Source organism: Bradyrhizobium sp. USDA 4503, assembly GCF_054055815.1.
This window is the reverse complement of the sequence record NZ_JBSRXS010000001.1, coordinates 8,501,739-8,559,409: the sequence shown is the minus strand read 5'-3', so window position 1 is coordinate 8,559,409 and position 57,671 is coordinate 8,501,739. Positions and strand designations below refer to the sequence as shown.

The window sequence follows — 57,671 nt, the reverse complement described above, 5'->3', positions numbered from 1 at the left end:
TGCACCGCTCGCAGGTCGAGACCGGCTTCTTCATGACGCCCTGGCCGCTGGTGGTCGCCTTCATGGCGCCGATCGGCGGCCGGCTGTCGGACCGCTATCCGGCCGGCATCCTCGGCGGCATCGGCATGCTGCTGCTCGGACTTGGCATGGTGCTGCTCGCGACCCTGCCGACCGAGCCCAGCGTCGCCAACATCGTCTGGCGCACGATGATCTGCGGCATCGGCTTCGGTTTCTTCCAGACCCCGAACATGAAGGCGATCATGTCGAGCGCGCCGTCGCATCGCAGCGGCAGCGCCAGCGGCATCGTCGCGACCGCGCGGCTGACCGGGCAGACCACCGGCGCCGCCCTCGCCGCGCTCTGCTTCGCGCTGGCCGACCGCGAGGGCGCCACCGTGGCGCTGGCGCTGGGTGCCGGATTTGCCGCGCTCGGCAGCGTCATGAGCTTCCTGCGTTTGGCCGTCGCTTCACCGCAAAAGTCATGACAGGTATGCGGCGCGCACAGTCCGCGGCCAAACACCACAGCATCAACTTTCTTTCGCGCTGCGAGCGCATTTTCTTGATTTGAACCGTTCCAGTTTCAAGGCCAACATCGCGCTGCAGTCCGGTCGGAGGATCGGACCATTCAGGGGATCGCGATGGCAAACCTCAAAATTAACGGCAAGACAATCACTGTAGACGTCGAGGACGATACGCCACTGTTGTGGGCTATCAGAGAGAACGTCGGACTGACGGGGACCAAATACGGTTGCGGCATCGCCCAATGCGGCGCCTGCACCGTGCATATCGACGGCGTCGCGATGCGCTCCTGCGGCGTCACGGTGAGCGAAGCGGCCGGCAAGGAAATCACCACGATCGAGGGTCTCGCGGCGGGCGGCGTGATGCACAAGGTGCAGCTCGCCTGGATCGCCAGCGACGTGCCGCAATGCGGCTATTGCCAGAGCGGCATGATCATGGCCGTCGCGGCGCTCTTGAAGGACAATCCGAAGCCGACCGACGACGACATCAACGACGCCATCACCAATATCTGCCGCTGCGGCACCTTCCAGCAGGTGCGCGAGGCGATCCATGCTGCCGCGAACGCATAAGGACGCAGCGATGAACCAGCACGTCATGCCAAAACTGAATCGCCGCGCCTTTGTGATCGGCACCGCAACCGCCGGCGCCGGCCTCGCGCTCGGCCTCGACCTGCCGTTCGGCGGCCCCGCCGTGGTGCGCGCGGCCGACGGCGCGCCTGAAGTCAACGCCTGGGTCGTGATCCGGCCCGACGACACCGTGGTGATCCGCATCGCCCGCTCCGAAATGGGCCAGGGCACGCTCACCGGCCTCGCCCAGCTCGTCGCCGAAGAACTGGAATGCGACTGGTCGAAGGTCACGACAGAATATCCGACGCCCGGCCAGAGCGTCGCCCGCAAGCGCGCCTGGGGCGACTTCTCGACCGGTGGCAGCCGCGGCATCCGCACCTCGCAGGATTATGTCCGCAAGGGCGGCGCCACCGCGCGCGTTATGCTGATCCAGGCGGCAGCCAACGAGTGGAAGGTGCCGGCCTCGGAATGCAAGGCCGTCAACAGCGTCATCACCCACACGCCCTCGGGCAAGACCACGACCTACGGCAAGGTCGCGGAAGCCGCGGCCAAGCTCGAGCCGCCGGCCGACGTCAAGCTGAAGGACCCGAAGGACTGGACCATCGCCGGCAAGGGCCTGAAGCGGCTCGACACCGTCGACAAGACCACCGGCAAGATGGTCTACGGCATCGACGTCAAGCTGCCGGGCATGCTGAACGCCGCGATCAAGGATTGCCCGGTGTTCGGCGGCAAGGTGAAGAGCTTTGACGAGGCCAAGGTCGCTGGCATGAAGGGCGTCAAGAAGGTGGTGCAGGTCGGCGACAGCGCCGTTGCCGTCGTCGCCGACACCTGGTGGCACGCCAAGACCGCGCTGGATGCGTTGCCGATTGTCTGGGACGAAGGCCCCAACGCCAAGGTCTCCAGCGAGACGATCGCGACGTGGCTCGCCGAAGGTCTCGACAATGCGCAGCCGGCCTACATTGGCAACCAGAATGGCGACGCCAAGGCGGCGATCGCCGGCGCTGCCAAGAAGGTCGAGGCGATCTACAGCTATCCCTACCAGAACCACGCCACGATGGAGCCGATGAACGCCACCGTGCTCTACACGCCTGACAAATGCGAGGTCTGGTGCGGCACGCAGAATGGCGAGGCGGCGTTCGCGGCGGCGCTGGAGGCCTCCGGCCTGCCGGCGGAGAAGGTCGACGTGCACAAGCTGATGCTCGGCGGCGGCTTCGGCCGGCGCGGCATGACCGACTATGTGCGGCAGGCGGTGGCGATCGCCAAGCAGATGCCGGGCACGCCGATCAAGCTGCTGTGGTCGCGCGAAGAGGACATGCAGCACGGCAAGTATCACCCGATCACGCAGTGCAAGCTGACCGGTGCGTTCGATGCCGACAACAACCTGGTCGCGCTGCACTACCGGCTGTCGGGTCAATCCATCCTGTTCTCGGTGCGCCCGGAAGCGCTGCAGAACGGCATGGACCCCGCCGCGTTCCAGGGCGTCGCGCAAGCCGGCGAGGCCGCGATCGGCTATTCGGTGCCTAACCTGCTGGTCGAGCATTCGATGCGCAACCCGCACGTTCCACCGGGCTTCTGGCGCGGCGTCAACGTCAATCACAACGCGATCTACATGGAATGCTTCATGGACGAGCTGGCGCTGGCGGTCGGGCAGGACCCGCTCGAATTCCGCCGCAAGCTGATGGGCAAGCACCCCAAGCATCTCGCCGTGCTCAACGCCGTGGCCGAGAAGATCGGCTGGGGCACGCCGGCGCCGCAGGGCGTCTATCGCGGCATCGCGCAGGTAATGGGCTATGGCAGCTATGTTGCCGGCGCCGCCGAGATCTCGGTGACCGACGGCAGCAAGATCAAGGTGCATCGCATCGTCGCCTCCACCGATCCCGGCTATGTCGTCAACCCGGCGCAAGTCGAGCGGCAGATCGCGGGCTCCTTCGTCTACGGCCTCAGCGCGCTGTTCTACGGCGGCTGCACCGTGAAGGACGGCCGCATCGAGCAGACCAATTTCGACACCTACAACTCGATGCGCATCAACGAGATGCCGAAGGTGGAATCGGTGATGGTGCCGAGCGGCGGATTCTGGGGCGGCGTCGGCGAGCCGACCATCGGCGTTGCGGCGCCGGCGGTGCTCAACGCCTATTTCGCCGCGACGGGAAAGCGCATCCGCAGCTTCCCGCTGCGCAACCAGAACATCAGCTTCGCCTGATCAAACCGGAAGCGGCGGCCCCGACCGGCCGCCGCCTCCTTTTTTCGGATTCTCGTGCATGGCCGTCACGCGTCATCAGACGCGCAGGGATGTGATCCGTGGCGCCGCTGCCGTCGCAGCGGCCGCCTTGGCGCGTCCGGCGTTGGCGCAGGCGGCGCCGCGCATCGCGGTGATCGGCGGCGGCTTCGGCGGCGCGGCCTGCGCGCGGGCGCTGCGGCGGCTCGACACCAAGCTTCAGGTTACGCTGATCGAGCCGAACAGGACTTTCACCGCCTGCCCCTTCAGCAACGAGGTGATTGCAGGTCTGCGCGAGCTTGCCGCGCAGCAATTCACCTATGACAAGGTTGGGGCCGACGGCATCACGATTGCCGCACAGGCGGCGACGAAGGTCGACGCGCAGGCGCGCAGCATCGCGCTCGCTGATGGGACAACGCTGTCCTATGACCGGCTGGTGCTGGCCCCCGGCATCGACATGCGCTTCGACGCCCTCTCCGGCTATGACGAGGCAGCGGCCGAGAAGATGCCGCACGCCTGGAAGGCCGGCGAGCAAACCATGCTGTTGCGCAAGCAGCTTGAAGCCATGGACGATGGCGGCCTCGTCGTGATCGCAGTGCCGGCTGCGCCGCTGCGCTGTCCGCCCGCGCCTTACGAGCGCGCCAGCCTGATCGCGCATTATCTGAAGGCGAACAAGCCGAAGTCGAAGATCCTGGTGCTCGACGCCAAGGACAATTACTCGCAGCAGAAGCTGTTCGAGAAGGCCTGGACGGAGCTCTATTCCGGCATGATCGAACGGATCGCGCTGTCGCAGGGCGGACGGGTGACGTCGGTCGATCCGGCGACCAACGAGATCGTCACCGACTTCGGCAATTACACCGCCGCGGTCGCCAATGTGATCCCGCCGCAAAGGGCCGGCCGCATCGCTGACATCGCCGGCGCCGCCGACCACACCGGCTGGTGCCCGATCGATCCCGTCACATTTGCTTCAAAGCTCGTGCCCAACATCCACGTCATCGGTGATGCCGCGATCGCCGGCGGCATCCCGAAATCCGCCTCCGCGGCGGCAGCGCAAGGCCGCGCCTGCGCGGCCGCGATCGTGAGCGCGCTTGCCGGCAAGGCGCCGGAGACGCCGCGGCTGGATGGTGCCTGCTACAACACGGTCGCGCCGGGCTACGCCTTCTCGCTGAAGGGCATCTATCAGCCGAAGGAAGATCAGTACGCCGAAGCGGAGGTCACCACGAGCCCGGTCGATGCGCCGCGCGAACTGCGCCAGCGCGAGGCCGATCAGGCGCTCGACTGGTTCAAGAGGATCACGGGAGATGCCTTTGGCTAGGCTCGCCCTCACAATGCTTCTCGCCGCGGGACTGTTCGCGGCCTGCTGGCCCGTCGGCGCCGAGGAGCTGCGGAATTACACCGTCGTGGGCGATGCGATTCCGGCCTCGCTGACGGGAACCAGGGGCGATGTGGCGCGCGGCCGCGCCCTGATCGTCGAGCGTTCCTCCACTTGCATCCTCTGTCACAGCGGCCCATTTCCCGAGCAGGCGTTCCAGGGCGACCTCGCGCCGAACCTTGCCGGAAGCGGCAGCCGCTGGTCGGAAGGACAGTTGCGGCTCCGCCTGGTCGATGCGTCGCATCTCAACGCGGCGACGATCATGCCGTCCTACTATCGGGTCGAAGGGCTCGTGCGGGTCGGCACCTCTTGGCGCGGCAAGCCGATCCTGTCGGCGGAGCAGATCGAGGATCTCGTGGCTTACTTGACGACACTGCGGAACTAGGACCAATCAATCGATGGCGAATTCGGACCACACCACACGCCGGACGTTTCTGAGCCTGACTGGCGGCGCCGCCGCGCTGGTGATCGTGCGCCCCGTGGACGCGACGCCGGCGATGCTGTCGGCCGCGATCCGCAATGTCGTCGGCGAGGCCGATGTGCACACCGGCAAGGTCAAGCTCGACATTCCGCCGCTGGTCGAGAACGGCAACACGGTGCCGATGACGGTCAGCGTCACCAGCCCGATGACGGCGGACGAGTATGTGAAGAGCATCCACGTCTTCAACGAGAAGAACCCGCAGCCGAACATCGGCAATTTCCATCTCGGGCCGCGCGCCGGGCGCGCCCAGGTGTCAACCCGCATCCGCCTCGCTTACAGCCAGAAGGTCACCGCCATCGCGCGGCTGTCCGACGACACGTTCTGGTCTGCAACTGCCGACGTCGTGGTGACGCTCGCTGCCTGCACCGAGGAGGCGATCTGATGCCGTCGGCCCTGATCAATGTCCCGGCCAAGGCCAAGCGCGGCAGCGTCATCGAGATCAAGACGCTGATGTCGCACATCATGGAGACCGGCTACCGCCACACGGCCTCGGGCAGCGTGGTGCCGCGCGACATCATCACGAGCTTCACTTGCCGCTTCAACGGCAAGGAAGTGTTCCGCGCCGATCTTTATCCTGCGATCGCGGCCAATCCGTTCATCACCTTCTTCACCACGGTGACCGAGAGCGGCAAGTTCGAATTCGAATGGATCGGCGACAAAGGGTTTTCGGAGACCGCGCAGGCTTCGATCACGGTCGAATGAGGATTGCGGTCTGCATCGCGCTGCTGACGGCGATGGCGGGCGCCGCGCTCGCCGACGAGATCCCGCAAGGCGAACGCCGCTCCGGCTATAGCTTCATGAGTCCGGACACCAAGGCGATGCAGGACGAGGACACCGCCAATCCCGGCATGCTGTCCGTGCTCGACGGCGAGGCCTTGTGGGCGCGCAAGGCCGGCGCCGCAAACAAGGCCTGCGCCGACTGCCACAACGACGCGCGCGTCAGCATGAAGGGCGTCGCGGCGCACTATCCGGCCTTCGACAAGACGCTAGGCAAGCCGGTCGACCTCGAGGGACGGATCAACCTCTGCCGGACCAACCACCAGCAGGCCTCGCCCTTCGCCTATGAAAGCCGTGAGCTGCTGGCGCTGACCGCCTATGTCGCACGGCAATCGCGCGGCATGCCGATTGTGGCCGACGACGATCCGGAGCTCGCGCCGTTCGTCGAACAGGGCCACGCGCTGTTCATGCAGCGGCAGGGCCAGCTCAATCTCGGCTGCACCAACTGCCACGATGATAACTGGGACAAGAAGCTCGCGGGCAGCGCGATCACGCAAGGGCAGCCGACCGGCTATCCGCTGTACCGGCTGGAATGGCAGGCGCTCGGATCGTTGCAGCGGCGGCTGCGCGCCTGCATCACCGGTATCCGCGCGCAGGCTTATGATTACGGCTCGCCCGAGCTGGTCGAGCTCGAGCTCTATCTGATGACGCGGGCGCGTGGCATGCCGGTCGAGACGCCGGCGGTCAGGCCTTGACTACACAGCTCCATCCGCGTCATTGCGAGGAGCGGAGCGACGAAGCAATTCATCCCTCCGCGCGCTGGGTAGCAATGGATTGCTTCGCTTCGCTTGCAATGACGGCGAAATGTGCGGGCTTCAGCGCTCGGCGAACGCCTTCTCCACCACGAACTGCGCGGGCTCGCCGTGATTGCCCTCGACGAAGCCGCGGCCGTTCAGCAACGTGCGGGTGTCGGCGACCAGCGCCGGCGAGCCGCAGATCATGACGCGGTCATGCGCGGCATCGAGCGCCGGCAGGCCGATGTCGGTGAACAGCTTGCCCGAGGTGATGAGGTCGGTGATGCGGCCGCGGTTATGGAACGGATCGCGCGTCACGGTCGGGTAGTAGATCAGCTGGTCGCGCACCAATTCGCCGATCAGTTCGTCCTGCGGCAGCTTCTCGGTGATCATCTCGCCATAGGCGAGCTCCTTGACGCGGCGGCAGCCGTGCAGCAGCACGACCTTCTCGAACCGGTCGTAGGTCTCGGGATCCTTGATCACGCTGAGGAACGGCGCGAGGCCGGTGCCGGAGCCGACCAGATAGAGGTTGCGACCATCCTCGAGGTTGTCGATGACCAGTGTGCCGGTCGCCTTGCGGCTGACGATGATCTCGTCGCCTTCCTTGAGGTGCTGGAGGCGTGAGGTCAGCGGGCCGTCCGGAACCTTGATCGAGAAGAACTCCAGCGTGTCCTCGTAATTCGCGCTGGCGACGCTGTAGGCCCGCAGCAGCGGCTTCTCGCCGACCTTGAGCCCGATCATGGTGAACTCGCCGTTGCGGAAGCGGAACGACGGGTTGCGCGTGGTCTTGAAGGAGAACAGCGTGTCGGTCCAGTGGTGAACGCTGAGGACGCTTTCCTGGTTGAAATTGCTCATCGTCAGTTTCCTTGACGCGCGGGCCGGATTGGCGGCAAAATCATTTGTACACGATCGTTCGTATACAAATGAATAATCCAGCTTGATCCGGCCGTCAAGCCACGGGCACAATGGCCGGCGAAGGCATTGAACCAAAAGGAAAAACCATGGCGCACGATGCACCCCAAGCGACCGGTCCGAGCAAGCTGGTGATCCGCAATATCGGGCTGATGCTGTCGGGGGCCCTGGAAAAGCCGATCCTGGATGCCGACACCATCGTCGCCGAGAACGGCAAGATCACTGCGATCGGCCGCCTCAAGGATGTCGACACCGAAGGCGCCACCACCATCGTCGATGCCAATGGCACGACGGTCGCGCCCGGCCTGATCGACAGCCACGTCCACCCTGTCGCCGGCGACTGGACGCCGCGGCAGAACCAGATCAACTGGATCGACAGCTATCTGCATGGCGGCGTCACCACCATGATCTCCGCCGGCGAGGTGCACATGCCCGGGCGTCCGCGCGACGTCGTCGGGTTGAAGGCGATGGCGATCTTCGCACAGCGCGCGTTCTGGACGCTGCGACCGGGCGGCGTGAAGGTGCATGCCGGCGCGCCCGTGATCGAATGCGAGATGGTGGAGGACGACTTCAAGGAGATGGCCGCCGCCGGCGTCAAGCTGCTCGGCGAGGTCGGGCTCGGCGGCGTCAAGGACGGACCGACCGCGCGCAAGATGGTCGGCTGGGCGCGCAAATACGGCATTCAAAGCACGATCCACACCGGCGGCCCGTCGATCCCGGGCTCCGGCCTGATCGACAAGGACGTGGTGCTGGAGGCCGACACCGACGTGGTCGGTCATATCAATGGCGGCCACACCGCCCTGCCCGACGACCAGATCCGCTGCATCTGCGAGGGCTGCAAGCGCGGACTCGAGCTGGTGCATAACGGCAATGAGCGCTCGGCGCTGTTCACGCTGCGCACCGCGCGCGAGATGGGCGATTTGCACCGCGTCATCCTCGGCACCGACGCGCCCGCCGGCTCCGGCGTGCAGCCGCTCGGCATCTTGCGGATGGTCTCGCTGCTGTCCTCGCTCGGCGAGCTCCCGGCCGAGCTGGCGTTCTGCCTGGCGACCGGCAACACCGCGCGGATGCGCGAGCTCGATTGCGGCCTGATCGAGGTCGGCCGCTCGGCCGATTTCGTGCTGATGGACAAGGCACAGCATTCGCCGGGCAAGAACATCCTGGAGAGCGTTCAGCTCGGCGATCTCCCGGGCATCGGCATGACCATCATCGACGGCATCGTCCGCACCCAGCGCAGCCGCAACACGCCGCCCGCGGGCAAGGTGCCGGAGGTGGTGGCGAAGTGACGTGCACCAAAGCCGTTGCGCGCAGGTGACGGGGTGAACAGCGGTGCAACATATCCGGTGTCGCCCCGGCGAAGGCCGGGACGGCGCTGAACGTTTGGTGCCACTCGTCAGTCATACATTCACTTGCTCTCAGGCTGAGCGTGCTGGATCGGTTGCTCAACCCCTTGAGCGGGCTGCCAGATCGCGCGCCCGGCGGCGCGCGGCTTTGCCGCGCCGCCTGCGTAACCGAACCTTGTTTTCACCTGTCACCATTGCGGTGTATCCTGACCGCAAGCGAACCTTAGCCGGCGGCACTCGCAAGAGGCATTTTCGATCCGGATAGTTCTTGCTGCTGCGTGCCGCCATGCCGTGTTGATCTACACCAGGCAATCAGGAGGCAGCCGATGACGATGAGGCCAGATCCTACGTTCCACGCGTCGCCGAAGCTCGCGATGGAAGCGCCGGCCGAGAGCTTTGCCTACACCGTGCTGCTCAGTCCGGATTTTTCAAAGCCGGACGCACTCGCGGTGATCGACGTCAAGCCCGGCTCTCCGACCTACAGCAAGATCGTCCACACGGTGACGATGCCCAACAAGGGCGACGAGTTCCACCATTTCGGCTGGAACGCCTGCTCGTCGGCGCTGTCCCCGCTGGCCGGACACGCCTTCCTCGAGCGTCGCTATCTCATCATCCCCGGCATGCGATCCTCCCGGATCTATATCGTCGACACCAAGCCGGACCCGACGCAAGCCAAGATCCACAAGATCATCGAGCCGGAGGAAATCTTCAAGAAGACCGGCTATTCGCGACCGCACACCATCCACTGCGGGCCGGAAGGCATCTATGTCAGCACGCTCGGCGGGAGCGGCAAGGACGGCACCGATGGCCCGCCCGGCATCTTCATCATGGACTGCGAGACATTCGAGGTGCTCGGCCGGTGGGAGATCGATCGTGGGCCGCAGACCAAGCATTATGACTTCTGGTGGAATCTGCCGCGCGACTACATGGTGAGCAGCGAGTGGGCCTTGCCGCCGCAGTTCGAGAACGGCATCGTGCCGGAAGACCTGCTGTCGAACAAATACGGCCATCGGCTGCATTTCTGGGACCTGCGCGCCCGACGCAATGTCCAGACCATCGACCTCGGCGCCAATCATCAGATGGCGCTGGAGGTGCGTCCGGCGCACGATCCGGTTCGCGAACACGGCTTCGTTGGCGTCGTCGTCGATACCACGAACCTCGAGGGTTCGATCTGGACCTGGTGGCGCGAGGGCGGCAAGTTTCACATCGAGAAGACGGTGACGATCCCGCCCGAGCCTGCATCGAAGGACCAGCTGCCGCCGCTGTTGCAGGGTTTCGGCGCCGTACCTCCGCTGGTGACCGATATCGACTTGTCGATGGATGACAAGTTTCTCTATGTCGCCTGCTGGGGCACCGGCGAGATGCGCCAATACGACGTCAGCGATCCGCGCAAGCCGAAGCTCGCCGGATCGGTCCGCATCGGCGGCATCGTTCATCGCGCGCCTCACCCGAACGGACAGGCCTTTGCCGGCGGGCCGCAGATGGTCGAGATCAGCCGCGACGGCAAGCGGGTGTACTGGACCAATTCGCTCTACTCGACCTGGGACGACCAGTTCTATCCGCAAGGCATTCCCGGCGCCGAGGTGATGGCAAATGCAAGCCCGGGCGGAGGGCTCGAACTGGCGAAGGACTACTGGGTCAGCTTCCCCAACGGCTACCGGGCGCACCAGATCCGGCTCGATGGCGGTGACTGCTCCACCGACTCGTTCTGCTATCCATCGGTCTAGGGCGTTCGCGAGCGAAGTGGGTACCGGTTCGCGTGAAGACAACGCGTCAAAACAAGAATCCAGAGCCCGTTCCGATTCGATCGGAACGGAAAAGGCCTTGACGTGAGCCCGGCCGACTGGACTCCGGCCTGGCTGTGGCTGGCGGTCATTGCGAGCGGCCTCTACCACGGAATCAACCCGGGCATGGGCTGGCCGCTCGCGGTTGCCGCAGGGTTGATGCAGAAAAGTTCGCGTGCGCTGGTGACCGCGCTTGGCCCGCTCGCGATCGGTCATTTGCTGGCGATGCTGCTGGTGATCCTTCCGTTCGCGCTCTTGATCACCCTCGTCGAATGGCAGCGCACGATCCGGATCGGCGCGAGCCTGCTCGTCATCCTGTTCGGCGTCTATCGGCTGATCGACCGACGCCATCCGCGCGCCCTGGCGCGGATACCGCCGACGCAACTCGCTTTGTGGTCGTTCGCCGTGGCGATCGCGCATGGCGCGGCGCTGATGCTGGTGCCGATCTATCTGGGGCTGTGCCGCGAGGCTGAAGCGGACCAAGGCCATGCGGCCGCCAACAGCCTGATCGATACCAGCCTCACGATGGCCGTACTGGTCTCGATCGTCCATGCCGGCGCGATGATCGCCGCCGGCGGATGCCTGGCGTGGCTGGTCTACCGCTACCTTGGCCTCAAATTCGTATCCCGGAGCTGGTTCAATCTGGACACGGTTTGGGCGCTCAGCCTGGTGCTGGTGGGTGTCGTTGCGCTGGTGCTTGGTCTTGCAACGTAGTCCGGACGCGGCACCCTGCCCGTAGGTAAGACGCTGGAGATCGCACGAAGCCGTAGCGGCGACCCGTCACCCTGAGGTGCACGCGCAAGCGTGCCTCGAAGGGTGAACGGCCCACGGCAGAAGTGGGGGCCGTCGACCCTTCGAGACGCCACGCTGCGCGCGGCTCCTCAGGGTGACGGGGATAGATAATGTCACCGCAGCCTGCCGAGCAGCGCGATCAGCGTCTCGCGCTCCTTGGCGTCCAGCGGCGCCAGCGTTTCCCTGGAGATCACCAGCGCATTGGGTGCGGCCTTGTCGGCCATCTGCTGGCCGGCGCGCGTCAGACTCACCAGCAGGCGGCGGCCGTCGTCGGGATCCGGCGAGGTCTCGGTCAGGCCGCGCGCGGTCAGGCGATCGATCACGCCCTTGATGGTCGCAACGTCCATCGAGGTCAGCCGCCCGAGCTGGTTCTGCGAGCAGGCGCCGACCTCGGACAGCTTCGACAGCGCCGCCCACTGTGTCGGCGTCAGATTGATGCCGATCTCTCGGGCGAAGATCACGGCGTGGCGCTGCGACACCTGGCGCAGGATGAAGCCGATCTGCTCGTCCAGCACATATCCCGGCTTCGTCGCCTTCCCGTTTCGCTTCGGTGCCGCACTCCTCGCCATTGTCCACTCCGCCCTTACAGCGACAGATGCGCGTCCCGGATATCCGGACGCGCATCGAGCTCCGCCATGGTGCCGCCGAAACAGATCCGGCCGCGCTCGATGATATAGGCGCGATCCGAGATCAGCCGGGCGAAATGCAAATTCTGCTCGGAGACGACGATGCTAACGCCCTCTTTCTTCATCGCCAGGATCGCATCGACCATCTGCTCGACGATTTTCGGCGACAGCCCCTCCGAGGGCTCATCGAGCAGCACCAGCGACGGATTGCCCATCAGCGTGCGCGCGATCGTCAGCATCTGCTGCTCGCCGCCGCTCATGCGTCCGCCGGGCCGGCCGCGCATCTCGCCGAGGTTCGGGAATAGCTTGAACAGTTTTTCGCGATCCCATTGCGGCGCGCCTGCCCGCTTCGGCTGACGGCCGACCTCAAGATTCTCCTCGACCGTCAAATCCGTGAAGATGCGCCGCTCCTCCGGGACATAGCCGAGCCCGCCCCGCACGATCGCATGCGTCGGCAAATCGGAGACGTCCCGGCCCTCGAACATCACGCGGCCGGAGCGGTTCGCGACCAGGCCGACGATGGAGCGGAACGTGGTCGATTTGCCGGCGCCGTTGCGCCCGAGCAAGGCGACCACCTCGCCCTCGCCGACCTCGAGTGCGATGTCGAACAGGATATGCGCCGGGCCGTAGAAGCTGTTGAGATCCTTTACCGTCAGCTTCATGCCGATGCTCCCTCGCGGTGCCGCGCATCGTAGACGAGGCCCTCGCCGAGATAGATCGCCCGCACCTGGGCATTGCCGCGCACCTCTTCGGGCGAACCTTCGGCGATCAGGCTGCCGCGGTTCAGCACCAGGATGCGGTCGGCATGCTCGAACACCACGTCCATGTCGTGCTCGGTGAACAGCACGCCGATCGACTGCTCGCGCGCGATCCGCGCCGTCAGCCGCATCAGCTCGACGCGCTCGCGCGGCGCCATGCCGGCGGTCGGCTCGTCCATCAGGAGCAGCTTCGGCTGGTTGGCGAGCGCGATCGCAAGCTCGAGCCGCTTGACGTCGCCATAGGCGAGCTCGCCGCAGGGCCGCTCCGCATAGGCACCCATGCCGACCAGATCGAGCAGCCGCCCGGCCTCGTCGCGGGCGTGGCGGGCGGTCGAGGCCCACAGGTTGAACAATTGCCCGCCATGCGAGACCAGCGCGACCTGCACGTTTTCGCGTACCGTCATGGTGGGGAATGTCGCCGCGATCTGGAAGGTGCGGCCGACGCCCATGCGCCAGATCACGCGCGGCTTCTTGCCCGTGGTCTCCGCGCCCAGCACGCGAATGCGGCCGCTGTCGGGAATGTTCTGGCCGTTGAGCATGTCGAAGCAGGTGCTCTTGCCCGCGCCGTTCGGCCCGATCAGCGCCAAAATCTCGCCGGCACGCAGTTCGAAGGAGACGCCGCGCACGGCATGCACGCCGCCATAGGATTTGGTCAGCCCCTCGACCGACAGCAATGTGGGAACCATGCTCATTCGGCGCTCTCGATGCGGGAGGTCAGCAAGGGCGATACCGACGACGAGGATTTGCGCCGGCGATGCATGAAGGCTTCCAGCGTGCCGACGATGCCCTTCGGGAACGCGACCACGATCAGCACCACGAACGCGCCGAGCACGAGTTTTGACCAATCGGTCTGGCTGACCAGCCAGATGTTGAGCGCCTTGTAGACGATGGCGCCGACCACCGCGCCCGACACCGTCTCGACACCGCCGAGCAGCACCATGACCAGCGCATCGACCGACAGCGAGATGCCCATATTGTCGGGGAACACGCTGCCCTTGAGATAGGCGAACAGCGCGCCGGCAAGGCCGGCGACCGTGCCCGCAATGACGAAGGCGGTCCACTGGATGCGCTTGCCGTCGATGCCGATGGCTTCGCTGCGCAGCGGCGAATCGCGCGTCGCGCGCAGCGCGAAGCCGAACGGCGAGAACACGATGATGCGGAGGATCACCACCGCGAGCGCGGCGATGCCGAGCGACAGCCAGTAGAAATGCGACGGGCTCGCCGCCCATTTCTCCGGCCAGACCCCGAGGATGCCGTTGTCGCCGCCGGTGACCGACACCCATTGGAACGCGATCGACCAGACGATCTGGGCAAAGGCCAGGGTCAGCATCGCGAAATAGACCCCGGAGAGCTGCACCGCGAAGAAGCCGAATACGGCGGCGCCGAGGAGCCCGAGCAGCGGCCCGAGCAGCAGGCAGGCAATCATCGGCAGGCCGGCCATCTTGGCGAGCAGCGCCACGCCATAGGCGCCGAGGCCGAAATAGGCGGCGTGGCCGAACGAGGCGAGCCCGCCGACCGACATCAGGAAGTGCAGGCTGACCGCGAAGATCACGAAGATCGCGATCTCCGAGCCGACCGTGAGCAAATAATTGCCGGCGACGAACGGCAGCGCGGCGGCGAGGACCAGCACGGCAATCGCGGCGAACCGCTCGTTCATCGTCAGCGGACGCCACGGATTGACGGTCAGCCCCGGCGTGCGCCGTGCCGGTGCCTCCGGCTTGCCGAACAGCCCCCACGGCCGGACGATCAGCACCACCGCCATCACCAGGAACACCAGGATGATGGAGATCTTCGGGAAGATCAGGATGCCGAAGGCGTTGAGCTCCGAGACCAGCACCGCCGCGACGAAGGCGCCGATGATGCTGCCGAGGCCGCCGATCACGACCACGACGAAGACCTCGACGATGACGCGCAGATCCATCGCGTGATTGACCGCATCGCGCGGAATCTGCAGCGCGCCGCCGAGCGCGGCGAGGAAGACACCGAGCGCGAACACGCTGGTGAACAGCCATTTCTGATTGACGCCGAGCGCCGCGACCATGTCGCGGTCCTGCGTCGCCGCGCGCACCAGCACACCCCAGCGGGTGCGCTGGAACAACAGCCAGAGCACGCCGAGCACGACCGGCCCGAGCACGATCAGGAACAGGTCATAGCTCGGAATATTCTGGCCGAAGAAATCGATCGCGCCCTTGAAGCCGGGCGCGCGGCGGCCGACCAGATCGTCCGGCCCCCAGATCAGCACCACGAGGTCCTCGACCATCAGCGTCAGGCCGAAGGTGGCGAGCAACTGGAACAGCTCCGGCGAATGATAGATCCGGCGCAGCAGCACCATCTCGACCAGCACGCCGATCGCAGCAACCGCCAGCGCGGCAACGACGATGCCGCCCCAGAAGCCGAGCGCACCGGAAAAGCGTTCGGTCAGGGTAAAGGCGACATAGGCGCCGAGCATGTAGAACGCGCCATGCGCGAAGTTCACGATCCGCGTCACGCCGAAGATGATCGACAGACCCGAAGCGACCAGGAACAGCGACGCCGCGCTGGCAAGACCGGTCAGGAACTGGACGACGTAGAAAGCCATGGGCGGTCCGCGTTGGAGTTTCCGTTCACCTCGCCCCGCCTGCGGGGAGAGGTCGAAACTCAAGCGCCAGCTTGAGTTTCGGGTGAGGGGGACTCTCCGCGCGCTCGTTCGCGGAGATAGCCCCTCACCCCACCCCTCTCCCCGTAAGAACGGGGAGAGGGAGAAGTTCAAGTCTCTCCCCGCAAGAGCGGGGCGAGGGAGAAGAAAAAAATCAATCCTTCGGCCGCAGCTTCTCGATCTCGGCATCGCTGGGCAGATAGTCCGCCCCCTTGCGATAGGCGGTGTCGACCATGATGCCCTTGCCGTCCTTCAGCGCGGTCTTGCCGGTGAAGGCGCCCAGCGTCGACTGGTGATCGATCTTGCGGAAGGTGATCTCGCCGAATGGCGACGGCATCGAGATGCCTTCCGCCGCCGCGATCAGCTTCTCCGGATCACTCGAGCCGGCCTTGGCAAGGATCGCCGCCGCCGCCTTGATGGTCTGGTAGCCGACGATCGAGCCGAGCCGCGGATAGTCGTTGTACTTGGCCTGGTAGGCCTTCAGGAACGCGTCATGCTCAGCCGTCTTGATCGCGTACCAGGGATAGCCGGTGACGATCCAGCCTTCCGGCGTCTCGTCCTTCAGCGGATCGAGGTATTCCGGCTCGCCGGTCAGGAAGCTCACCACGGTGCGGCCCTTGAACAGGCCGCGGGTGTTGCCTTCGCGCACGAGCTTGACGAGGTCGGCGCCGAAGGTGACGTTGAGGATCGCTTCCGGGTTCGCCGCGGCAACCGCCTGCACCACCGGACCTGCGTCGATCTTGCCCTGCGGCGGCCACTGCTCGTCGACCCACTGGATGTCAGGCCGTTTCGCCGACATCAGCTTCTTGAACACCGCGACCGCCGACTGGCCGTATTCATAGTTCGGCGCGATCGTCGCCCAGCGTTTTGCAGGCAGTTTTGCGGCTTCTTCTACCAGCATCGCGGCCTGCATGTAGTTGGAGGGACGCAGGCGGAACGTGTAGCGGTTGCCTTTCGACCAGGTGATGGCGTCGGTCAAAGGTTCTGCCGCCAGAAAGAACACCTTCTTCTGGTTGGCGAAGTCAGAAACGGCAAGGCCGATATTGGAGAGGAACGTGCCGGTGAGCATCGCGACGTTCTCGCTCGACACCAGCTCGTTCGCCGCGGTCTGGGCATCCGCCGGCTTGCCGCCGTCGTCCTTGGAAATGACCACGAGCTTCTTGCCGCCAATGCCGCCGGCGGCATTGATCTCTTCCACCGCGAGCTGCCAGCCCTTGCGATAGGGCTCGGTGAACGCCGGCAGCAGCGAGTAACTGTTGATCTCGCCGATCTTGATTTCGCTCTGCGCCAAGGCCTGCGTTGTCATGGCACTCGTTGCCATGGTCGCGACCGCGATCGCCAATCCCGCCCCTACGAAATAACCACGCATCCCGTCCTCCAGTTTTTCTTCAAAGAGATTACCGCAATCCGTCTTCGCCCTTGATCTCGCCGACCGTCAGCCCGCCGACGCGCGGCAGTGGCCGTCCGCTGTCGGTCACCGCGACCGCGACCATGATCTCGTTGGCCCGCGGCGCGTCGTTGATCTGCACTTCCATGCCGTCGAAATGGCTGCGCACGAAAGCCGCGTCCTTGTGCCCGAGCGGAATATCCAGCGTGGTGCCGGGCCCCGAGCGCTTCTTCGACGACGGGATCAGCGCCGCGCCCTTCGACAGCACCTTGCGCACCGGCGCGCCCATCTTCGGATGCAGGATCGCCGCCGCATGCTCGAGCTCGCCATTCTCACCGACGGCGGCGGCCTTGCCGTAGCTGTGCGCCTTGGCGCCCTCGATGCCGAGCGCGGCGACGGCCCGCTTCGAGAGCAGTTCGCCGAGTTCCTCGCCGATCGCGATCAGCGGCGACAGATCCTCGACATAGCGGCCGGCAAAGGGGTTCTCGATCACGGCGATGGCGGCGGCCCGCCTTGTCGGCGGTGCGATGGTCTTGCCCATCTCCAGATGGGTCTCCTCGACCACGGTGACGATCTTGCGAATGACGGCGCTCATCTTGCCTCGCTTCCAGTCATGCCCGCAGCATGTGTTCTATCGTTTGTCCCTGAAACGCGTGCGACGCCGGCGCCCCAATCCCAGTTGCACCGACAAGCCGCGTTTCGCCCAGTAGACGCAATGCCGCGCCCTCGATCAATCCCGACATCAGGAGGTCGCGCGCCCGCGTCGCCCCCACCTCGAGCGCCTGCTCAACCTCGTGTTCCGCCAGCCGCCCGACATCGCGGGTCACCAGCCGCGCGCCGAGGTCGCTGTCGGGCTGCAGCTCGCTCGCCGCAACGCGCAGGATCGCGGGATGATTGGGCAGATCGACCGCATTGGCGATCACGGTCGCCGCAGCATCCGCCTGCGACGCCGTCCGCGCCAGCACGGTGACGGCATCGGCAATGCCCAGCGAAAAGCTGCGGCCGTGGCGGCCGCTGGTCGCGATGCCGCGAACCGGCATATCGGCATCGACCGTCATGGTGCGCATCACGCCGCGACGGTCCGGCCGATCCATCAGGCCGACGGTGAATTGTTCGCCGTCGCCGAGATGCAGGGCGATGTCGCCGCCATTGTTGACATAGGCGCGGTCGAGCGGCGTGGCCTCAAGCATCGCGCCGAGGATTTCCTCGGCGACGGAGCCCGCGACCGCCGCCATCGGCGTGATGAAGCAATCGGCGGCAAACGGCGCGACCGCTGCAAGCATCCGCCGCGCGACCACGCCTTTTAGCGTGCACCCGCCCGGAGCGGCTGCGCTGCGCAGTTCGGTCAGTTCCGCGCAGAGTTCGTCAAGCAATCCGGTGAAGCGCGCCGCCGCAGCCTGATAGGCGGTACGAATGTCAGCATCGCCGCCCTTGGCCTCGACAACCAGATCAATCGGACCGTCCTGCAAATGCAGCCGCTTGCCGTCAGGAAGGAGCGCAATTTGCGGGAGCCGCTTCATGCACGCCGCCCCGGAAGATACGGCATCGGCCGGACCTCGGCACTGTCGCGCAGCGACGACAGCGGCCGGACATAGTCCATATGGCCGCCGAGCGCCGCATAATCGGACATTCGCATCGTGAATTCGATTGGCGCTACCAGCGCAGGCGTCGGCACGTAGCCGAAGGCACCGGCCGGCATCTGCGTGACATCGACCATGTAGGTGATGCCGCCGCCGGGCCAGACATAGACCGGCGCACCGCCGCTGGTCACCCGCGTCAGCGCGTCCTTCACCGAGCGCGTCAGCCGCACCGGATTATCGGTGACGCCGGCGCGCAGCGATCCGCCCGCGCCGCCCATGAACAGCACGGTGCACAGCGCGGGCTCGCAATTCTCCTGGATGCGCTCGACCGAAAATTTGAGGTCCGCCGGCATCTCGGTCTCGATCGGCTTCAGCGCCTCGTCGAGCACGTAGTAGGACGCATGCTCGCCGGTGGTCGAGACCATCAGCATGGTGAGCCCGGGCCGCGCCTCCTTCGCATTGAAGGGGCCGAGGATCGACAGCGGATCGGAGATGTTGGTGCCGCCCCATCCGGTGCCGGGATCGGCGACCTGGAAATAGCGGCCGGGCGTCGAGCGCCGCCCCTTCATCTTGATGCCGGTGTCGGCGATGTCGAGCAGCTTGCCGGCCTGGTGTTCGCTGAGCACGCCGGTGATGTGGTCGTCGACCACCACGACCTCATCGACCTTGCCGTGCCATTGCTTGGCGAACATGCCGATGGTCGCCGAGCCGCATCCGACCCGCATGCGCTCTTCTGCCACACCATTGACGATCGGCGGCCGGCCGGCCTGCACCACGACGGTGGCGCCACCGTCGATGGTCAGCTCCACCGCCTTGCAGTTGGAGAGATCCATCAGCGTGTCGCAGGTGACGCGACCTTCCTTCTTGGAGCCGCCGGTCAGATGATGCACCCCGCCGAGCGAGAGCATCTGCGAGCCATATTCGCTGGTCGTGACATGGCCGACCGCCTCGCCGTCCGCGCGCACGGTCGCGGTTTCCGGGCCGAGGTAGCGGTCGGTGTCGATCTTCACCTTGACGCCGCAATACGAGAAAATGCCTTCGGTCACCACGGTGACCATGTCGACGCCGTCGACTTCCGACGACACGATGAAGGGCGCAGGCTTGTAGTCCGGATAGGTGGTTCCGGCGCCGATCGCGGTGACGAACAGTTCGGGCTGGCGGACGATCTTGCCGTCCCAGTCGCCACTCACCTGGAACGGAACCAGCTTGCCGCCGTGCGACATGGTGCGCTCCAGCACGACATGCGGATCGACGCGCACCAGCGTGCCGTCATGATTGGCATAGCGGTCGCAGGCGCCGGCCGCGCCCGGCTTGATGTAACACATCACCGGACAGGCATCGCAGCGGATCTTGTCGCCGGCGGCGACGGTCATTGTGTCAGCCATCGTGACCAAGCCTGGACTTGTGGCGGCGGTCGATCATACTGCCTTCCGCCTCCCATGCATATCGTTCGTATACGAATGATCCTGCGCGCGAGCCCGTGACCTGTCAAGCGGCCTTTGCAATCAAACCGTGCCCTTCGCGTGCGCACCCTGTTCATAAAGCGGGCACGCGCTGCAGCGCGGCATGTCGCCGCTTGCACGTTTGTATACAAACGTTATCCTCGTCGGCGATCCGACGCTGACGTTGCAGCGCAAACATCAAGGGAGAACCGGGGCAATGCGCCTGACCGTGAACGGCAGGAATCATGATGTCGACGCCGCTCCCGACACCGCATTGCTTCACGTGCTGCGCAACGACCTCGAATTGAACGGGCCGAAATACGGCTGCGGGCTCGGCGAGTGCGGCGCCTGCGCGGTGCTGATCGACGGCGTCGCTGCGCGTGCCTGCGTGATTCCGATCGAGGGCTGCGCCGGCCGCAACATCGTCACGCTCGAAGGTCTCGGCAGCCGCGAGCACCCCGATCCCGTGCAGGATGCCTTCATCCACGAACAAGCCGCGCAGTGCGGCTATTGCCTCAACGGCATGATTATCACCACCAAGGCCTTGCTGACGCGCAATCCCAATCCGTCCGAGCATGAAGTGCTGGAGGCGCTGCGCTACAATCTCTGCCGTTGCGGCGCGCATATCGAGATCATCCGCGCGGCGATGCGCGCGGCCGGTCACGCGCTCGAGGCGCGCGATTGATGGTGGACGCACGGGCTCCCGAGCAACGCCAGCGCGGCTCGCTGTCGGTCGTCCGCCCTGCGGTGCTGGGCGCGGAAGGTGCGTTCGAGACCTTCATCACCATCACGGCCGACGGCACGGTCAATGCCTACAACGGCCATGTGGATCTCGGCACCGGCATCCGCACCGCGCTCGGTCAGATCGTTGCCGAAGAGCTCGACGTCTCCTTTGCCCGCGTCGTCGTGATCCTCGGCGACACCGCCGTGGTGCCGAACCAGGGCCCGACGATCGCAAGCGAAACCATCCAGATCACCGCCGTTCCCCTGCGCAAGGCCGCCGCGCAAGCGCGGCATTTTTTGCTTGCGCGCGCCGCCGAGCGATTGGAGCTAGCTGTCGACGAGCTCACGATCGAGGACGGGCTGATCCGCGGCCACGACAACCGCAGCGTCAGCTATGGCGAGCTGATCGCGGACGAGATCATCCGGCTCGATCTTGCCGATGATGTTCCGGTCAAGGCCGTGAGCGCCTATTCGGTCGTCGGCAAGTCCGTGCCGCGCGTCGACGTGCTGGCGAAGGCCACCGGCGAGCTTGTCTACGTTCACGATGTGCGCGTGCCCGGCATGCTGCACGGCCGCGTGGTCCGCCCCCCTTACGCCGGCGTCGATGCCGGCCCGTTCGTCGGCACCAGCCTGATTGCGGTCGATGAAGCTTCGGTGCGCGATATTCCAGGCCTCGTCGCGGTGGTGCGGATCGGCGATTTCGTCGGCGTCGTTGCCGAGCGCGAGGAGAATGCGATCAAGGCCGCCGCGCAGCTCAAGGTGAGCTGGAAGCCGGGACCGGCGCTGACCGATCTTGCCGACGTGGAGAAGGCGCTGCGCGCCAATCCCTCGACGCCGCGCCAGCTGATCGACAAGGGCGACGTCGACGCCGCGCGCAAGGCCGCCGCCAAGCCGATGCAGCGGACTTATCTCTGGCCCTACCAGATGCACGGCTCGATCGGCCCGTCCTGCGCGGTCGCCGATTACAGCGAGGGCGCGATCCGGGTCTGGTCCGGCACCCAGAACCCGCACATCCTGCGCGGCGACCTCGCGCTGCTGATCCAGCGGCCGGAATCCGAGATCGACGTGATCCGGATGGAGGCGGCCGGCTGCTACGGCCGCAACTGCGCCGACGATGTTTCCGCCGATGCGCTATTGCTGTCGCGCGCGGTCGGCCGTCCTGTGCGCGTGCAGCTCACCCGCGAGCAGGAGCATGCCTGGGAGCCGAAGGGCACCGCGCAGCTGATGGACGTCAATGGCGGGCTCAACGCCGACGGCAGCGTCGCCGCTTACGATTTTGCCACGCGCTATCCCTCGAACGGCGCGCCGACATTGGCACTGCTGCTCACAGGGCGGATCGCGCCTGAAGCCGCGGTGTTCGAGATGGGCGACCGCACCGCGATCCCGCCCTACGACTACGAGAACATGCGCGTGATCGCTAACGACATGCCGCCGATCGTGCGCGCGTCATGGTTTCGCGGCGTCTCGGCGCTGCCGAACACCTTTGCGCATGAATCCTACATCGACGAGCTTGCGGCGGAGGCGAAGGTCGATCCGATCGAGTACCGGCTGCGCTATCTGAAGGATAAGCGCGCGATCGATCTCGTCAATGCCGTTGCCGAGCGCGCCGGCTGGACGCCGCGCCCGGTGTGGAAAGAACCCGAGGCGGACGGCGATATCGTGCGCGGCCGCGGCTTTGCCTATGCGCTGTACGTGCACAGCAAGTTTCCCGGTTACGGCGCAGCATGGTCGGCGTGGATCGCCGATGTCGCCGTCAACAAGGCGACCGGCGATGTCAGCGTGACGCGCGTCGTCGCCGGCCAGGATTCCGGATTGATGATCAATCCGGAGGGCGTGCGGCACCAGATCGAAGGCAACGTGATCCAGTCGACCAGCCGCGCGCTGATGGAGGAAGTGTCCTTCGAGCGCGGCGCGGTGGCGGCGCGGGAATGGGGCGCCTACCCCATCATCAAGTTTCCTGAGCTGCCGAAGATCGATGTGTTGATGCTGCCGCGGCAGGATCAACCACCGCTCGGCGTCGGCGAGTCCGCCTCGGTGCCGAGTGCCGCCGCGATCGCCAACGCGATCTACGACGCGACCGGGGTCCGCTTCCGCGAATTGCCGTTCACGCCGGAGCGGATCCTGAAGGGATTGCGCGGCGAGCAACCGGTCGCGCCCGCCCCGCTCCCGCCGCCTGCGCAGACGGCTGATCTCAACAGGTGGCAGAATCCGTTTGCAAAGCACGGCGGCGGGATCCTAGCCTGCATTGCAGCGATGTGTGCAGCCGCGATCGGCATCGGCGCGGCCATGCTGCCGTGGCGCGCGATCGCGCCGATCGCCCGGCCTGACGCCGCGGTCTATTCCGCTGCGACGATCGCCCGTGGCAAGGAGCTTGCAGCGCTCGGCGCCTGCGCCGTCTGCCACACGTCGGAGCATGGCGTCCTGAATGCCGGCGGCCGGCCGCTGGAGACGCCGTTCGGCACCATCTACACCACCAACATCACGCCCGATGTCGACACCGGCATCGGCGCCTGGTCCTATCCCGCCTTCGAGCGCGCGATGCGCGAGGGCATCCATCGCGACGGGCGCCATCTCTATCCGGCGTTCCCGTACACGCACTTCGCCAGGACCAGTGATGCCGACCTGCAGGCGCTCTATGCCTATCTGATGGCGCAGACGCCGGTGCACGCCGAGACGCCGGCCAACGCGCTCGCCTTTCCGTTCAATTTGCGTCCGCTGCTTGCCGGATGGAATGCGCTGTTCCATCGGCCCAACACGTTCCAAGGTGATCCCACTAAATCGGAAGTGTGGAATCGCGGCGCCTATCTGATCGAGGGGCTCGGTCATTGCAGCGCCTGCCACTCGCCGCGCAATGCGCTCGGCGCCGAACGGCAGCGCGCCTATCTCGCCGGCGGCTTCGCCGAGGGCTGGGAGGCGCCGGCGCTGACGTCGCTGTCGAAGGCGCCGATCCCCTGGAGCGAGGACGAGCTCTACGCCTATTTGCGCACCGGCGAGTCCCGCCTGCACGGCGTCGCCGCGGGACCGATGGCGCCGGTCGTGCAGGAGCTCGCCGCGCTGCCCGACCAGGACATTCGTGCAATGGCGGTCTACCTCGCCTCGTTCAACCAGGGCACCGATCGGCCGGCCCACGATGCCATTGCCGCGAAGCTCGAAGCCGGCACCGTCGTCACCACCGCCGCCTCGGCCGGAGCGCGGATCTATCAAGGCGCCTGCGCGGTCTGCCATGAGGTCGGCGGCCCGCCGCTGTTCGGCAGCCGGCCGTCGCTGGCGCTGAACAGCAACCTGCACAGCGACGCGCCCGATAACCTGATCCAGGTGATCCTGCACGGCATCGCCAAGCCGGCCGTGACCGATCTGGGCTACATGCCGGCCTTCAAGGACAGCATGAGCGACGGCCAGGTCGCCGAGCTTGTCACCTTCCTGCGGCGGCAATTCGCCCCTGATAAGCCGGCCTGGGCCGATGTCGCCGCCACCGTCGGCCGTATACGGCAGACCATAGCGCGCTGACCTGCCATGTTCCGCCCGATACCCACTGGGCGGGCGGCGCCCGGCAGGCTAAGGTTCCCGCATGACCGTGACAGATATCGCGACCCGGACCTACAACCACGGCTGGCGGCTCGACCCGATCGTGCGCAGCCTGCTGGACACCGATTTCTACAAGCTGTTGATGCAGCAGATGATCCGGGAATGCTATCCGGACACGCGCACGACCTTTTCGGTGATCAACCGCTCGACCCATATCCGGCTCGCCGAGGTCATCGACGAGGCCGAGCTGCGCGCCCAGCTCGACCACGCCCGCACCATCCGCTTCACCAAGAAGGAGCTGATCTGGCTCGCGGGCAACACGTTCTACGGCAAGACCCAGATGTTCTCGCCCGACTTCATCAACTGGCTGTCGAACTTCCGGCTGCCCGAATACGAGTTGCACAAGGTCGACGGCCAGTACGAGCTCCATTTCCACGGGCCGTGGACCCACACCACGATGTGGGAGATCCCGGCGCTCGCGATCCTCAACGAGCTGCGCTCACGCGCGGCGACCAAGACCTACGGCCGCTTCGCGCTCGATGTGCTCTATGCGCGCGCCAAGGCCAAGCTGTGGGCCAAGGTCGAGCGGCTGCGCAAGCTGGACGGCCTGCGGCTGTCCGATTTCGGCACACGCCGCCGCCATGGCTTCCTCTGGCAGCGGTGGTGCGTCGAGGCGGTGAAGGAAGGCCTCGGCCCCTCCTTCACCGGAACGTCGAACGTGCTGCTCGCGATGGACAACGACCTCGAGGCGATCGGCACCAACGCGCATGAGCTGCCGATGGTCGCCGCCGCGCTCGCCAATGACGACGAGGCGCTGCGCTGGGCGCCCTATCGCATCCTCGATCAGTGGCGCCACACCTATGGCGGCAACCTCTTGATCGCGCTGCCCGATGCCTTCGGCACCAAGCCGTTCCTGCGCGACGCGCCCGATTGGGTCGCCGACTGGACCGGCTTTCGTCCCGACAGCGCGCCGCCGATCACGGCCGGCGAAGAGATCATCAAATGGTGGAAGCAGAAGGGCCGCGATCCCAAGGAGAAGCTGCTGGTGTTCTCCGACGCGATGGATGTCGGCTCGATCGAGGAGACGTTCCACCATTTCAAGGGACGCGTGCGCGTCAGCTTCGGCTGGGGCACCAACCTCACCAACGATTTCGTCGGCTGCGCGCCCGATGGCACCGCCGAGCTCGACCCGATCTCGATCGTCTGCAAGGTGACGTCGGTCGACGGACGCCCGGCCGTCAAGCTCTCCGACAATCCGGAGAAGGCGACCGGCATCCCCACAGAGGTCGAGCGCTATTTGCGCGTGTTCGGCAATGTCGGCCGTGTTCGCACCGCAGTTCACGTCTAACAAAGCGTTTTCAAGCGAAGTGGACACCGGTTCGCGTGAAGAAAACGCGTCAAATAAAAGACTCCTCGCCAACCCACCATTCCCATCGACTGACCTGACGAGTTTCGCATGCCCGCACCCAAGCCGCCTGCCTTCGAAACCCTGAGCCTGCACGCCGGCCAGCGCCCCGATCCCGCGACCGGCGCGCGCGCGGTTCCGATCTATCAGACCACGTCCTACGTGTTCCAGGATGCCGATCATGCCGCGGCGCTGTTCAATCTGGAGCGCGCCGGTCATATCTATACCCGCATCTCGAACCCGACGACATCGGTGCTGGAAGAACGCATCGCCGCGCTTGAATGCGGCGTCGGCGCGATCTGCACCGCCAGCGGCATGGCCGCGATGCATCTTGCGATCGCGACCCTGCTCAATGCCGGCGACCACATCGTCGCCTCCGCCTCGCTCTATGGCGGCACCATCAATCTGCTGGCGCACACGCTGCCGCGGTTCGGCATCACGACGACGTTCGTGAAGCCGCGTGCGCTCGACGAATTCCGTGCCGCGATCAAGCCGAACACCCGCCTCGTGATCGGCGAGACCATCGGCAATCCCGGGCTCGAGGTGCTCGATATCCCCGCGGTGGCTCAAATCGCGCATGACGCGAAGATTCCGCTGCTGATCGACAATACCTTTGCGACGCCCTATCTCAGCCAGCCGATCGAGCTCGGCGCCGACATCGCGATGAACTCGGCGACCAAGTGGATGGGCGGCCACGGCATCGCGATCGGCGGCGTCATCGTCGACGGCGGGCGGTTCGACTGGCGCGCCTCCGGCAAATTCCCGCAGCTCACCGAGCCCTATGCCGGCTATCACGGCATCGTCTTCGACGAGCAGTTCGGCAAGGCCGCCTTCATCATGCGCGCCCGCACCGAGGGCCTGCGCGATTTCGGCGCCTGCCTGTCGCCGACCAACGCGTTCCAGCTGCTGCAGGGCATCGAGACGCTCGGCGTCCGCATGGACCGCCACGTCAGCAACACCCATGCGGTGCTGGACGCCCTCGCCGCGAACAAGGCGGTCGACTGGGTGCTGCATCCCTCGCTGGAGACGCATCCGGATTACACGCTCGCCAAGAAGCTGTTGCCGCGCGGCGCCGGCTCGATCGTCAGCTTCGGCATCAAGGGCGGCCGCGCCGCCGGCAAGAAGTTCATCGAGTCCTTGAAGCTGATCAGCCATCTCGCCAATGTCGGCGACGCCAAGACGCTGGTGATCCATCCCGCCAGCACCACGCATCAGCAGATGGACGCCGAGCAGCTCAAGGCCGCCGGCATCGGCGAGGAGCTGGTGCGGCTGTCGGTCGGCATCGAAACCGCGCAGGATATCATCGACGATCTCGGCCAGGCGCTGCGCGCCTCGCAAAGGACTTGAGCGCCATGCAGCTTTCCGTGAACGGATCAGACACCTTCATCGCGACCGGCGGCAAGCCGTTCGATCCGTCGCTGCCGGCGGTGGTGATGATCCACGGCGCCGGCTTCGATTCCTCGACCTGGGCGCTGCACAGCCGCTGGTTCGCCCATCATGGCCATTCCGTGCTGGCGCCGGATCTGCCGGGCCACGGCCGCTCCGCCGGCAAGCCGCTCCCGACCATCGCCGAGATGGCCGACTGGATCGCGGCGCTGATCACGGCAGCCGGCGCGTCGAAAGCGCGGCTGATCGGCCATTCGATGGGCTCGCTGATCGCGATCGAGACCTCGGCGCGGCATCCCGACAAAGTTTCAGGCCTCGCGCTGATCGGCACCGCCGCGACCATGACGGTCGGCCCCGATCTGTTGAAGGCCGCCGAGGCCAATGACGTCGCTGCGATCGACATGGTCTCGATCTGGGGGCTCGGCTTCCAGGCCGAGCTCGGCGGCAGCCTCGCGCCGGGCCTGTGGATGCATCAGGGCGCGCAGCGGGTGCTGCAGGAGGCGAAGCCGGGCGTGCTGTACAACGACCTCAACGCCTGCAACGCCTACCAGAACGCGCTCACGGCGGCGGCCGCGGTCAAGGTGCCCGCGACCTTCATCCTCGGCGAGCGCGACATGATGACCCCCGCCAAGGCCGGCAAGACGCTCGCCGCCGCGACGCCGAATGCGCGCACCGTGGTGCTGCCAGGTGCCGGCCACATGATGATGGTCGAGCAGCCCGACGAGCTGCTGGCGGCGCTGCAATAGCGCTACCGCGAACTCCACTTCCCTTCTCCCCTCGCGGGAGAAGGTGGCGCGGGCGCAGTCCGCGACGGATGAGACGTCCGCGTCCGCGGATGCAGCCCCCTCGGCCGGCTCCGGTGCTTTCCGTTCGAAGTGCCCTTTGCCGCCCCCACCCCAAAATATCGAAAACAACCCCATGCAAAGGAGCAGGGCGGCCGCCGGCGCGTCGGACAAGCAACTTGACATGTCGGGCAACTCAGCGATATCTTCTATTATTCCGAAATTTCGCCACCGCTGCAACAGCGTACGCGTCCGCCGCAATTGCGGCCGAAAACTCTCACCACCATGCCATTGCAAGGCGACGTGGCGGGTGTAAGCCCCCGATCCGTATCTATGACCAATGGCGGGTCGTATTCCCGTGGACCGACGCGGGTCCGAAGGACGTGGAGATCATCGACTATCACTAGACTAGCCAGGACTCATAAATCGAGACGGGGTCGGAACACGCGCGCTGGACGTCTGCTATGGCCCTGACAGGAGCGCGAAAGCGGACATTGCCGTAAGTCCGAGAGGGGCCCAATAGGCGACCTCGCGGTATCTCGGAGATTCTCATGATCGTGAGCTGTCGATTACCCGCTGTAGCGTCTTGCAAGGCGGCCAGCTTGGCACTTCTGTTTGCCCTTGTGCGACAATAAAGCCTCTTCAATTTACGATTGTTCCCCGTAGACGGTGCTAGTTCATCGGGTTATCGTCACATCAGCCGCCGCCCGCTTCGTTTGCAGTTCTTTGCTCCAAGAAAATGGAGGCGCCGAATGGAAGTCGACCATCCTGCCGGAGCATGGTCACGCCTTCCGATATCGAGCATCGAGGACCTCAGCGATGCGGTACGCGGGGCTGGCCTCGAAGCCACGCAAATGTCTACCGGGCGCCTGTCGGGAGTTCTTGCGTTCAGCGAAGTTGATGGAATTGTCTGCAGCAGTGGATCGATCGAGGGGCGGGTCTCGCTGTTCGGGCCGCTGTCGAGCAATTGCATCACCACCGGCGTTGCCATTCGGATCGGAAGCGGCGCGCGTCACTGGCTCAACGAAATCGAAGCAGGCAGTGTCGGCGTTTTCCTGCCGGGCGACGAACACGACGCGCTCTACACGCCCGGATCGCTCTATGCAGCCGTGACCTTGTCCGCAGAGAAGCTGGAGCATGAGGCCGCCGCGGAAGAGCTTGTCCTCGACCGGCACAGTTTGGGTGGATCTGGCATCCACGCACGTTGCATGGCTCCGGAAGTCCTGGCGGATTTGCGGCACGCTTTCGAAACCGTTCACGGCAGCTCCGATGGCTTCGGCCCTTCAGGCCTTACTAAACATTTGTTGACGACGTTGATTGCGCATCTCGCGCGTCCCCCGCGCCGGGAAAACAGGGGGCGGCATCCCGATTTGCATGGTAAGATCGTCGAGCGGGCGCGGACCTACATTTACGACCACCTCTCCGAGCCCATTTCCATCGATGAACTCGCGGCCGCCGCATACGCGTCGCGACGTACGTTGTTTCGCGCCTTTTCGGATATTCTCGACGACACCCCTCAAAACTACGTTCGGAGGCTGCGCCTCCATCGCATCCGGCATGACCTCGCAAGCGATGCCGAGAAAGCCTGTACAATTGCACTCGTTGCCAATCAGTGGGGCATAGGCGATCTGGGGCGGATGTCCGGCTGGTATCGCGAACTTTTTGGAGAACGGCCGCGCGACACGGTTGCAGGCTCGCGGATAGCTTCCGGAAAATTGGCACAAACCACGTAGAAATCATCCGCCACGCCCCTATCCTTACCGACAAAGTCGGTCCAGGAGCCAGGATTTGTCGGCCGTCGCTCTCGAAACGTGGCATCGCTTCGACATTGCCCGAGTGGACGATCTCAGGAACGCCGTGTTCGATGCCGGGCTTGACGCCGTCCAGATGCCGGGCGCTGGCGTCCGCGGCAGCCTCGCGTTTGCGGCCCGGGATGGCATTATGTTCAGCAGCGGGCTGATCCAGGGCAATGCCGCGATCTGCGGCCCGCTTTCGAAAGACGCGATTACGGTCGGAGTGGGCCTCGAGATGGGTCCGGGCTCGCTTCTGTGGCTCAACCCGGTGATTGCGGGGAATGTCGTGGTCGTGCTGCCCGGCGACGAATGCGACGTCCTGTTGAGGGGCAATTCGCTCTACGTGACCGCAACCCTCACGGTAAAACAACTGAAAAAGGAGGTCGAACAGGAGAGACTCGCTCTCCGTCGCAACCTGACGAGCAGAACCGGGCTTCACATTGAACCGCTACCGCGTGATGCATTGATCTCGCTGAGGGAGCAGGTCGTAACCGTTCATACACCCGGCGACACTCGGGACAAGAGACTTGGAATTGGGAGGCGAATGCTGCGCACTCTCGTCTGTCACTACGCACAACTGCCCGATATCGGGGACGGCCGCATGCGGCCCGTTGGGCAGGCGCTGATCGTCCACGAAGCCCGTGACTATATCAGGCGGCACCTGACCTCGACGATCTCGGTTGATGACATCGCACGTGCCGCACAAACGTCGCCGCGTACCTTGTTTCGCGCGTTCTCAGAAATCCTGGGAGATACGCCCCGCGATTACATTCGTCGACTACGGTTGCACCGGATCAGGCGCGAATTGCTCTCGAACAGAACGACGACGGTGTCGCTTGCTGCGCAAAATTGGGGAATGGCCGGAGACCTCGGGCGACTGTCCAAGAACTATCGGGAATTGTTTGGAGAATTTCCGAGTTCCACGCTTGCGTCCGCTCGTGCGCTGCAGCGCAACGACACACTGGCGTGAGTGAGATGGCACGAACTACGTAGATGATTGGCACGAACTACGTAGACCGTTGCCTATCGTGAGCTAGCCTTCTCGCGACACTATCAACTCGCTCACCGTGCGGATAAGCCGGAAATCGGCGATTGTGGAGGATACGAGATGCTGAAACGTTTTGCAGTCGCGCCTGTCGTCCTGTCGACGTTCGTTGGACTCGTCGGATCGATGCCATCGGTTCAAGCGCAACAGGCCGACGCACCTCCCTTGGTCAAGCAGCTTAACAACGGAAACTGGCTTCCGCAGAAGGAAGCCGAAGACCTTCGGGACGAGTTGTTCTATCAGCGCGCCGTCCATTCCTACATGACGATGCTTCCCGTCTTGAACACCATCGGCATGCGCGATGGATCGGAGGCCGTGTTTGGGAAGGGCTATAACATCCTGCCGATCTGGAAGGACCGGATGGACGCGCGCACTTGGGTGCCGACCCCCAACGCCGACGTGATCTATTCCATGAGCTATCTGGATCTGAAGGAGACCGGTCCGCTCGTCGTGGCGGCCCCGGCGAACGTGATCGGCATGTTTACCGATTTCTTCCAGCGCACGATCACCGATGTCGGCCTGATCGGACCGGATCGCGCACGCGGCGGGCTCTATCTGCTGCTCCCGCCGGACTACGAAGGGGAAATTCCGCAGGGCTACTTCGCATTCAAGTCGCGTACCTACAATGTCCTGCTCTTCTTCCGGACCGTCATGAAGAAGGGCGAGAGCGCGCCCGATCCGAAGGCAGCCGTAGCCGCAGCCGAGCAGACGCGGGTCTATCCACTCTGGACTCCAGAGAAGGACGTCAAGCCGATGCAGTTTCCGAACGCGAGCGGCAAGCGGATCGATATGATGTATCCGGTCGACAACAAGTTCTGGAGCAAGCTCAAGGCATTCATCGATCATGAGCCGGCTTCCGCCATCGACCCCGAACTGCGCGGTGTGCTGGCGTCGATCGGTATAGTCAAGGGCCAGCCATTCAATCCAAGTCAGAAACAGCAGGCGTTGTTGCAGAAAGCGGTCGAGACCGCGCCGAAGATGATCCTGGCGATGCGGCAACTCGGTCGGCCGGACGAGCGCGACAAGTATTACAAGGACCGCCAGTACCTGAACACGTGGGCATCCGGCACTGCCGAATGGCTCCAGGACGGCTATCTCGATGTGAACCAGCGCGCGAGCTACTTCCAGATCGCGTTTTCGACGGCGTCCGCGATGGTCATGCGGACGCTCGACGCCGGATCGAAGTATCCGTTCACCATCCGCGATGCGAACGGCGATTTCCTCAACGGCTCGAATACTTACAAGCTCCACCTGCCGCCGAACCCGCCCGCAAAGCTGTTCTGGGCCGTCACCGCCTACAACATCACGGATGGGACGATGGTCGAGACGCCGCAATTGCTGCCGTCGATCAACAGCCTTGGCAAGGTTGCGACCAATAGCGATGGGTCCATTGATGTCTGGTTCGGCCCGACGAAGCCTGCCGAAGCTGCCGATACGAACTTCGTCCAGACGGTCAACGGACGAAACTTCCTCGCCGCAGTGCGTCTTTACGGTACGGGCGTCGAGTTCTTCGACCAGACCTGGAAGCCGGACGACGTCGTGAAGGTGAAGTGATGCGAACCCGCATCCGAACGTGATCCAGCTCAGCCTTTAAACTGAAACGGAGAATGCAATGAAGACCACGATCAATCAATCCGGAGCCAGTCGGCGCGACGCGATCAAGGGCGGCATTGGAGCGGCATCATTGGCCGTGTTGGGGAGCGGCGCCGCCGTTCCTGCTGCGGTCACAAGCGCTGCAGTTGCTGGCTCAATCGCCCCCGCGCAGGCTCAACGCCTGCCCGAGCCAGCGGGGCCGGATGTCACCGAGCCCGCGACTGGCGTCATCATGCAGCCCGACTACGCAAGGACGATTGCGCAGATGGCCTACGTTTGGGGCTGGCCGCTCGTGAACATGATCAACCGGCGCACAGCGATCACGCAGGCTCCGCATCCCGGTCATCTCAACGGCGTGCTGCCCGTTGCGCCGCGCGGCCAGATCGCGATGCTGGCCGATTACATCGAGCCGTCGCAAACCTTCGTCACCTGTCCCAATCAGGACGTGGTCTACGGTCTCGGCTTTTTCTCGCTCGATGAGGAGCCGGTCGTGATCCAGGTGCCAGATTTCGATGACCGTTTCTGGGTCTACGCGCTGTATGACGCACGCACCGATCAGTTCGGCAAGGTCGGCAAGCCATACGATACCAGACCCGGGTTTTACCTGCTTGCCGGTCCGAACTGGAAGGGCCTCAAGCCGGCCGGCATTACCGAGATCGTCCGCTGCCCGACATCACTCGCCAACGCGATTCCGCGTGTGTTCCAGGATGACACACCCGAGGACAAGAAGGCGATCCAGTCGGTGGTCAACCAGATCGTCGCTTATCCCCTGAAGGACTTCACCGGCAAGATGAAGACGATCGAATGGGCCAAAGTGCCGGATATCCCTGGGCCGAAGTCGAATGGTGAGGAAACCAAATGGGTGGTGCCGGAAAAGTTCTTCGATGAGTTCGGTCAGGCGCTCGACATTGTCGATCCGCTACCCGGTGAAGAGGCCATGTATGGGCAGTTCCGCCTGCTGCTCGACTCCGCGGCCAAGGATCCGGCGCTCAAGAAAGTGCTGATCGATACCGCGAACGAGACGGAAGAGAAGGTCATCAAGCCCTTCTTCCAGTGGAAGCATAACGGCCGGCCGGCCGGCAACGGCTGGAATCGCTCGACCAATAATGCGCAGTTCGGGATCGACTATTTCAACCGGACCGGAACATCTAAATCGAACATGTTCGACAACAGGCCCACAGAGACGCAGTATTTCTACACCGACAGCGACGCTTCTGGAGGAGAGCTCAACGGCGGCGGCAGCTACGAGATCACGTTCCCGAACGGCGAAGAGCCGCCAGTCAACGGCTTCTGGTCGCTAACGTTGTACAACGACAAGCACCTCTTCCATCCGAACGACCTGAAGCGCTATTCGCTCGGTACCAAGAACAAGAACCTCAAACGCAACGCCGACGGATCGCTCACACTATATGCGAGCGCGAAGTCGCCAGGCGGAGACAAAGAAGCAAATTGGCTGCCCGCGCCGGGTGGACATTTCTCGCTCTATCTCCGCGCCTATTGGGGTAAGGAGGGCATCCTCAACGAGTCCTGGAAGCCGCCGACTATTCGGAAGGGTACTTAAGGCTGACGCGATCGATGAGGTCTACTATCCGCGGAGACAGACCCCTCACCCCGCTTCGCTGCGCGAAGCCACCCTCCCCACATCCGCCTTCGCCAAGGCTACGGCGGACATGGGGGAGACGGTGCAGCTCGCGTGCGGATGGCAATGCCTCACTGCTTCGCCGGCTTCCTCCCGATCGGGTGGATGTCGATCGCGCGCAGGCGGCCGAGGCGGAGCACGTCCATCGACAGGCTCCGGTCGATCCGGCTGTGATCGAGCGCGCGGATCAGGTCGTCGACACCGTTGATCTCGATGCCGTCGAGCCTGATCACGACGTCGCCGGGCAACAGGCTGGCACGCGCGGCCGGGCTGTCCGGTTCGATCTGCATCAGGAGCGCGCCCATCTTGTTCTCGACACCGGCCAGCACCGCGTGGCGCCGCGGCACCGGCGCGGTCTGGCCGGCGACGCCGATATAGGCGCGGCGGACATAGCCATGGCGGATGATCTCCGACAGCACGAACTGCGCGGTGTTGCTGGCGACCGCAAAGCAGATGCCCTGCGCGTCGTTGATGATTGCGGTGTTGATGCCGATCACCTCGCCCTTCGACGACACCAGCGGCCCGCCGGAATTGCCGGGGTTGAGCGCGGCATCGGTCTGGATCACGTCCTCGATGGTGCGCCCGCTCACCGAGCGGATCGAACGTCCGAGCGCCGACACCACGCCGGCGGTGACGGTCGATTCGAAGCCGAGCGGATTGCCGATCGCGACCACCAGCTGGCCGCGCCGCAGCGTCTTGGAGTTGCCGAGCGACGCGTAAGGCAGATCGCGCGCGCCATCGGCCCGCAGCAGCGCGAGATCGGTGTCGGGATCGACGCCGAGCACATGGGCGTCGGTGACGAAGCCCTCGGTGTCGCGCAGGCGGATCTCCTTCGACGATCCGACCACATGGCTGTTGGTCAGCACGAAGCCATCGGGCGAGATCACGATGCCCGAGCCGAGGCCGCCGCGCTCGCGCGCATTGCGCACTTTCGGCCCGGTTTCGACCCGGACCACGGCGGGGCCGACGCGGTCGGTGACGTCGATCACGGCATTCGAATAGGCATCCAGCAAGGCCCGGTCGTTATCCCGGGCAGCATCGGCCGTTCGCGGTGACGGCGTGTCACCGGCGGTATCTGAGGTAATATCCAGCATGGCGAGAGTCCTTTGGTCTCCTCAGATGGTGACCGGCTCCCCGCGCCGCAAGTGGTTACGCCCTGCACCTGCCCGGATGGCTAGGGCTGCGTCTCTGACGCGCGATTGACTCAGTGCATTCCGGGGCTCGCGAAGCGAGAACCCGGAATCTCGATGCACGACCTCTGGATTCCCCGATGCGCGATTGCGCATCTGAGGTTCGCGACTTCGTCGCGCCCCGGAATGACGGAATGGACTGTCAAGTCACGGACACAACGCTAGGTCGCCCGCCGCAGCGTGCCGCCGCGCGCCCTGACCGGATCGAGCAGCGACCAGTCGCCCTCCGGTAGCACATGGCCTTTCGGGAACGGCGCGCGCAGCTCAAGCCCGAGCGAGCGCAGCACGCGGTCGTCGCGGTAGTAGCATTGCAGCACCACGCGGACGAGCGTCGCCGCGGCCGCGCCGCCACGGCTACGAAACTCCTGCGCCACCGCATCGCGCCCGGCATCGTCGAGCTCGGCGAGCGGCTTGCCCGCGAGATCAGCCAGATGATCCAGCGCCTGCGCGACCAGCACGGTGTCGCGGCCGAGCGTCGCCAGCATGTCGGCCTGGATCGCGGCATCGTCCGCCCCCGGCACCTTGTACTCGTCGCTTTCGGGAACGATCATCGCGGCGACGGTGCGCAGATCGGCGCGCTGGGCTGCGGTCAGTTGTTTTGCATCGGACATGGACGGTCTCAATCGAACAGATTGGCGAGGCGCTGCTTCATCTGGTCGGCGATGTAGAGAGCAAGGGCCTGGATGGTGGAAGTCGGGTTCACGCCGCCCGAGGTGACGAAGATGCTGCCGTCGACGATGAAGAGGTTCTTCACGTCGTGCGAGCGGCCCCATTCGTTGACCACGGAGCGCGCCGGATCGGTGCCCATCCGCGCGGTGCCGAGCAGATGCCAGCCGCCCCACGGGATCGGATCGTTGATGCAGATGTCGGTGGCGCCGGCGGCCTCGAGAATCTCCCGGCCGCGCGCCAGCCCGTGATCCATCATCTTCCGGCTGTTCGCGCTGATCGTGTAGTCGATCTTCGGCGCCGGGATGCCGTGGCTGTCCTTCAACACGGGATCGAGCGTGACGCGGTTGTGCTCCTCCGGCAGATCCTCGCAGATCGCCGATACCGCGAGACGATGGCCGTTGAGCTTGCGGAACACGCGGTGATGATCCTTGCCCCAGGGCAGGATGCCCTTCTGCTCGCTCGCGACCGCCTCGAACACCGGCCCGGCGCCGCGGCCGAACTGGATGCCGTAGCCGCGGACGAAGCCGCGCGACAGATCGGTGTCGTAGAACTCCTTGCTCCACAGGCAGGTCGGCGGCGCGCGGTTGCTGTCGGTCGGCTCCTTCACGAAGCCGTAGATCTGCGCGTAGGGGTGGAACATCAGGTTCTTGCCGACCAGGCCCGACGAGTTGGCGAGGCCATTCGGGAATTTGCCTGACACCGAATTGAGCAGCAGCCGCGGCGTGCCGACACCGTTGCAGGCGATGATGACGACTTCGGCCGGCTGAAACTGCTCGACGCCGTCCTTGTCGTAATAGACGACGCCGGAGGCCATGCCGTGCTCGTTGGTCAGGATCTCGCGTACCCGGCAATGGGTCTTGAGCTCGACCCCGGCGCGGACCGCGTGCGGCCAGTAGGTGATGTCGGTCGAGGCCTTGGCACCCTGCGCGCAGGCCGGCGTGCAGTGGCCGAGATTGATGCAGCGCGCCCTGCCCTCGTAATCCATCGTCGCCACGGTCGTGTCCGACGGCCACCAGTGCCAGCCGAGCTTGTTCATGGCCTTGCCGATCAGCGGGCCGGATAGCCCGAGCGGCTGCTGCGGCATCGGCGGGTGGCTCAGCGGCGACAGCGGATCGCCCGACAGGCCCGAGACGCCCATCATCCGATCGTTCTCCTCGAAGAACGGGGTGAGCGCGTCGTAGTCGATCGGCCAGTCATCGGCGACGCCGTCCAGCGTCTTCACCTTGAAGTCGGACGGATGCAGCCGCGGCCAGTGCGCGGTGTACATCACCGTCGAGCCGCCGACGGCGTTGAAGTTGACGACCTTGATCGGCGAATTGTCGTCGTTGATCGGATAGTCCTCGGGCCGCTTGCGGACATTCGGGCTCGACGACCACTCGCCGTAGAACTTCGCCTCCCAGTCGCGCCCGGTGCTCGGATATTCGGCCGGATTCATCCAGCCGCCCTGATCGAGGCAGAGGATATGCATCTTGGTATCGGCGAGGCTCCAGGCCACCGCGGCGCCGGAGGCGCCGGCGCCGATGATCAGGACGTCAACGGGATCGTTCTTCATTCTTGTTCCTTGATCTTTATGACCCCGTCATTCCGGGATGGTCCGAAGGACCAGACCCGGAATCTCGAGATTCCGGGTTCGATGCTCTGCATCGCCCCGGAATGACAACCCCACAACTTTAATTGACGATTCTCACCGGCAAGCTTCGTATACCGCGGATGAAATTGGAATAGAGCCTTTGCGGCGGGCCCATCAGCTCAAAACGCAGATCGCGCGCCAGAACCTCCTCCCAGAGGATGCGCAGCTGCTGCTCGGCGAGGCGATCGCCGACGCAGCGGTGGACGCCGGCGCCGAAGGCGAGATGCTGGCGCGGCTTGGCGCGGTCGATGATGAATTCATCGGCACGCTCGATCTTGTCCTCGTCGCGGTTGCCGGAGATGTACCACATCACGACCTTGTCGCCCTTCTTGATCCGGCGGCCGGCAAGCTCGACGTCGTTGCGTGCGGTGCGGCGCATGTGCAGCACCGGCGTGTGGTAGCGGATGGTCTCGGACACCAGGTTCGGGATCAGCTCCGGCCTCGCGCGGACCAGCTCGAACTGCTCCGGGTTCTCGCACAGCGCCATCAGCCCGGCCGACATCGAATTGCGCGTGGTGTCGTTGCCGCCGACGATCAACAGCCCGATCGTGCCGATGAACTCGCGCGGCTCCAGATTCCGCGTCGCGTCCGAATGCGCCAGCATCGAGATCAAATCGAAGGTCGGCGGCGCAACGGCCCGCGCGTCCCACAGCTTGCGGAAATATTCTCCCATCTTGACCAGTTCGGCGGTGCGTTCAGCCTCCGAACGCACCACCGCGTCGGGGGATTCGACGTTGGCGATCGCGACATCCGACCACCAGGTCAGCTTGGCGCGGTCTTCCGAGGGAAAATCGAACAGCGTCGCCAGCATCATGTTGGTGAGGTCGACCGAGACCCGCTCGGCCCAGTCGAAGGTCTCGTTGCGCGGCAGCGCATCGAGCACGGCTGAGGTGCGCTTGCGGATCAGGGCGTCGAAATTGGCAAGGTTCGACGGCGCTACGATCGGCGCCACCGTGCGGCGCTGCGCGGTATGGCCGGGCGGGTCCATGCGGATGAAGCTCGGCCGCTCCTGCCCCTTCGGCTGGTCCGCGACCTGGATACCGCCAAGCTCGGAGGCCGACGAATAGTTCTGGTGATCCAGCTCGACCGCGAAGATGTCGTCGTAGCGCGTCACCGACCAGTAGGGGCCGTAGGCCGACGCCCCGCAATAATGCATGGGATCGTCGCGGCGGAGCTGCGCGAACAGCGGCCGCCAGGTGTCGTCCTGATAAAGCCGGGGATTGCTGACGTCTATGGACGTCGGCCTGCGCAGCGCCTCTCCCATCGCTTCACTCCCGTTAGGTTCCGTCGCCGCTTGGCGGGCGATCGTCGTGTCGGGCCGACGATAAAGGGAATCCCGCGGCCGAGTAAAGCCGCGGGGCGGACAGTCCGCCGCGCGGAATGCGCGCGGGCCGACGCACCCGGCAAATCCCGATAGCTGCTCCGCTCCGCGATGTTTGTCGGCAGCAGGAAGACCGGTTAGCCTTGCGGGCAATCAATCCATCGGGGAGCAACGACAGGTGGCCGAATTGCGCCAGGACAACACCGCCCAGACGGCTGCGCTGGACTACGACGTCATCATCATCGGCGCCGGCCTGTCCGGCATGTACCAGCTCTACCGGCTGCGCGAGCTTGGTCTCAGCGCGCGCGTGTTCGAGGCCGGCACCGGCGTCGGCGGCACCTGGTACTGGAACCGCTATCCCGGCGCGCGTTTCGATTCCGAGAGCTATTCCTACGGCTACTCGTTCTCGAAGGAGCTGCTCGAGGAATGGGAGTGGTCGGAGCATTTCGCCGGCCAGCCCGAGACCTTGCGCTACTGCAACTATGTCGCCGACAAGTTCGATCTGCGTCGCGACATCCAGTTCGAGAGCCGGGTCGCGTCCGCGATGTACCAGGACGACACGCGAAGCTGGCAGGTCACACTCGAAAGCGGCGCGCAGCACTCCTGCCGCTTCCTGATCACCGCGATCGGCCCGTTGTCGACGCCGACCCTGCCGCGCATCGAGGGCCGCGACGATTTCACGGGCCAATCGTTTCACACCGCGCGCTGGCCGAAGGAGAACGTGGATTTCACCGGCAAGCGCGTCGCCGTGATCGGCACCGGCGCAACCGGCATCCAGACCATCCAGACCATCGCCGGCGAGGTCGGGCATCTCACCGTGTTCCAGCGCACCGCCAACTGGGCGGCGCCGCTGCACAACGGCAAGATCGACGCCGAGACGCAAGTCAGGATCAAGGCCGGCTATCCCGAGATCTTCGCGCGCTGCAAGGAGACCTTCGCCTGCTTCGTGCATACGCCCGATCCGCGCGGCGCATTCGAGGTGAGCGCGGAGGAGCGCGAAGCGTTCTACGAGAAGCTCTATGGCGAGCGCGGGTTTGGCATCTGGCAAGGCAACTTCAAGGATATCCTGATCGACCGCGCGGCGAATGCGACGATCAGCGATTTCGTCGCGCGCAAGATCCGTCAGCGCGTGAAGAACCAGGCGGTCGCCGAGATGCTGATCCCGAAGAACCACGGCTTCGGCACGCGGCGGCTGCCGCTCGAGACCTTCTATTACGAGGTCTACAACCGCGACAATGTCGAGCTGGTCGATATCAAGGAGACGCCGATCGAGCGGATCACGCCCGAGGGCATCCGGACGACCGACAAGGACTACGCCTTCGACATCATCATCTACGCCACCGGCTTCGATGCCATCACCGGCAGCTTCGACAAGATCGATTTCCGCGGCGCGCACGGTGCGCGGCTGAAGGAGAAATGGACGCACGGCCCGGAAACCTATCTCGGGCTGATGGTCGACGGCTTCCCCAACATGATGATGCTGATGGGCCCGCACACCGCGCTCGGCAACATCCCGCGCAGCATCGAATACAGCGTGGATTGGGTCACCGGGCTGATCCGCTTTGCGCAGGAGAGAGGCCTGACCTTCCTCGACGCCACGCCCGAAGGCACCGCCGATTGGACCGAGCATGTCAAGGCGCTCGGCGTCGGCCTGCTCTCCAACGAGGTCGATTCCTGGATGACCGGCATCAACCGCAACGTCGAGGGCAAGCAAACCCGCATCGTCGCCCGCTACAGCGGCAGCGCCCCGGCATATCGCGCGCGATGCGACGAGGTGGCGGCGAAGGGGTATGCGGAGTTGCGGTTGGGGTAACTCTCTCAATGACGCGAGACGCCCGCCCACCCGCCGCCGTCGTCCCGGCGAAAGCCGGGACCCATAACCACAGGGTTGGGTTGTTGAAGGAGGCTATGGCCCCAGCACCGTGCAACAATGACCATCGGTGGTTATGGGTCCCGGCCTTCGCCGGGACGACACCGAGTTTGATGCACGATCTGACTCGCCCTACGCCACCCTACCACGCATCGATGCACGGCCGCTTGCGGTGGGTCCGCGGCTCAGCTTTCGGCACCGAGCGCAGGCCGGCCATGATCCAGTGCCTTGTGTCGGCGGGATCGATCACCTCGTCGATCTCGAGCACCGAGGCGATCGAGACCGCCTTGCCGTTGGCGTAGAGCTCGGCGACCTTGGTCTGGAAATACTTCTCGCGCTCGACCGGGTCCTCGATCGCCTCCATCTCCTTGCGGAAGCCGAGGCGGACATAGCCTTCCAGGCCCATGCCGCCGAACTCGCCGGTCGGCCACGCCACCGTGAAGAACGAGGCGTGGAAGCCGCCGCCGATCATCGATTGCGCCCCTAAGCCATAGCCCTTGCGCAGCACGACGCCGAACAGCGGCACCGTGATGCTGGCGCCGGTGACGAACATCCGCGCGACATGGCGCACGATCGCGGTCTTCTCGGCCTCGGGGCCGACCATGAAGCCCGGCGTGTCGCAGAGCGAGACGATCGGGATGTCGAAGGCGTCGCACAGCTGCATGAAGCGCGCGGCCTTGTCGCCGGCAGGTGCGTCGATCGCCCCGCCGAGATGCTTTGGATTGTTGGCGATCAGGCCGAACGGCTTGCCCTCGATGCGGATGAAGGCGGTGATCATGCCGACGCCGAAATCCCTGCGGATCTCCAGCACCGAGCCCTCGTCGGCGATCAGGTCGATCACGCTGCGGATGTCGTAGACGCGCAGGCGATTTTCCGGGATCGCACGGCGCAGCAGCCGCTGGTCCGGCGCCTTCCAGTCCTGCACCGCGCCCTGGAAGTAGGACAGATATTTCTGTGCCACCGTGGTCGCCTCGGCTTCGTCCTCGACCAGGATGTCGATCACGCCGTTCGGCGACTGGAAGGAGACCGGGCCGACCTCGGCCGGATGGTAGACGCCGAGCCCGCCGCCCTCGATCATCGCCGGACCGCCCATGCCGATCGACGCATTCCGAGTGGCGATGATGACATCGCAGACGCCGAGCATCGCGGCATTGCCGGCGAAGCAATAGCCGGAGACCACGCCGACCACGGGCACCAGTCCGGAGAGTTTTGCGAACTGCACGAAGGACGGGCCGTCGAGGCCGGTCATGCCAAGCCGGTCGGTATCGCCGGGACGACCGCCGCCGCCCTCGGCGTAGAACACCAGCGGCATGCGCCACTGCTCGGCGAGGCCGAGCATGCGGTCGATCTTCTTGTGGTTCATATGGCCCTGGGTGCCGGCGAGCACGGTGTAGTCGTACGAGATCACCATGCAACGCGCGCCGTCGGCGCCGAAATCCTTGGCGTTGACGGTGGCGACGCCTGATATCAGGCCGTCGGCCGGCGTGTTCTTGATGAGATCCTCGACCTTGCGGCGGCGGCGCTGCGCCGCGATCGCGAGCGACCCGTATTCGACGAACGAGCCCTCATCGACCAGCTGCGCGATGTTCTCGCGCGCGGTGCGCTGGTTGGTCTTGCGGCGGCGCTCGACCGAGGCCGGGCGGTTCTCGTCCAGTGTGATCGCCTTACGCGCGATCAGCTCGGCGAGGTCAGGCCGGATGTGATCGAGATCGATCGCGGCCTCCTCCGCCGCGTGATGGCCGTCGACCTCGGCAGGCTCGAGGAACAGGATCGGCTCGCCATGCATCAGGGTGACACCGATGCCGCCCGCGATCCTGGTCACCCGGCCGCCATGTGGTGCGGTGACGAGATGCTCCATCTTCATCGATTCCAGCACCGCGATCTGCTGGCCGGGCCGAACCAGATCGCCCTCCGCGACCTCGATCGCCACGATCGTGCCCTGCAGCGGCGCCGGCACCGGGAGCGATCCCTCGGGCGCGGCTTCGACAGCAACGGCCTTGGTCGCAGCCGCCTCGCTCACCTCGATCAATGGTGCGGCGAGATCCTGCGCCGCGCCGACCAGCGCCGCAACATGGGTGTCGATGAAATTGGTGCTGATCTTGTTCCGGCCAAAGCTCTGGTGCGCCAGGATGGCGCCGAGGAACGGGATGTTGGTGGCGACGCCGCCGATCCGGAATTCGCGCAAGGCGCGCGATGCCTTGTGCACCACGTCGGTCCACTTTGGGCTCGGCGAATGCACGATGACTTTTGCCAGCAGCGAGTCGAACGCGGCAGAGGTCCGGTAACCGGAATAGCCGAACGTATCGACGCGAACGCCGGGGCCGGACGGCAGGTCGAACACACTGAGCGTGCCGCCGGTTGGCTTTGTGATGCCCTTCTCGTCCATCACCTCCATGTTGACGCGAAGCTGCATCGCATAGCCGCGCGGCAGCGGCACGGTGGCCTGCGCCAGCCCAAGCGAAGCGAGCGTGGCGCCGGCGGCGACCGCGAGCTGCGCGCGCACGAGGTCGACGCCGAGCACCTCCTCGGTGACGGTGTGCTCGACCTGCAGTCGCGGATTGGCCTCGATGAAGGCGAAGGCACCCTCACCTTCGCCGGCTTCGTCATCGACCAGGAATTCGAAGGTGCCGAGGTTGTCGTAGCGCGCAGCCGTGGCAAGCTGCTTCGCCGCCTCGATGATGCGCGCGCGCATTCCCTCGCTCAGCGACGGGCTCGGCGCCACCTCGATGAGCTTCTGGTTGCGGCGCTGGATGGTGCATTCGCGCTCCCAGAGATGGCTGATGGCGCCGTAACGGTCGCCGATGATCTGCACCTCGATATGGCGGGCCTTGCGGATCAGCCGTTCGACATAAACGGCATCGCTGCCGAACGCCGCTTTGGCCTCCGACTGGCAGCGCGCATAGGCCTCGTCGAGCTTGGCGGCATCCTCGACCACCCGCATGCCGCGCCCGCCGCCGCCGGCGATCGCCTTGATCATCACGGCGGCGCCGGCGCCGAGCGCGGCGAAGAACGTCTTTGCCTCGTCGAGACTGGTCGCGCCTGATGTGCCGGCAATGATCGGGACGCCGCATTTTTTCGCCAGCGCCTTTGCCTTGGCCTTGTCGCCGAACAGATCGAGCGCCTCTGGCGACGGGCCGACGAAGGTGATCTTGTCCTCGGCACAGCGCCGCGCCAATTGGGTGTTCTCGCTGAGGAAGCCGTAGCCTGGATGCAACGCGTCGCAGCCCGCGGCCTTGGCCGCCGCAACCACCGCCTCGATGTCGAGATAGGCCCGCGCGCCGCGGCCGGGAATCTCGCGCGCCTCGTCGGCGGCGCGGACATGCAGAGAGGCGGCATCATCGGCGGGATAGATCGCGACCGTGGCGAGGCCGCTGTCGGCAGCGGCACGGGCAATCCGGATCGCGATCTCACCGCGGTTGGCAATCAGCAATTTCTTGAAGGACATGATCGGTTCCGTAAGTTTGCTCACCTCGTCCCGCTTGCGGGGAGAGGTCGAAATTTGCGCGCAGCGCGAATTTCGGGTGAGGGGGACTCTCCGCGAACTCGCCTGCGGAGACTCCCCCTCACCCGAAGCCTACGCTTCGCTTCGGCTTCGACCTCTCCCCGCAAGCGGGGCGAGATGAAGAGCGCGCGGCAACCCGTACACATTTGCACTAGCGATCCTTCATGGTCGGATCGAGCACGACACGCAAGGATTCCCCGAGCGCATTGAACGCCAGGACACGCAAGGATCCCCGAGCGCATTGAACGCCAGGGAGACGACGAGAATGGCAAAGCCCGGCGCATACATCTGCTCCGGGGCGATTTCCATGTATTGATAGGCGCGCGCCAGCATCGCGCCCCAGCTCGGGTCCGGCGGCTGGATGCCGAGGCCGAGGAACGACAGGCTGGCTTCGGCCAAGAGGGCAGCGGCGAGCAAGAGCGTCACTTGCACGATGACCGGCTGCAGCGTGTTCGGCAGCACGTGCCGCCACAGCACATGCCATGTCGGCGCGCCGAAGCCTCTGGAGGCGTCGACATAGAGCTCCTGCCGCACGATCAGCGTGCGGGCGCGGACGATGCGCGCCAGCGCCGGAAACATCGTGATGCCGACCGCGATCATGCCGTTGGTCAGCCCGATGCCGAGCGCGCCGGTGACGGCGATCGCCAGCACGATGGCGGGGAACGACAGGAAGGTGTCGATGATGCGGCTGATGATGTCGTCGATCCAGCCGCCGAAATAGCCGGCGATCAGGCCGACCGGCAGCCCGATCAGGACCGCGACGCCGACCGCAAGCAGGCTAGCATAGACGGTGGCCGGCGCGCCGTAGATCAAGCGGGAGAAGATGTCGCGGCCGAGATCGTCGGTGCCGAGCAGATGGGCCGGCCCCGGCGGCGCCAGCATGTTGTTGACGTCCTGCGCGGTCGGCGCATAGGGCGCGATCCAGGGCGCGCCGATTGCGACGACGACGAGCACCACGAGCACCAGGATCGACAGCGCGGCGCGGAGGTCGCCGGCGAGCCAGCGCGCAAAGCGCCGCAGTCGCGTCGGCCGCGCCGGTGCCTTCAGGGGTGCAAGCGCCACCTCGGTCATTGCTCGATCCTCGGATCGACCGCGGCGCAGAGCAAATCGGTGATCAGGTTCACCGCGATCACAACCACCACCATGGTGAAGACGACGCCTTGCACGATCGGGAAATCGCGCTGGATCGCGCCGCGCACGATCAGGCTGCCCAGGCCGGGAATGGCGAACACCGCCTCGATCACCACGGTCGCCGCCAGCATGCGGTTGACCAAAAGGCTGATGATGGTGAGCAGATTGACGCCGACATTCTTCAGGCCGTGCTGCCAGAGGATGCGGGACATCGACAGCCCCTTGGCATGCAGCGTGCGGACATATTGCGACGACAGCACCTCCAGCAGCGCCCCGCGCAGCTGGCGCGCGACCTCGGCCATACCGTAGGCCGCGATCGCGATGCCAGGCAGCAGCGCATGCCTGATCGCATCGACCGGCGAGGCGCTGAAGGATTTTGCGCCGGTCGCCGGCAGCCAGTTCAGCTTCAGCGAGAATTCCGCCACCAGGATCATCGCGAGCCAGAAGCCGGGCACCGCGACGCCGAGCGACGCCAGCATGCTGATCAGCTTGTCGATCCAGCCGTTCGGCTTGATCGCGGCCATCACGCCCATCGGGATGCCGGTGACCAGCGCCAGCGCCAGCGCGATCACGACGATCAGCAGCGTGTTCGGAAACGCGCGCCCGATCGAGTCCGCGACCTTCTCGCCGGTCAATAGCGATTGCGAGAGATCGCCTTGCGCGACATTGCCGAGCCAGGCGCCGTATTGCACCAGGAACGGGCGGTCGAGGCCGTAGATCTTCCTGATCTCGGTGATCCGCGCGTCGGTCGCGTTGTCGCCCGCCAGCGTCACGGCGATGTCGCCGGGCACCAGCTTGAGCAGCGCGAACACCATGAAGGTCGCGAGCAGGATCACGGGCAGCGCCTGCACGAGGCGGCTGCCGACGACCTTGACCGGTGACCGCCGCGCCATCGCCTAACTCCCGAGCCAGACGTCGTCGTATTTCGGCTTGCCAAGCAGGTTCGGCCGATAGCCCTGCACCTTCTTGTTCATGGCGACCAGCTCGAACTGGAACGCCAGCGGCGCGACAAAGGCGTTCTCCATCACCAGCCGCTGCACGGTGGAAAACGCCTTGCGCCTGGTGTCGATGTCCTCCGAGGCGCGCGATTCCTTGATCGCGGCCTCGAGCTCGGCCGGCACCGGCGCGCGGCCGCCATTGTAATAGGCGTCCTTGGTGAACATCAGCGAATAGGTCAGGCTCGGGTCGGGCCGGCCGGTCCAGGCCGAGAGCAGCCCTGCCCCCTTCTTCTCCGGACCGAAGAAGGCCGCGGAAGCTTCCGCGATCGGGGCGTTGACGAAGCGCACGCCGATGCCGGCCTTGCGCAATTGCTCGATCAGGATCTCCTGACGCTGCACCGAATCCTGGTCCGGATAGCCGCCGAGCTCGATCTGGGTACCCTCCTTGAAGCCGGCCTCGGCGAGCAGCTTGCGCGCTCGGTCGGGATCATAAGGATAGAGTTTTGCGACCTCCGCGTCGTATGCCCAATGCGCCTTCGGCAGGTTCATGTAGGCGGGCTCCGCAAGACCTGCGAGCGCGGCCTTGACGAAGGACTCGCGATCGATCGCGAAGTTGAGCGCCTGACGGACCTTGAGATTGTCGAACGGCGGCTTGGCCCAGTTGAGGAAGATCTGAAGCACGTACAGCGTCGGGCCATGCACCACCTTGACGCTCGAGGCGCGCTCGATGATCACCTTCTGCCGCGGCGGCAGCTGGTAGATCAGATCGTTCTGCCCGGCGGTGACCGAGCGGGCGCCGGTGGTGAGCTCGGGAATGATCGAGATCTCGATGGCGTCAGGAAGCGGCCGCTCCGGCTTCCAGTATTTCTCGTTGCGCTTGACCACGATCTTCTCGCCGTCGGCCCAGCTGACGAACGAATAGGCGCCGGCGCCGACCGGCTTGCGCGTCACGACGCCGCCCTCGGCCGCTTTCAGCGCCGTCGGCGACACCATCATGCCCGCGCGGTCGGAGAGAATCCCGGGCAGCGCGGTATCGGGTATCTTCAGCTTCAACGTCACCTGCTGCGGGCCAGTGACCTCGACCGCGGCGACGGAGAGCAGGTCGGCCTTGATGTTCGACTTCGCATCGCTGCGGTTGCGCTCGAGATTGAACTTGACCGCTTCCGCATCGAGCGGCGTGCCGTCATGGAAGGTGACGCCGGCGCGGATGTTGAGCACCAGCGTGGTGGGGTCGGTGAACTTCCAGCTTTCGGCAAGGCCGGGCTTCGGCTTCAGCGTGTCGAATTCCCATTCGGTCAACGTATCGTACATCGTGAACAGGAAGGCGTGGTCGGAGCCGGCGCCGCCGGTCGCCGGATCGAGGCTCGACGGATTGGCCGGCGCCGAGATGCGCAAGGTGCCGCCCTTCTTCGGCGCGCCTTCCGCAAACGCACGGCCGCTGAGCGTGGTGCTGGCCAATGCGCCCGAGATCAGCGCCATGGCCTCGCGTCGTGTCGTCATTGTCATGGCGTCGTCTCCGGTTGTGAGTTCGGCGAAAAATTCAGGCGGTCGGCGAAATGGCAGGCCACCCAGTGATCGGGCTTCAGCTCGCGCCACTCCGGCACGCGGTCGGTGCAGAGCGGCTGCGCGTGCGGGCAGCGGGTACGGAAGCGGCAGCCCGAGGGCGGATGGATCGGGCTCGGCACCTCGCCCTGCAGGACGATGCGGCTCTCCTGCCGCATCGTGGATGGCAGCGGCCGCGGCTCGGCTGACAGCAGCGCGATCGTGTAGGGATGCAGCGGGCGCTCGGCGACCTCCTCGGTCGGCCCGAGCTCGACGAACTGGCCGAGATACATCACCGCGACGCGCTCGCTGATATGCGAGACCACGGCGAGATCATGGGTGATGAAGACGTAGGTCAGCCCGAGGTCGCGCTGCAGATCGGCAAACAGATTGAGCACGTCGCCGCGGATGGACATGTCGAGCGCGGCCACCACCTCGTCGCAGACGATCAGTTTGGGTTTGAGCGTCAGCGCGCGGGCGATCACGACGCGCTGCTTCTGGCCGCCGGACAGCTGATGCGGGTAGCGCGCACCGAACTCCTGCGGCAGGCCGACGCGCTCCAGCGCCTCCCGCGCCTGCCGCTCGCGCTCGGCACGGCTGCCGACACGCGCGAGCTCCAGCGGCTCCAGCACCGAGGCCAGAATGGTCATGCGCGGATTGAGCGCGGCGTTCGGGTCCTGGAAGATGATCTGGTAGTCGCGGCGATGGTTTTGAAACTCCCGGCGTGGCAGCGCCGTTGGATCGATGCCGTCATGCAGGATGGCGCCGGCGCTGGGATTGAGCAGGAACACCAGCGCGCGGCCGATCGTGGTCTTGCCCGAACCGGACTCCCCGATGATGCCGAAGGTCTCGCCGCGGCGGACGTCGAAATTGACGCCGTCGACCGCCTTCACGGTGGCGCGGCGGTCCGAGGTCTGGAACCGGACCTGAAGGTCGCGCACCGAAACGATGGCGTCGCGGCGCGGCTCGGCATCGGCTGTGGTCATTGCGTCGCGACCTTCGCAGCGGCCGATGCGCCGGGCGGATGCAGCGCGCCCGGCAGATTGAGCTCGGCAAAGCGCCAGCAGCGCACTCTTCTGCCGCCGCCGGCGTCCTGCAGCTTCTGCTCGGCCTCGCAACCCTTCACCGCATACGCGCAGCGGGCCCGGAAGCGGCAGCCATTCGGCATCTCCGCGATCGACGGCACCCGGCCCGGGATCGACGGCAGCCGGCCGTGGCGCGGGCTCAAATGCGGCAGCGAGCGCAACAGTCCGGACGTGTAGGGATGCAGCGGCCGCACCAGCGCCTCGTCGACCGTGGCGTCCTCGATCACCTCGCCGGCATACATCGTGATCATCCGCGTGCAGGTCTCGGCGACGACGCCGAGATCGTGGGTGATCAGCATCAGCGCGGTCTTCGAGGTCTCGCTGATGTCGCGCAGCAGCTCGAGGATCTGCGCCTGCACGGTGACGTCGAGCGCGGTGGTCGGCTCGTCCGCGATCAGAAGCTGCGGCCCGCAGATCAAACTCGCCGCGATCATCACGCGTTGGCGCATGCCACCGGACAGCTGGTGCGGATAGTCGTCGATCCGCCGCTCGGGCGAGGCGATGCCGACGCGGCGGAGCATCTCCAGCGTTTTGGCGCGCGCCTCCTCATGGGAAACGTCGGTATGGACGCGCAGCGTCTCGGCGATCTGGTGGCCGACGGTGAAGACCGGGTCGAGCGCGCTCATCGGCTCCTGGAAGATCATCGCGATGCGCTTGCCCCGGATCGCGCGCATCTGCCGCGCGCTGCAGGAAGCGAGATCGACGCCGTCGAACAGGATCTTGCCGTCGAGGCCGGCAAAATTGCCTGGCAACAGCCGCAGGATCGACAGGCCGGTGATGGTCTTGCCGCAGCCGCTCTCGCCGACGATGCCGACGCGCTCGCCGGGCGCGATGTCGAAGTCGACGCGGCGCGTCGCCTGCCAGACGCCCTGCCCGGTCTTGAAGCGGATGCCGAGCCCGCGCACGGACAATAGCGGCGGCGCGCCGTCGCGCGCACCCTCCGCCCTGCGCTGTGCCGGCTGGCCTGCGTCCATCAGCCCGCCGCCCGCTTCTTTTCTTTCACCAGTTGCTCCTCCATCAGCATCTCGGTGCCGATGATGCCATCGCGGGCGAGTTCATCGAGCTCGGCGTCGGAAAGCCCGAGCATGCCGCCGAGGATCTCGCGGTTGTGCTCGCCGAGCGTCGGCGGCACCGAGCGGATCGCGAACGGCGCATCGCTCTCGCGAAACGGCATCGATGGCTGCGGATGTCGTCCGATGAACGCGCGGTCGACATGCTGGATGAAGCCGCGCGCGTGGAGCTGCGGATCCTCCAGGAGATCGATCGGCAGCCGCGCCACGCCGGAGGCAACGCCGGCAGATTGCAGCGCGGTCATCGCCGCATCGGCATCGCGCGCCGCGGTCCAGGCCGTGATCGCAGCCTCGATCTCGCCCTCGATAGCGCGGCGGCCCGTGGCCGTCTTGAGTGCCGCGTCCGCTGTCCAATCCTCGCGGCCGAGCAGCCGGGTGAGCTTTGGCCACATCGCATCGTCGGACACCGCGACGACGATCCAGTTGTCTTCTCCGGCGCAGCGAAAGCAGCCATGCGGCACGAAATCGGGATGGCGGTTGCCGTATTTGGTCGGCGGCTCGCAACTGGTCGAATGCGCCACGATCCAGGGCGCGGCGAACGGCATCATGCATTCGATCTGGGCGAGATCGATGAACTGCCCCTGTCCCGTCAGTTTGGCGTGGATCAGCGCGGTCAGCACCGCGGCGGCGCCGTTGAGCCCGCCGACGGCGTCGCCGAACGCGGTATGGCTCATGACCGGCGGACCATCGGGATCGCCGACCACGCTGGGCAGGCCGGAGCCCTGCTCCAGCGTCGAGCCGTAAGCGCGGCAGTCGCGATGCACGCTGCCGGCACCGAACGCCGACATCGACATCATCACCAGCTTGGGATTGATCTTGCTGAGCACGTCGTAGCCGAGGCCGAGCTTGGGCAGCACCTCGACCGAATAATTGTCGACCACGAGGTCGGCATCGGCGAGCAGGCGCTTGGCCAATTCAAGCCCCTTCGACCGGGTCAGATCGAGCGTGATGCCGCGCTTGTTGCGGTTCATGATGCAGTAGCGCACCGACTTCTCGTACATCTGCTCCAGCACATAGGCCGGACGGCGGTCGACGCCGCGCCACCAGTCCGGATACTGGGTCGCCTCGATCTTGATGACGTCGGCGCCGAGATCGGCGAGCGTGCGGGTGCAGATCGGCCCGGCCCAGCCCATCGAAAAGTCGACGACGCGGATGCCCTCGAGCGGCAAGCGATCGGTTGCAGCGGGCTTGGGCGCCGGCACGCGCGGCGCAGCCTCGCGCCTCGTCTGCTGCTCGCCGAGATCAGGCACCCGGCCGCCGCGCAGCGGCGGCGTTGCGGTCAGCCGCTGCATCGTGCCGGCGGAAAAGCCGGTCTCGTCACCGATGGTGATCGGGACGATGGCGCCACGCGCACGCTTCTCCTCATCGGCGATGAGATCCGCGACCTCCGGCACCGGCACGATCGGAATCTTGCGCTTGAGCCCTTCGGCGAACCATTCCTGCGCGGTGCGCTGCTTCAGCTTCGGCAGGATCTTGGCTTCGATCTCGGCGACATGGCGCAGCCGGTCGACCCCCATGACCAGTGTCGGATCGTCGCGCAGCTCGTTGAGCCCGAGCATCTCGCAGAACGCGCGCCACTGCGCCGGGGTCACCGTGGTGACGCCGAGCCAGCCCTGCTTGGTCTCGTAGATGCCGACCGGAAAGGTCGGCCAGAACCGGTTGACGCCGATCCGCCGCATGATGTCGCCGCGCTGGAATGCCTCGAACATGATGTATTCGGTGACGGCGATAGAGGCCTCGAACAGGCTGAGATGGTTTTCGCGCCCGCGCCCATCGTGCATGCGGCCGAGCACCGACGAAGCGGCCGCGATGAAGCTCCACAGCCCGCCCAGAATGCCGGTCTGGAAATCCGGCGCATGCATCGGCGGCCCCTGCTCCGGACCGACCAGCTTCACCAGTCCGGTCAGCGCGCGGATCGTGGAGTCCGTCGCCGCGAAATTGGCGTAGGGACCGCGATCGCCGAACCAGGCGAGGTCGAGATGGATCAGGCCGGGATGGTCCCGCCTGATCGCGTCGAGATCGATCTCGGGACAATCCGCCGCAGCGATGCCGCGCCCGTCGAGCAGGATGTCGCAGCCGGCAATCAGCTCCCGCAGGCGCGATGCCGCGCCCGCATCGCGCGTGTCGAGCACGACACTCGACTTGTTGAAGTTGAGGAACGCAAACCACGCGCTCCGGCCCTGGGGCGTCAGCGGCGCGGTGCGGCGAAGCGGATCGCCGTGCCGCGGCTCGACCTTCTGCACATCGGCGCCGAAGTCGGCAAACAGCCGCGCGCAATAGCTCGTCGCCGCAGCACTTCCGATCTCGACAATCCGCAGATGCGATAACGCGCCCATCAGGCTTCCTCGCGACACATGACCAGCCGGTGACAGCGACTGATTCAGTCTTCTTGTTGGGTGAACTTGAAGCCGCGCCGACTGTGTGATGCAAGTGGAATTTTCTTCCGCTTGACGGAATTAGCGAGCGTATGACCGAAGTTGCTGCTCAGCGCGAAGCGAAGATTGTGCAGCTAATTGCAGGTGAGCTGCGCTTCGAACCAGTGTTGCACTGAGTTCGACAATCGCGGCCATGCGCGCAAGACATGCGCGTATGTGGCCGCGCTCGCGCGGGTGATGCCGCGCAGTTCCTGCTCAATGGCGGGGAGATCAACACCGAGGCACCGGCCGGCCCTGGCGACGCTGCGACCATCGACCACAAGCTCAGAGATCAGCGACGCATTGCCGCGTGCGAACAGCAGATCGAGCGGATCGGCATCGAGAATCTGATCACGCTCGAGGCGGTCGAGATCGATGCTGACGAAATCGGCCGGCGCACCGACCGCGAGCTCGCCGGTGCCCGGCGCGCCGGTGGCGCGGCGGCCGTTGCGGATCGCGAGCGTGAAGAATTCCTGAGCAGTCCATGTACGCTTGAAGCCGAGACCACCGTGCATCATCTGCACCAGCCGCATCTCGCGCAGCACGTCGTCATCCTCATCGAGCGCGAGGCCATCGACGCCGACCGCGATTGCACAGCCGCAGCCGTGCGCCGCCGCGATCGGTGCCAGCCCGGAGCGCAGATGCAGGTTGGAGGAGAAGTTGGTGACAATGCGCGCGCCCGACGCCGCGATCATCTCGAGCTCGTCGGGCCGCGCGTGGATGCAATGCGCGAGCGTCAGCCGCTCCGAGAGGAAGCCGATATCGCGGAGATAGCGCACGATGCCGCCGGGAAAATGCTGGTCGGCCCAGGCGCGCTGGTAGGTGGTCTCGAGCAGATGCATGTGGATGCGGCGGCCGGTCCGCGCCGAGTTCTCCGCGACCGCCTCCAGCAGCGGCTTCGAGCACCACTGCACCCCGGCCGGGCCAAGCTGCACATCAACCTTCGGCCCGCCGATCGCAGCCGCGATGGCGTCGGTCAGCTCGATATAGGCCTGCGGCGACATCGGGGCGCGCACGAACAGCTGTTCGATCGTCTTGCGGTCATCGGCCGGAAGACCTGACAGCACCGCTTCGCTGTCGCCATAGACGATCGGGTTCTGGTCGCGCACCGCGATCGCAAAGGCGATGCGGATGCCGACATCGCCGGCGGCGCGCGCGATCGCCCTGGCTTCATCGACGAGCGGCATGGTGCCACTCGGGCGGGTGTAGTGCACCATCATCGCCGCACAGCCGGCCTGCGCCGCGCGTCCCAGCGCTGAGGCCGCGGTGAGATAGGGATCGACGGGCGTGCCGACCACCGTGCGCAGGATCCAGCTCTCCAGCGGCATGCCGACCGCGCCGAAGCTCGAGGCGCGCGGGCGGGCGTGGTCGTGGGCGTCGACGAAGGCGGGAAGGACAAGGGAACGCGGGCCTGTCGCCGGGCGCGCGGCTTCGGAAATATCGGTGATGACGCCGCCGTCGTGACGGAGCACGACGTCGTTGCGGATGTCGTGGTCAGAACCGCAGAACAGACGGGTTGCCGTGACGTCCATCGGTCCCTCCGCCGTCATTGCGAGCCACCCGGTCGGCGCGAAGCGCCGCCGAATGACAGGCTCCGCGAAGCAATCCATGCCCCCGCATGCGGAAAGATGGATTGCTTCGCCGCTTCGCTCCTCGCAATGACGAACTGCGTCAATTCGCCGTATACACCAGCTCCCGCTCCGCGCGCGGCGGCAGGAATTCCCGCGAAAACACTTCGGCCGGGGCCGGCGTGCGGGTGAGCTGGTAGCCTTCGACGATGAAGCCGATGGCGCGCGCCATGCGGTCGTCCTTGACGTCGCCGATGCCGATGTCCTTCATCTCCGGCGAGACGATCAGCTTCTCGAAGGAATATTGCAGCCGGCGCTTCTCGACATCGACATTGATCAGATTGTCATAGTTCAGCGCCGCCTTCATGGCCGCGTTCTGGTCCTTGGCGACCGCGACCGCGCCCTTGTTGATGGCGCGCACCAGACCGGCCACCGCCTTCGGGTTCGAGGCGATCAGCTTGCGCGAGACCATCACGCCGTTGGAATAGAGGTCGAGCCCGTAATCGCCGAACGAGAACCATTTGAAGTCCTTGTCGGGGTCCTGGCGGTTCAGCACCAGGTTGAAATAGCTCGTGATATTGAACACCAGCGCGGCGTCGATGTCGCCCTTGATCAGCATCGGCTCCTGCAGGTTCGGCGCCATGTTGGAGACCTTGATCTTCTCGCCATCGAGCCCGTTCTTGTGCACGAACACCGGCAACAGCCGCGTGGTCGGCGTCCCCTGCGCGCCGCCGAGCGTGTGGCCCTCGAAATCCTTGATCGTCTTGATGCCGCTCGAGTTCTTGGCGACGATCGCGAATGGCGGCTGGTTCCACATCATGTAGACCATGACCGGCGCATCCTGCGGCTTGGTCGCGGCGTTCTGGATGATCGCATTGACGTCGCCGAAGCCGGCGTCATAGGCGCCCGACATGATGCGCGTCACGGTCGCGCCGGAGCCTTCGCCCTGGTCGATCACGACGTTGAGGCCCTCTTCCTTGAAGTAGCCGTTGTCCTTGGCGTAGAAGAACGCGGCGTCCGAGCCTTGCGTCTTCCAGCCCAGCGTGAACTTGATGGTGGTGTCCTCGGCGCGCGCGGGACCGGCGACCAGGGCCAATCCCAACAGCGCGGCGCTTACTTTTCTCAGCATCGAGATCTCCTTAAGCTTCATTGCTTGACGGTCGACGAAGTGTCTCAAGTGGCGATGACATTGTCCTTGCGTGTCGCCCAGCCGGTGACCTGGCCCTCGATCAGCGAGAACAGGACGTAGAGCGCGACGCCGAGACCGGCGAGCACGAACAGCCCGGCGAACACCAGCGGCACGTTGAAATTGGAGGACGCGGTCATCATGACGTTGCCGATGCCGCGGTTTGAGGCGACGGTTTCCGACAGCACCGCGCCGACGAAGGCGTAGGAGACCGCGACCTTCAGCGAGGCGAAGAAGAACGGCATCGTCCTCGGCAGGCCGACGTTCCAGAGGATGTCGAACTTGCTGGCGCCGAGCGCCTTCAGCACGTCCTCAAGCTCGGGCTCGGTGGTGGCAAGGCCGGTGGCGATGTTGACGACGATCGGGAAGAAGCAGATCGACAGCGAGGTCAACACCGCCGGCACGGTGCCGGAGCCGAACCACAGCACGAAGATCGGCACCACGGCGACCTTCGGGATCGACGAGAAGCCGACCAGCAGCGGATAACAGGTGTCGTAGGCGGTTTTTGACACCCCGATCACGGCACCGAGCGCGACGCCGAGCGCCACGCCGAGCACGAAGCCGATCATGGTGGTGACCAGGGTCTGCACGATGTGCGGCCACAGGATCGGGAATTTCTCGAACAGCGTGACGAAGATTTGCGACGGCCGCGGCAACACGAGGTCCGACATCCCCGTCATCAGGCAGAACAATTCCCAGGCGACGAAGAACAGCACGATCAGGGCGGCGGACCAGGCCTTCTGCCTGATGTCTGACACGGACATGGTCAGGCTCCCTCGCGCGCCGCGCTGCGCGCATCGACGATGAAGGCGCGGAGCTTCTGGTTGAGCGCGACGAAGTCGGGCTCAAAGGTCATCGCCACGGTGCGCGGACGGGCGAAGTCGACCCTGGAGTCGTCGAGGATGCGGCCGGGCCGCGCGCTCATCACGCAGATACGGCTGGCGAGGAAGCCGGCCTCGCGCAGATCATGGGTGACCAGCAGCACGGTCGGCCTGTGGGTCATCCAGAGCTGCTGAAGGATTCCCCACAGCTCCTCGCGGGTGAACTGGTCGAGCGCGCCGAACGGCTCGTCGAGCAGCAGCATGCGCGGCTCGTGGATCAGCGCGCGGCACAGATTGGCGCGCTGGAGCATGCCGCCGGAGAGCTGCCACGGATAGCGGCCGCCGAACCCCTTCAGCCCGACCTGCTCGAGCAACGCATTGGCCTTGTCGCGGAACTCGGTCTTGCGCAGCTTGCGGAACTGCGAGCGGAACGGCTCGACGATCTTCAGCGGCAGCATGATGTTCTTTTCGATCGTCATCCACGGCAGCATGGTCGGGTTCTGGAACGCCATGCCGACCCGCACCGCGCGCGCCGCGACCTCGCGGCCGCCGACGATGACGACGCCGGTGGTCGGCCGCGCCAGGCCGGAAACCAGCCGCAGGATGGTGGACTTGCCGCAGCCGGACGGGCCGACCAGCGCGACGAACTCGCCGTCGGCGATCCGCAGCGTGGTTGTCGACAGTGCCGGCACGGCGCGGGCGCCGCGGCCGAAGGTCACGGAGGCGTCCGACAGCTCGATCGCGGTCGGCGCGGATCCGGCGGCCATCGGCTCGCCGGCAAATTCGGAGTTTGGTTGCATGCGCATCACGAGCAAAGTGCATGCAAGCCGGATGCCAGCGGCCGTAGCGTTGAAAATCAAGGAGATCGCGCGTTCCGCGCCTCAAAGGCCGGATTCCTTTTGGGCAATCCGCGGCTCAAACTGCATGCAATTCGAGCGCCCGATTGCTCTGGCGGTATGATAAAGAGGTGTTCGAAGCACCTTCGAGAAGGATTCGCGGCAATGGCGGGGCGCGCCGACAGCAGCAAGACGGCTGAATCGTCAGACAAGGTCAGCGTGATCTGCCGCGCGCTGCGGCGCGCGATCATCGAGCAGGCGCTGGAGCCCGGCGCCAAGCTGCCCGAGGATTCGCTCGGCGAGCGCTTCGGCGTCAGCCGCACCATCGCACGGCATGCGCTCGGTCAATTGGCGGCCGAAGGCCTGGTCGAGCTGCGCCGCAACCGCATCGCCGTGGTGGCGACGCCGAGCTGGCAGGAGGCGCGCGATGCCTTCGATATTCGCATCGAGCTCGAGCGGCTGGTGGTGCGGCAGCTCGCGGGCAAGCTGACCAAGGCGCAGATCGCCGAGCTGAATGCCCATGTCGACGCCGAGGATCGCGCCCGCGACGGCACCGACGCGGTGTCGATCCGGCTCGCCACCGAATTCCACATCCTGCTCGCCCACATGACGAACAGCCCGATCCTGGTGCGCTATGTCAGCGAGGTCGCGTACCGCTGCTGCCTGACGCTGTCGCTGTACAGCCGGCCGCATTCGTCGGAATGCGCGATCAACGAGCACCGCGCGATCATCGCCGCGCTGGCGAAAGGCGACGTCGACAAGGTGATGGGGCTGATGCACAGCCATCTGGATTCCGTGGCGACCCGTGCGCTGGTCGCGCCGAGCCCGCAGCGCGGCCGCGATCTGCTGGATATTCTGGCCCCCTATGCCGACGAGGCAACCGGCGAAAAGGTGGTGAAGCTGCCGAAGGCGGCGCGGCGCTGATGCTCTTACCTCGCCCCGCCTGCGGGGAGATGTCGGATCGCATCGCAGATGCGATCCGGGTGAGGGGGTACAGGTCTATCCGCGGCCGATACTCGCGGATGCAGCCCCTCACCCCGACCCTCTCCCCGCAAGAGCGGGGCGAGGGAGAAGTGGCACCGCTTCC

The 57,671-nt window shown here is 65.5% G+C and carries 46 protein-coding genes and 1 pseudogene (2 of these 47 cut by a window edge); 22 read left to right on the top strand and 25 right to left on the bottom strand.

All coding sequences use genetic code 11. The features are described from left to right. From ACVMIH_RS40195 to soxA, 8 genes are all read left to right on the top strand, one after another. Nucleotides 1-482: the final stretch of an MFS transporter gene (locus ACVMIH_RS40195; RefSeq protein WP_253640382.1), read on the top strand. It extends 916 nt beyond the left edge of the window; 482 of the gene's 1,398 nt are visible here — the last part of the coding sequence; the start codon falls outside the window, past its left edge; its stop codon occupies nucleotides 480-482. Nucleotides 483-635: 153 nt separating this feature from the next. Beyond that, on the top strand, nucleotides 636-1,085 hold the full coding sequence (locus tag ACVMIH_RS40190; protein ID WP_016846497.1) for a (2Fe-2S)-binding protein: 450 nt from the start codon (nucleotides 636-638) through the stop codon (nucleotides 1,083-1,085). Between the two features lie 10 nt (nucleotides 1,086-1,095). Continuing rightward, nucleotides 1,096-3,282 (top strand): molybdopterin cofactor-binding domain-containing protein, encoded by a 2,187-nt coding sequence (locus ACVMIH_RS40185; protein WP_456866163.1) that lies wholly within the window; start codon nucleotides 1,096-1,098, stop codon nucleotides 3,280-3,282. Nucleotides 3,283-3,340: 58 nt separating this feature from the next. Beyond that, entirely contained in the window at nucleotides 3,341-4,612 is a 1,272-nt protein-coding gene (locus tag ACVMIH_RS40180; protein ID WP_456866160.1) for an FCSD flavin-binding domain-containing protein, read from the top strand. A gap of 13 nt (nucleotides 4,613-4,625) precedes the next feature. Further along, nucleotides 4,626-5,054, top strand: coding sequence for a sulfur oxidation c-type cytochrome SoxX (soxX, locus tag ACVMIH_RS40175; protein WP_168857914.1), 429 nt, complete (start codon nucleotides 4,626-4,628; stop codon nucleotides 5,052-5,054). Nucleotides 5,055-5,067: 13 nt separating this feature from the next. Next, nucleotides 5,068-5,532, top strand: coding sequence for a SoxY-related AACIE arm protein (locus ACVMIH_RS40170; RefSeq protein ID WP_456866157.1), 465 nt, complete (start codon nucleotides 5,068-5,070; stop codon nucleotides 5,530-5,532). After that, a complete protein-coding gene (soxZ, locus tag ACVMIH_RS40165) occupies nucleotides 5,532-5,852 on the top strand; it encodes a thiosulfate oxidation carrier complex protein SoxZ (RefSeq protein WP_076827071.1) in 321 nt (106 codons plus the stop codon). The genes ACVMIH_RS40170 and soxZ overlap by 1 nt, the downstream gene beginning before the upstream one ends. Next, on the top strand, nucleotides 5,849-6,622 hold the full coding sequence (gene soxA, locus ACVMIH_RS40160; RefSeq protein WP_057017550.1) for a sulfur oxidation c-type cytochrome SoxA: 774 nt from the start codon (nucleotides 5,849-5,851) through the stop codon (nucleotides 6,620-6,622). Before soxZ ends, soxA begins: the two co-directional genes overlap by 4 nt. A gap of 120 nt (nucleotides 6,623-6,742) precedes the next feature. Here the strand turns inward: soxA and ACVMIH_RS40155 are convergent, their stop codons facing one another. Beyond that, nucleotides 6,743-7,516, bottom strand: coding sequence for a ferredoxin--NADP reductase (locus ACVMIH_RS40155; protein WP_057017551.1), 774 nt, complete (start codon nucleotides 7,514-7,516; stop codon nucleotides 6,743-6,745). Between the two features lie 146 nt (nucleotides 7,517-7,662). Here ACVMIH_RS40155 and ACVMIH_RS40150 point away from each other — a divergent pair, with 146 nt between their 5' ends. From ACVMIH_RS40150 to ACVMIH_RS40140, 3 genes are all read left to right on the top strand, one after another. Then, nucleotides 7,663-8,859 (top strand): amidohydrolase family protein, encoded by a 1,197-nt coding sequence (locus ACVMIH_RS40150; RefSeq protein ID WP_057017552.1) that lies wholly within the window; start codon nucleotides 7,663-7,665, stop codon nucleotides 8,857-8,859. A gap of 383 nt (nucleotides 8,860-9,242) precedes the next feature. After that, nucleotides 9,243-10,643: a selenium-binding protein SBP56-related protein gene (locus ACVMIH_RS40145; RefSeq protein ID WP_057017553.1), complete on the top strand. Its 1,401-nt coding sequence runs from the start codon at nucleotides 9,243-9,245 to the stop codon at nucleotides 10,641-10,643. Nucleotides 10,644-10,745: 102 nt separating this feature from the next. Beyond that, on the top strand, nucleotides 10,746-11,414 hold the full coding sequence (locus ACVMIH_RS40140; protein ID WP_057017554.1) for a hypothetical protein: 669 nt from the start codon (nucleotides 10,746-10,748) through the stop codon (nucleotides 11,412-11,414). Nucleotides 11,415-11,605: 191 nt separating this feature from the next. On the opposite strand, the gene ACVMIH_RS40135 is transcribed toward ACVMIH_RS40140, so the two are convergent. The 8 genes from ACVMIH_RS40135 to ACVMIH_RS40100 form a co-directional block, all read right to left on the bottom strand. After that, nucleotides 11,606-12,061, bottom strand: a complete 456-nt coding sequence (locus ACVMIH_RS40135; protein WP_057017555.1) for a MarR family winged helix-turn-helix transcriptional regulator — start codon at nucleotides 12,059-12,061, stop codon at nucleotides 11,606-11,608. 14 nt (nucleotides 12,062-12,075) lie between these two features. Continuing rightward, entirely contained in the window at nucleotides 12,076-12,780 is a 705-nt protein-coding gene (locus tag ACVMIH_RS40130; protein ID WP_057017556.1) for an ABC transporter ATP-binding protein, read from the bottom strand. Beyond that, entirely contained in the window at nucleotides 12,777-13,568 is a 792-nt protein-coding gene (locus ACVMIH_RS40125) for an ABC transporter ATP-binding protein (protein WP_016842451.1), read from the bottom strand. Before ACVMIH_RS40125 ends, ACVMIH_RS40130 begins: the two co-directional genes overlap by 4 nt. Further along, a complete protein-coding gene (locus tag ACVMIH_RS40120; RefSeq protein WP_057017557.1) occupies nucleotides 13,565-15,454 on the bottom strand; it encodes an ABC transporter permease in 1,890 nt (629 codons plus the stop codon). Before ACVMIH_RS40120 ends, ACVMIH_RS40125 begins: the two co-directional genes overlap by 4 nt. A 211-nt stretch (nucleotides 15,455-15,665) precedes the next feature. Next, nucleotides 15,666-16,880 carry an ABC transporter substrate-binding protein gene (locus ACVMIH_RS40115; RefSeq protein ID WP_057017558.1) on the bottom strand — a complete coding sequence of 405 codons (1,215 nt, stop codon included), beginning with the start codon at nucleotides 16,878-16,880 and terminating at the stop codon, nucleotides 15,666-15,668. 28 nt (nucleotides 16,881-16,908) lie between these two features. Then, a complete protein-coding gene (locus ACVMIH_RS40110; protein ID WP_057017559.1) occupies nucleotides 16,909-17,493 on the bottom strand; it encodes an amino acid synthesis family protein in 585 nt (194 codons plus the stop codon). Nucleotides 17,494-17,509: 16 nt separating this feature from the next. Next, entirely contained in the window at nucleotides 17,510-18,418 is a 909-nt protein-coding gene (locus tag ACVMIH_RS40105) for a UPF0280 family protein (RefSeq protein WP_057017560.1), read from the bottom strand. After that, nucleotides 18,415-19,863: a hypothetical protein gene (locus ACVMIH_RS40100; protein ID WP_057017561.1), complete on the bottom strand. Its 1,449-nt coding sequence runs from the start codon at nucleotides 19,861-19,863 to the stop codon at nucleotides 18,415-18,417. Before ACVMIH_RS40100 ends, ACVMIH_RS40105 begins: the two co-directional genes overlap by 4 nt. Nucleotides 19,864-20,137: 274 nt before the next feature. Between ACVMIH_RS40100 and ACVMIH_RS40095 the strand changes: the two genes are divergently transcribed. The 9 genes from ACVMIH_RS40095 to ACVMIH_RS40055 all read left to right on the top strand — a co-directional run bounded on the left by ACVMIH_RS40095 (nucleotide 20,138) and on the right by ACVMIH_RS40055 (nucleotide 33,733). Beyond that, nucleotides 20,138-20,605: a (2Fe-2S)-binding protein gene (locus ACVMIH_RS40095; RefSeq protein WP_057017562.1), complete on the top strand. Its 468-nt coding sequence runs from the start codon at nucleotides 20,138-20,140 to the stop codon at nucleotides 20,603-20,605. Next, nucleotides 20,605-24,150, top strand: coding sequence for a molybdopterin cofactor-binding domain-containing protein (locus ACVMIH_RS40090; protein ID WP_456866151.1), 3,546 nt, complete (start codon nucleotides 20,605-20,607; stop codon nucleotides 24,148-24,150). Before ACVMIH_RS40095 ends, ACVMIH_RS40090 begins: the two co-directional genes overlap by 1 nt. 61 nt (nucleotides 24,151-24,211) lie before the next feature. Beyond that, complete coding sequence (gene pncB / locus ACVMIH_RS40085; protein WP_092082610.1) at nucleotides 24,212-25,516, top strand: nicotinate phosphoribosyltransferase; 1,305 nt, start codon at nucleotides 24,212-24,214, stop codon at nucleotides 25,514-25,516. Nucleotides 25,517-25,624: 108 nt separating this feature from the next. Continuing rightward, nucleotides 25,625-26,920, top strand: coding sequence for an O-acetylhomoserine aminocarboxypropyltransferase (locus ACVMIH_RS40080; protein ID WP_456866147.1), 1,296 nt, complete (start codon nucleotides 25,625-25,627; stop codon nucleotides 26,918-26,920). Between the two features lie 5 nt (nucleotides 26,921-26,925). After that, complete coding sequence (locus tag ACVMIH_RS40075; RefSeq protein WP_456866144.1) at nucleotides 26,926-27,705, top strand: alpha/beta fold hydrolase; 780 nt, start codon at nucleotides 26,926-26,928, stop codon at nucleotides 27,703-27,705. Nucleotides 27,706-28,493: 788 nt separating this feature from the next. Continuing rightward, nucleotides 28,494-29,474 carry a helix-turn-helix domain-containing protein gene (locus ACVMIH_RS40070; RefSeq protein ID WP_253624130.1) on the top strand — a complete coding sequence of 327 codons (981 nt, stop codon included), beginning with the start codon at nucleotides 28,494-28,496 and terminating at the stop codon, nucleotides 29,472-29,474. A 55-nt stretch (nucleotides 29,475-29,529) separates the two neighbouring features. Then, a complete protein-coding gene (locus tag ACVMIH_RS40065; protein ID WP_456784241.1) occupies nucleotides 29,530-30,504 on the top strand; it encodes a helix-turn-helix domain-containing protein in 975 nt (324 codons plus the stop codon). A 201-nt stretch (nucleotides 30,505-30,705) separates the two neighbouring features. After that, nucleotides 30,706-32,133 (top strand): DUF1254 domain-containing protein, encoded by a 1,428-nt coding sequence (locus ACVMIH_RS40060; RefSeq protein WP_253626007.1) that lies wholly within the window; start codon nucleotides 30,706-30,708, stop codon nucleotides 32,131-32,133. 58 nt (nucleotides 32,134-32,191) lie between these two features. Continuing rightward, nucleotides 32,192-33,733, top strand: coding sequence for a DUF1254 domain-containing protein (locus ACVMIH_RS40055; protein ID WP_456866141.1), 1,542 nt, complete (start codon nucleotides 32,192-32,194; stop codon nucleotides 33,731-33,733). 149 nt (nucleotides 33,734-33,882) lie between these two features. Here ACVMIH_RS40055 and ACVMIH_RS40050 read toward each other — a convergent pair whose 3' ends face one another. From ACVMIH_RS40050 to ACVMIH_RS40035, 4 genes are all read right to left on the bottom strand, one after another. Further along, the gene (locus ACVMIH_RS40050; protein ID WP_456866138.1) at nucleotides 33,883-34,905 is read right to left on the bottom strand and encodes a S1C family serine protease; all 1,023 of its coding nucleotides are present in this window, start codon (nucleotides 34,903-34,905) and stop codon (nucleotides 33,883-33,885) included. Nucleotides 34,906-35,162: 257 nt separating this feature from the next. Further along, entirely contained in the window at nucleotides 35,163-35,612 is a 450-nt protein-coding gene (locus ACVMIH_RS40045) for a hypothetical protein (RefSeq protein WP_456866135.1), read from the bottom strand. An 8-nt stretch (nucleotides 35,613-35,620) separates the two neighbouring features. Beyond that, on the bottom strand, nucleotides 35,621-37,222 hold the full coding sequence (locus ACVMIH_RS40040) for a GMC family oxidoreductase (RefSeq protein ID WP_057017568.1): 1,602 nt from the start codon (nucleotides 37,220-37,222) through the stop codon (nucleotides 35,621-35,623). Between the two features lie 118 nt (nucleotides 37,223-37,340). Continuing rightward, nucleotides 37,341-38,564, bottom strand: coding sequence for a cytochrome P450 (locus ACVMIH_RS40035; protein ID WP_456866132.1), 1,224 nt, complete (start codon nucleotides 38,562-38,564; stop codon nucleotides 37,341-37,343). A gap of 235 nt (nucleotides 38,565-38,799) precedes the next feature. Here ACVMIH_RS40035 and ACVMIH_RS40030 point away from each other — a divergent pair, with 235 nt between their 5' ends. After that, complete coding sequence (locus tag ACVMIH_RS40030) at nucleotides 38,800-40,434, top strand: flavin-containing monooxygenase (protein WP_057017570.1); 1,635 nt, start codon at nucleotides 38,800-38,802, stop codon at nucleotides 40,432-40,434. 199 nt (nucleotides 40,435-40,633) lie between these two features. Here the strand turns inward: ACVMIH_RS40030 and ACVMIH_RS40025 are convergent, their stop codons facing one another. The 11 genes and pseudogenes from ACVMIH_RS40025 to ACVMIH_RS39975 form a co-directional block, all read right to left on the bottom strand. Further along, nucleotides 40,634-43,936 carry a carboxyl transferase domain-containing protein gene (locus ACVMIH_RS40025; protein ID WP_057017580.1) on the bottom strand — a complete coding sequence of 1,101 codons (3,303 nt, stop codon included), beginning with the start codon at nucleotides 43,934-43,936 and terminating at the stop codon, nucleotides 40,634-40,636. A 208-nt stretch (nucleotides 43,937-44,144) separates the two neighbouring features. Continuing rightward, nucleotides 44,145-45,064: pseudogene (locus ACVMIH_RS40020) on the bottom strand (ABC transporter permease). After that, on the bottom strand, nucleotides 45,061-46,017 hold the full coding sequence (locus ACVMIH_RS40015) for an ABC transporter permease (RefSeq protein WP_057015154.1): 957 nt from the start codon (nucleotides 46,015-46,017) through the stop codon (nucleotides 45,061-45,063). The pseudogene ACVMIH_RS40020 and the gene ACVMIH_RS40015 overlap by 4 nt, the downstream one beginning before the upstream one ends. Nucleotides 46,018-46,020: 3 nt before the next feature. After that, complete coding sequence (locus tag ACVMIH_RS40010) at nucleotides 46,021-47,568, bottom strand: ABC transporter substrate-binding protein (RefSeq protein ID WP_456866127.1); 1,548 nt, start codon at nucleotides 47,566-47,568, stop codon at nucleotides 46,021-46,023. Continuing rightward, nucleotides 47,565-48,590 carry an ABC transporter ATP-binding protein gene (locus ACVMIH_RS40005; protein WP_253624138.1) on the bottom strand — a complete coding sequence of 342 codons (1,026 nt, stop codon included), beginning with the start codon at nucleotides 48,588-48,590 and terminating at the stop codon, nucleotides 47,565-47,567. The genes ACVMIH_RS40010 and ACVMIH_RS40005 overlap by 4 nt, the downstream gene beginning before the upstream one ends. Next, on the bottom strand, nucleotides 48,587-49,663 hold the full coding sequence (locus ACVMIH_RS40000) for an ABC transporter ATP-binding protein (protein WP_057015151.1): 1,077 nt from the start codon (nucleotides 49,661-49,663) through the stop codon (nucleotides 48,587-48,589). The genes ACVMIH_RS40005 and ACVMIH_RS40000 overlap by 4 nt, the downstream gene beginning before the upstream one ends. Continuing rightward, a complete protein-coding gene (locus ACVMIH_RS39995) occupies nucleotides 49,663-52,095 on the bottom strand; it encodes a CaiB/BaiF CoA transferase family protein (protein WP_057015150.1) in 2,433 nt (810 codons plus the stop codon). Before ACVMIH_RS39995 ends, ACVMIH_RS40000 begins: the two co-directional genes overlap by 1 nt. Before the next feature lie 173 nt (nucleotides 52,096-52,268). Next, the gene (locus ACVMIH_RS39990) at nucleotides 52,269-53,705 is read right to left on the bottom strand and encodes an amidohydrolase family protein (RefSeq protein WP_057015163.1); all 1,437 of its coding nucleotides are present in this window, start codon (nucleotides 53,703-53,705) and stop codon (nucleotides 52,269-52,271) included. 139 nt (nucleotides 53,706-53,844) lie between these two features. After that, nucleotides 53,845-54,870 (bottom strand): ABC transporter substrate-binding protein, encoded by a 1,026-nt coding sequence (locus ACVMIH_RS39985; protein WP_057015162.1) that lies wholly within the window; start codon nucleotides 54,868-54,870, stop codon nucleotides 53,845-53,847. Between the two features lie 44 nt (nucleotides 54,871-54,914). Continuing rightward, nucleotides 54,915-55,691 carry an ABC transporter permease gene (locus ACVMIH_RS39980; RefSeq protein WP_050425957.1) on the bottom strand — a complete coding sequence of 259 codons (777 nt, stop codon included), beginning with the start codon at nucleotides 55,689-55,691 and terminating at the stop codon, nucleotides 54,915-54,917. A 2-nt stretch (nucleotides 55,692-55,693) separates the two neighbouring features. After that, complete coding sequence (locus ACVMIH_RS39975; RefSeq protein ID WP_057015161.1) at nucleotides 55,694-56,548, bottom strand: ABC transporter ATP-binding protein; 855 nt, start codon at nucleotides 56,546-56,548, stop codon at nucleotides 55,694-55,696. Nucleotides 56,549-56,749: 201 nt separating this feature from the next. Between ACVMIH_RS39975 and ACVMIH_RS39970 the strand changes: the two genes are divergently transcribed. After that, entirely contained in the window at nucleotides 56,750-57,508 is a 759-nt protein-coding gene (locus ACVMIH_RS39970; RefSeq protein ID WP_225163303.1) for a GntR family transcriptional regulator, read from the top strand. Between the two features lie 162 nt (nucleotides 57,509-57,670). Here the strand turns inward: ACVMIH_RS39970 and ACVMIH_RS39965 are convergent, their stop codons facing one another. Further along, nucleotide 57,671, bottom strand: partial view of a nuclear transport factor 2 family protein gene (locus ACVMIH_RS39965; RefSeq protein WP_456866122.1) — a 1-nt sliver only. It continues 416 nt past the right edge of the window; a 1-nt sliver of its 417-nt coding sequence is all that appears in the window; the start codon falls outside the window, past its right edge; only part of the stop codon is in view: it crosses the right edge, with 1 base visible at nucleotide 57,671.

Bases quoted from the DNA above. Each gene is read 5' to 3' on its own strand.
- ACVMIH_RS40135 (WP_057017555.1), bottom strand. From the start codon at position 12,061: ATGGCGAGGAGTGCGGCACCGAAGCGAAACGGGAAGGCGACGAAGCCG.
- ACVMIH_RS39980 (WP_050425957.1), bottom strand. From the start codon at position 55,691: ATGTCCGTGTCAGACATCAGGCAGAAGGCCTGGTCCGCCGCCCTGATC.
- ACVMIH_RS40040 (WP_057017568.1), bottom strand. From the start codon at position 37,222: ATGAAGAACGATCCCGTTGACGTCCTGATCATCGGCGCCGGCGCCTCC.
- ACVMIH_RS40100 (WP_057017561.1), bottom strand. From the start codon at position 19,863: ATGGCTGACACAATGACCGTCGCCGCCGGCGACAAGATCCGCTGCGAT.
- ACVMIH_RS40050 (WP_456866138.1), bottom strand. From the start codon at position 34,905: ATGCTGGATATTACCTCAGATACCGCCGGTGACACGCCGTCACCGCGA.
- ACVMIH_RS40025 (WP_057017580.1), bottom strand. From the start codon at position 43,936: ATGTCCTTCAAGAAATTGCTGATTGCCAACCGCGGTGAGATCGCGATC.
- ACVMIH_RS40055 (WP_456866141.1), top strand. From the start codon at position 32,192: ATGAAGACCACGATCAATCAATCCGGAGCCAGTCGGCGCGACGCGATC.
- soxA (WP_057017550.1), top strand. From the start codon at position 5,849: ATGAGGATTGCGGTCTGCATCGCGCTGCTGACGGCGATGGCGGGCGCC.
- ACVMIH_RS39995 (WP_057015150.1), bottom strand. From the start codon at position 52,095: ATGGGCGCGTTATCGCATCTGCGGATTGTCGAGATCGGAAGTGCTGCG.
- ACVMIH_RS40105 (WP_057017560.1), bottom strand. From the start codon at position 18,418: ATGAAGCGGCTCCCGCAAATTGCGCTCCTTCCTGACGGCAAGCGGCTG.
- ACVMIH_RS39985 (WP_057015162.1), bottom strand. From the start codon at position 54,870: ATGCTGAGAAAAGTAAGCGCCGCGCTGTTGGGATTGGCCCTGGTCGCC.
- ACVMIH_RS40115 (WP_057017558.1), bottom strand. From the start codon at position 16,880: ATGCGTGGTTATTTCGTAGGGGCGGGATTGGCGATCGCGGTCGCGACC.
- ACVMIH_RS40155 (WP_057017551.1), bottom strand. From the start codon at position 7,516: ATGAGCAATTTCAACCAGGAAAGCGTCCTCAGCGTTCACCACTGGACC.
- ACVMIH_RS40070 (WP_253624130.1), top strand. From the start codon at position 28,494: ATGGAAGTCGACCATCCTGCCGGAGCATGGTCACGCCTTCCGATATCG.
- ACVMIH_RS40015 (WP_057015154.1), bottom strand. From the start codon at position 46,017: ATGGCGCGGCGGTCACCGGTCAAGGTCGTCGGCAGCCGCCTCGTGCAG.
- ACVMIH_RS40005 (WP_253624138.1), bottom strand. From the start codon at position 48,590: ATGACCACAGCCGATGCCGAGCCGCGCCGCGACGCCATCGTTTCGGTG.
- ACVMIH_RS40000 (WP_057015151.1), bottom strand. From the start codon at position 49,663: ATGGACGCAGGCCAGCCGGCACAGCGCAGGGCGGAGGGTGCGCGCGAC.
- ACVMIH_RS40130 (WP_057017556.1), bottom strand. From the start codon at position 12,780: ATGAAGCTGACGGTAAAGGATCTCAACAGCTTCTACGGCCCGGCGCAT.
- ACVMIH_RS40095 (WP_057017562.1), top strand. From the start codon at position 20,138: ATGCGCCTGACCGTGAACGGCAGGAATCATGATGTCGACGCCGCTCCC.
- ACVMIH_RS40150 (WP_057017552.1), top strand. From the start codon at position 7,663: ATGGCGCACGATGCACCCCAAGCGACCGGTCCGAGCAAGCTGGTGATC.
- soxX (WP_168857914.1), top strand. From the start codon at position 4,626: ATGCTTCTCGCCGCGGGACTGTTCGCGGCCTGCTGGCCCGTCGGCGCC.
- ACVMIH_RS40185 (WP_456866163.1), top strand. From the start codon at position 1,096: ATGAACCAGCACGTCATGCCAAAACTGAATCGCCGCGCCTTTGTGATC.
- ACVMIH_RS40080 (WP_456866147.1), top strand. From the start codon at position 25,625: ATGCCCGCACCCAAGCCGCCTGCCTTCGAAACCCTGAGCCTGCACGCC.
- ACVMIH_RS40190 (WP_016846497.1), top strand. From the start codon at position 636: ATGGCAAACCTCAAAATTAACGGCAAGACAATCACTGTAGACGTCGAG.
- ACVMIH_RS40170 (WP_456866157.1), top strand. From the start codon at position 5,068: ATGGCGAATTCGGACCACACCACACGCCGGACGTTTCTGAGCCTGACT.
- ACVMIH_RS40010 (WP_456866127.1), bottom strand. From the start codon at position 47,568: ATGACAATGACGACACGACGCGAGGCCATGGCGCTGATCTCGGGCGCA.
- ACVMIH_RS40090 (WP_456866151.1), top strand. From the start codon at position 20,605: ATGGTGGACGCACGGGCTCCCGAGCAACGCCAGCGCGGCTCGCTGTCG.
- ACVMIH_RS40125 (WP_016842451.1), bottom strand. From the start codon at position 13,568: ATGAGCATGGTTCCCACATTGCTGTCGGTCGAGGGGCTGACCAAATCC.
- ACVMIH_RS40060 (WP_253626007.1), top strand. From the start codon at position 30,706: ATGCCATCGGTTCAAGCGCAACAGGCCGACGCACCTCCCTTGGTCAAG.
- ACVMIH_RS40075 (WP_456866144.1), top strand. From the start codon at position 26,926: ATGCAGCTTTCCGTGAACGGATCAGACACCTTCATCGCGACCGGCGGC.
- ACVMIH_RS40110 (WP_057017559.1), bottom strand. From the start codon at position 17,493: ATGAGCGCCGTCATTCGCAAGATCGTCACCGTGGTCGAGGAGACCCAT.
- ACVMIH_RS40045 (WP_456866135.1), bottom strand. From the start codon at position 35,612: ATGTCCGATGCAAAACAACTGACCGCAGCCCAGCGCGCCGATCTGCGC.
- ACVMIH_RS40120 (WP_057017557.1), bottom strand. From the start codon at position 15,454: ATGGCTTTCTACGTCGTCCAGTTCCTGACCGGTCTTGCCAGCGCGGCG.
- ACVMIH_RS39975 (WP_057015161.1), bottom strand. From the start codon at position 56,548: ATGCAACCAAACTCCGAATTTGCCGGCGAGCCGATGGCCGCCGGATCC.
- ACVMIH_RS39970 (WP_225163303.1), top strand. From the start codon at position 56,750: ATGGCGGGGCGCGCCGACAGCAGCAAGACGGCTGAATCGTCAGACAAG.
- ACVMIH_RS40145 (WP_057017553.1), top strand. From the start codon at position 9,243: ATGACGATGAGGCCAGATCCTACGTTCCACGCGTCGCCGAAGCTCGCG.
- ACVMIH_RS39990 (WP_057015163.1), bottom strand. From the start codon at position 53,705: ATGGACGTCACGGCAACCCGTCTGTTCTGCGGTTCTGACCACGACATC.
- pncB (WP_092082610.1), top strand. From the start codon at position 24,212: ATGACCGTGACAGATATCGCGACCCGGACCTACAACCACGGCTGGCGG.
- soxZ (WP_076827071.1), top strand. From the start codon at position 5,532: ATGCCGTCGGCCCTGATCAATGTCCCGGCCAAGGCCAAGCGCGGCAGC.
- ACVMIH_RS40035 (WP_456866132.1), bottom strand. From the start codon at position 38,564: ATGGGAGAGGCGCTGCGCAGGCCGACGTCCATAGACGTCAGCAATCCC.
- ACVMIH_RS40180 (WP_456866160.1), top strand. From the start codon at position 3,341: ATGGCCGTCACGCGTCATCAGACGCGCAGGGATGTGATCCGTGGCGCC.